47 protein-coding genes (2 of these 47 running past the window's edge) are annotated in these 57671 nt (G+C 65.8%); 33 read left to right on the top strand and 14 right to left on the bottom strand.

Annotated features, from left to right (window positions below; genetic code table 11):
• The 8 genes from GGR36_RS01280 to GGR36_RS01315 all read left to right on the top strand — a co-directional run.
• Positions 1–1894, top strand: the 3' portion of a protein-coding gene (locus GGR36_RS01280; RefSeq protein ID WP_183631045.1) for a S41 family peptidase. 1385 nt of this gene lie to the left of the window's left edge; the window shows 1894 of its 3279 coding nt (coding positions 1386–3279); the start codon falls outside the window, past its left edge; its stop codon occupies positions 1892–1894.
• 104 nt (positions 1895–1998) lie between these two features.
• On the top strand, positions 1999–3495 hold the full coding sequence (locus tag GGR36_RS01285) for a carboxypeptidase M32 (RefSeq protein ID WP_183631046.1): 1497 nt from the start codon (positions 1999–2001) through the stop codon (positions 3493–3495).
• Positions 3496–3618: 123 nt separating this feature from the next.
• Positions 3619–5349, top strand: coding sequence for an ABC transporter permease (locus GGR36_RS01290; RefSeq protein WP_183631048.1), 1731 nt, complete (start codon positions 3619–3621; stop codon positions 5347–5349).
• 9 nt (positions 5350–5358) lie between these two features.
• Positions 5359–6672, top strand: coding sequence for an ABC transporter ATP-binding protein (locus GGR36_RS01295; RefSeq protein ID WP_183631050.1), 1314 nt, complete (start codon positions 5359–5361; stop codon positions 6670–6672).
• Positions 6669–7508: a ferritin-like domain-containing protein gene (locus GGR36_RS01300; RefSeq protein ID WP_183631052.1), complete on the top strand. Its 840-nt coding sequence runs from the start codon at positions 6669–6671 to the stop codon at positions 7506–7508. Before GGR36_RS01295 ends, GGR36_RS01300 begins: the two co-directional genes overlap by 4 nt.
• Positions 7505–8218: an AzlC family ABC transporter permease gene (locus GGR36_RS01305; protein WP_183631054.1), complete on the top strand. Its 714-nt coding sequence runs from the start codon at positions 7505–7507 to the stop codon at positions 8216–8218. Before GGR36_RS01300 ends, GGR36_RS01305 begins: the two co-directional genes overlap by 4 nt.
• Positions 8211–8540, top strand: coding sequence for an AzlD domain-containing protein (locus tag GGR36_RS01310; protein ID WP_183631056.1), 330 nt, complete (start codon positions 8211–8213; stop codon positions 8538–8540). The genes GGR36_RS01305 and GGR36_RS01310 overlap by 8 nt, the downstream gene beginning before the upstream one ends.
• A gap of 136 nt (positions 8541–8676) precedes the next feature.
• Complete coding sequence (locus GGR36_RS01315) at positions 8677–9861, top strand: GGDEF domain-containing protein (RefSeq protein ID WP_183631058.1); 1185 nt, start codon at positions 8677–8679, stop codon at positions 9859–9861.
• A 145-nt stretch (positions 9862–10006) separates the two neighbouring features.
• On the opposite strand, the gene GGR36_RS01320 is transcribed toward GGR36_RS01315, so the two are convergent.
• Positions 10007–12754, bottom strand: coding sequence for a TonB-dependent receptor (locus GGR36_RS01320; protein WP_207064337.1), 2748 nt, complete (start codon positions 12752–12754; stop codon positions 10007–10009).
• Positions 12755–13069: 315 nt separating this feature from the next.
• On the opposite strand from GGR36_RS01320, the gene GGR36_RS01325 reads away from it, so the two are divergent.
• The 6 genes from GGR36_RS01325 to GGR36_RS01350 all read left to right on the top strand — a co-directional run bounded on the left by GGR36_RS01325 (position 13070) and on the right by GGR36_RS01350 (position 20127).
• Positions 13070–14329: a cyanophycinase gene (locus GGR36_RS01325; RefSeq protein WP_183631060.1), complete on the top strand. Its 1260-nt coding sequence runs from the start codon at positions 13070–13072 to the stop codon at positions 14327–14329.
• Between the two features lie 41 nt (positions 14330–14370).
• Complete coding sequence (locus GGR36_RS01330; RefSeq protein WP_183631062.1) at positions 14371–15489, top strand: succinylglutamate desuccinylase/aspartoacylase family protein; 1119 nt, start codon at positions 14371–14373, stop codon at positions 15487–15489.
• Between the two features lie 21 nt (positions 15490–15510).
• Positions 15511–16503, top strand: a complete 993-nt coding sequence (locus GGR36_RS01335) for a GlxA family transcriptional regulator (RefSeq protein WP_207064336.1) — start codon at positions 15511–15513, stop codon at positions 16501–16503.
• Positions 16504–16505: 2 nt separating this feature from the next.
• A complete protein-coding gene (locus tag GGR36_RS01340; RefSeq protein WP_183631064.1) occupies positions 16506–17567 on the top strand; it encodes an arginine N-succinyltransferase in 1062 nt (353 codons plus the stop codon).
• Positions 17564–18586: an arginine N-succinyltransferase gene (locus GGR36_RS01345; protein ID WP_183631066.1), complete on the top strand. Its 1023-nt coding sequence runs from the start codon at positions 17564–17566 to the stop codon at positions 18584–18586. The genes GGR36_RS01340 and GGR36_RS01345 overlap by 4 nt, the downstream gene beginning before the upstream one ends.
• A gap of 152 nt (positions 18587–18738) precedes the next feature.
• Positions 18739–20127 (top strand): YfcC family protein, encoded by a 1389-nt coding sequence (locus GGR36_RS01350; RefSeq protein ID WP_183631068.1) that lies wholly within the window; start codon positions 18739–18741, stop codon positions 20125–20127.
• A 43-nt stretch (positions 20128–20170) separates the two neighbouring features.
• On the opposite strand, the gene GGR36_RS01355 is transcribed toward GGR36_RS01350, so the two are convergent.
• The 3 genes from GGR36_RS01355 to GGR36_RS01365 all read right to left on the bottom strand — a co-directional run bounded on the left by GGR36_RS01355 (position 20171) and on the right by GGR36_RS01365 (position 22982).
• Entirely contained in the window at positions 20171–20740 is a 570-nt protein-coding gene (locus GGR36_RS01355) for a GNAT family N-acetyltransferase (RefSeq protein WP_183631070.1), read from the bottom strand.
• 49 nt (positions 20741–20789) lie between these two features.
• On the bottom strand, positions 20790–21938 hold the full coding sequence (locus tag GGR36_RS01360) for a tetratricopeptide repeat protein (protein ID WP_183631072.1): 1149 nt from the start codon (positions 21936–21938) through the stop codon (positions 20790–20792).
• 123 nt (positions 21939–22061) lie between these two features.
• Positions 22062–22982, bottom strand: coding sequence for a LysR substrate-binding domain-containing protein (locus GGR36_RS01365; RefSeq protein WP_183631074.1), 921 nt, complete (start codon positions 22980–22982; stop codon positions 22062–22064).
• A 111-nt stretch (positions 22983–23093) separates the two neighbouring features.
• Here GGR36_RS01365 and GGR36_RS01370 point away from each other — a divergent pair, with 111 nt between their 5' ends.
• The 4 genes from GGR36_RS01370 (at position 23094) to GGR36_RS01385 (ending at position 28699) form a co-directional block, all read left to right on the top strand.
• Positions 23094–24440: an NAD(P)/FAD-dependent oxidoreductase gene (locus GGR36_RS01370; protein WP_183631076.1), complete on the top strand. Its 1347-nt coding sequence runs from the start codon at positions 23094–23096 to the stop codon at positions 24438–24440.
• A gap of 17 nt (positions 24441–24457) precedes the next feature.
• On the top strand, positions 24458–25966 hold the full coding sequence (locus tag GGR36_RS01375) for an aldehyde dehydrogenase family protein (protein WP_207064334.1): 1509 nt from the start codon (positions 24458–24460) through the stop codon (positions 25964–25966).
• Positions 25967–26163: 197 nt separating this feature from the next.
• Positions 26164–27276 (top strand): polyamine ABC transporter substrate-binding protein, encoded by a 1113-nt coding sequence (locus GGR36_RS01380; protein WP_183631078.1) that lies wholly within the window; start codon positions 26164–26166, stop codon positions 27274–27276.
• 31 nt (positions 27277–27307) lie between these two features.
• Positions 27308–28699, top strand: a complete 1392-nt coding sequence (locus GGR36_RS01385; RefSeq protein WP_183631093.1) for a DUF3138 family protein — start codon at positions 27308–27310, stop codon at positions 28697–28699.
• 548 nt (positions 28700–29247) lie between these two features.
• On the opposite strand, the gene GGR36_RS01390 is transcribed toward GGR36_RS01385, so the two are convergent.
• A complete protein-coding gene (locus tag GGR36_RS01390) occupies positions 29248–30156 on the bottom strand; it encodes a LysR family transcriptional regulator (RefSeq protein WP_242533115.1) in 909 nt (302 codons plus the stop codon).
• Between the two features lie 133 nt (positions 30157–30289).
• Between GGR36_RS01390 and GGR36_RS01395 the strand changes: the two genes are divergently transcribed.
• The 10 genes from GGR36_RS01395 to GGR36_RS01440 all read left to right on the top strand — a co-directional run bounded on the left by GGR36_RS01395 (position 30290) and on the right by GGR36_RS01440 (position 40579).
• Complete coding sequence (locus tag GGR36_RS01395; RefSeq protein ID WP_183631097.1) at positions 30290–30709, top strand: DoxX family protein; 420 nt, start codon at positions 30290–30292, stop codon at positions 30707–30709.
• A gap of 66 nt (positions 30710–30775) precedes the next feature.
• Entirely contained in the window at positions 30776–31384 is a 609-nt protein-coding gene (gstA, locus tag GGR36_RS01400) for a glutathione transferase GstA (protein ID WP_183631099.1), read from the top strand.
• Between the two features lie 59 nt (positions 31385–31443).
• Positions 31444–32265, top strand: coding sequence for a DODA-type extradiol aromatic ring-opening family dioxygenase (locus tag GGR36_RS01405; RefSeq protein WP_183631101.1), 822 nt, complete (start codon positions 31444–31446; stop codon positions 32263–32265).
• A gap of 105 nt (positions 32266–32370) precedes the next feature.
• Positions 32371–32823 carry a type II RES/Xre toxin-antitoxin system antitoxin gene (parS, locus tag GGR36_RS01410; RefSeq protein WP_183631103.1) on the top strand — a complete coding sequence of 151 codons (453 nt, stop codon included), beginning with the start codon at positions 32371–32373 and terminating at the stop codon, positions 32821–32823.
• Between the two features lie 4 nt (positions 32824–32827).
• On the top strand, positions 32828–33319 hold the full coding sequence (locus GGR36_RS01415; RefSeq protein ID WP_183631105.1) for an RES family NAD+ phosphorylase: 492 nt from the start codon (positions 32828–32830) through the stop codon (positions 33317–33319).
• 72 nt (positions 33320–33391) lie between these two features.
• Positions 33392–34681: an HD domain-containing phosphohydrolase gene (locus GGR36_RS01420; RefSeq protein WP_183631107.1), complete on the top strand. Its 1290-nt coding sequence runs from the start codon at positions 33392–33394 to the stop codon at positions 34679–34681.
• Positions 34678–36162, top strand: a complete 1485-nt coding sequence (locus tag GGR36_RS01425; protein WP_183631109.1) for a PAS domain-containing sensor histidine kinase — start codon at positions 34678–34680, stop codon at positions 36160–36162. The genes GGR36_RS01420 and GGR36_RS01425 overlap by 4 nt, the downstream gene beginning before the upstream one ends.
• A gap of 80 nt (positions 36163–36242) precedes the next feature.
• The gene (locus tag GGR36_RS01430; protein ID WP_183631111.1) at positions 36243–37544 is read left to right on the top strand and encodes a hemolysin family protein; all 1302 of its coding nucleotides are present in this window, start codon (positions 36243–36245) and stop codon (positions 37542–37544) included.
• A 14-nt stretch (positions 37545–37558) separates the two neighbouring features.
• Positions 37559–38809: a TIGR03862 family flavoprotein gene (locus GGR36_RS01435; protein WP_183631113.1), complete on the top strand. Its 1251-nt coding sequence runs from the start codon at positions 37559–37561 to the stop codon at positions 38807–38809.
• Between the two features lie 99 nt (positions 38810–38908).
• Complete coding sequence (locus tag GGR36_RS01440; RefSeq protein ID WP_183631115.1) at positions 38909–40579, top strand: thiamine pyrophosphate-binding protein; 1671 nt, start codon at positions 38909–38911, stop codon at positions 40577–40579.
• Between the two features lie 63 nt (positions 40580–40642).
• Here the strand turns inward: GGR36_RS01440 and pstB are convergent, their stop codons facing one another.
• The 5 genes from pstB to GGR36_RS01465 all read right to left on the bottom strand — a co-directional run bounded on the left by pstB (position 40643) and on the right by GGR36_RS01465 (position 47335).
• Entirely contained in the window at positions 40643–41422 is a 780-nt protein-coding gene (gene pstB, locus GGR36_RS01445; RefSeq protein ID WP_221229472.1) for a phosphate ABC transporter ATP-binding protein PstB, read from the bottom strand.
• Between the two features lie 18 nt (positions 41423–41440).
• The gene (gene pstA / locus GGR36_RS01450) at positions 41441–42280 is read right to left on the bottom strand and encodes a phosphate ABC transporter permease PstA (RefSeq protein ID WP_183631119.1); all 840 of its coding nucleotides are present in this window, start codon (positions 42278–42280) and stop codon (positions 41441–41443) included.
• A 21-nt stretch (positions 42281–42301) separates the two neighbouring features.
• Positions 42302–43291, bottom strand: a complete 990-nt coding sequence (gene pstC / locus GGR36_RS01455) for a phosphate ABC transporter permease PstC (RefSeq protein ID WP_338086606.1) — start codon at positions 43289–43291, stop codon at positions 42302–42304.
• A gap of 83 nt (positions 43292–43374) precedes the next feature.
• Positions 43375–44409, bottom strand: a complete 1035-nt coding sequence (gene pstS / locus GGR36_RS01460) for a phosphate ABC transporter substrate-binding protein PstS (RefSeq protein ID WP_183631123.1) — start codon at positions 44407–44409, stop codon at positions 43375–43377.
• A gap of 430 nt (positions 44410–44839) precedes the next feature.
• Positions 44840–47335, bottom strand: a complete 2496-nt coding sequence (locus GGR36_RS01465; RefSeq protein ID WP_183631125.1) for an FAD-dependent oxidoreductase — start codon at positions 47333–47335, stop codon at positions 44840–44842.
• Between the two features lie 201 nt (positions 47336–47536).
• Between GGR36_RS01465 and ccoG the strand changes: the two genes are divergently transcribed.
• From ccoG to ppk2, 3 genes are all read left to right on the top strand, one after another.
• Positions 47537–48976, top strand: coding sequence for a cytochrome c oxidase accessory protein CcoG (ccoG, locus tag GGR36_RS01470; RefSeq protein WP_183631127.1), 1440 nt, complete (start codon positions 47537–47539; stop codon positions 48974–48976).
• Positions 48977–49004: 28 nt separating this feature from the next.
• Positions 49005–49148, top strand: a complete 144-nt coding sequence (locus tag GGR36_RS01475) for a DUF3149 domain-containing protein (protein WP_183631129.1) — start codon at positions 49005–49007, stop codon at positions 49146–49148.
• 131 nt (positions 49149–49279) lie between these two features.
• On the top strand, positions 49280–50203 hold the full coding sequence (gene ppk2 / locus GGR36_RS01480) for a polyphosphate kinase 2 (RefSeq protein ID WP_183631131.1): 924 nt from the start codon (positions 49280–49282) through the stop codon (positions 50201–50203).
• Positions 50204–50296: 93 nt separating this feature from the next.
• On the opposite strand, the gene GGR36_RS01485 is transcribed toward ppk2, so the two are convergent.
• A complete protein-coding gene (locus tag GGR36_RS01485; protein WP_183631133.1) occupies positions 50297–50617 on the bottom strand; it encodes a hypothetical protein in 321 nt (106 codons plus the stop codon).
• A gap of 29 nt (positions 50618–50646) precedes the next feature.
• Positions 50647–52326, bottom strand: coding sequence for a PKD domain-containing protein (locus tag GGR36_RS21580; protein ID WP_207064332.1), 1680 nt, complete (start codon positions 52324–52326; stop codon positions 50647–50649).
• A 129-nt stretch (positions 52327–52455) separates the two neighbouring features.
• Between GGR36_RS21580 and GGR36_RS01495 the strand changes: the two genes are divergently transcribed.
• The gene (locus GGR36_RS01495) at positions 52456–53142 is read left to right on the top strand and encodes a response regulator transcription factor (RefSeq protein WP_183631135.1); all 687 of its coding nucleotides are present in this window, start codon (positions 52456–52458) and stop codon (positions 53140–53142) included.
• Entirely contained in the window at positions 53139–54653 is a 1515-nt protein-coding gene (locus GGR36_RS22210) for an ATP-binding protein (protein ID WP_183631137.1), read from the top strand. Before GGR36_RS01495 ends, GGR36_RS22210 begins: the two co-directional genes overlap by 4 nt.
• Positions 54654–54689: 36 nt before the next feature.
• Here GGR36_RS22210 and GGR36_RS01505 read toward each other — a convergent pair whose 3' ends face one another.
• The gene (locus tag GGR36_RS01505) at positions 54690–56312 is read right to left on the bottom strand and encodes a peptide chain release factor 3 (RefSeq protein WP_183631139.1); all 1623 of its coding nucleotides are present in this window, start codon (positions 56310–56312) and stop codon (positions 54690–54692) included.
• Between the two features lie 108 nt (positions 56313–56420).
• Positions 56421–57671: the 3' portion of a sensor domain-containing protein gene (locus tag GGR36_RS01510; protein ID WP_183631141.1), read on the bottom strand. The gene runs 1224 nt beyond the window's last position; only the last 1251 of its 2475 coding nucleotides appear in the window; the start codon falls outside the window, past its right edge — the gene reads right to left on this strand; the stop codon is at positions 56421–56423.

The raw sequence follows: 57671 nt of genomic DNA on the forward strand, positions 1-57671 counted from the left end.
GCCCGCCTGGGACCCGTCCGGCAAGTACCTTTTCTTCCTCTCGACCCGCGCCTTCGAGCCGGTCTACGACGAGATCGTCTTTGACCTTTCCTTTCCGCGTGCGACACGCCCTTACCTGGTGGCCTTGCAGGCGGACGGCGTCGACCCCTTCGAACCCTTGCCGCGCGGGTTTGGCGACGATGACGACGAGGATGAGGACGACGACGATGAGGAAGAGGGCGACGAGGAGGGCGGCGCGGAAAGCGACACGAAGGCCGACGAATCCGCCGACAAGAAACGCCCGCCCAAGCCGGTCGTGGTGGAACTCGAAGGCCTTGCCGACCGGGTTCGCGCCTTTCCGGTCGGCGCTGGTCGCTACGGTCGCATCGACGCCGCGAAGGGCATCGTTTACTGGACGCTGCATCCGGTAACGACCGAGAGCGACGACGAGCATGATGTGGCCGACGCGCTGCTGCAGAGCTGGGACATGCGTGAGCAGAAGCTCGACACGGTGCTCCCCGATGTCGCTGGCTTCCTGCTCGCGCTGCCGGGCAAGGCGCTGATCGCCGACACCAGCGAGGGTATTCGTGCCTTCAAGATCGGCGAGAAACCGAAAGAGGAAACCGAGATCGGCGACTTCTCGCGCGAATCCGGCTGGGTCGATCTCGATCGCGTGCAGGTGGAGGTCGATCCGCGATCGGAATGGCGGCAGATGCTGCGCGAAGTCTGGCGCCTGCAACGCGACCAGTTCTGGACGGCCGACATGAGCGGCGTCGACTGGGGCCGTATCTGGGCGCGCTACGCGCCGCTGGTCGAACGCATTTCGACGCGCGAAGAACTCTCCGATCTGATCTGGGAAATGCAGGGCGAACTCGCGACTTCGCATTGCTACGAATCGGGTGGCGATCGCAAGCGCGTGGCCGCTTTGCCGCTCGGGCACCTGGGTGCCGAATTCTCGTGGGACGAAGCGAACGCCTGCTACCGCATCGAACGCCTGGTGCGCGGCGATGCCTGGCGCGAAGGTCATGATTCGCCGCTCGCCGCGGTGGGCGTCAAGGCCAAGCCGGGGGAGCGGCTGCTCGCAATCGACGGTCTGGCATGCGACCGCGAACATCCGCCGCAGGCGCGCCTTGTGGCGCGCGCGGGCCGCAAAGTCGAACTGCTGCTCGCCGACGCCGATGGCGGCAACCGTCGCCGCGCGGTGGTGCGCGCGCTGCCGGGTGAAGATGCGGCGCGTTACCGCGAATGGGTCGAGGCCAACCGCGCGAGGGTGCGCGAACTCTCTGGCGGTCGCTTGGGCTACCTGCACATCCCGGACATGGTCACTTGGGGCTTCTCGGAATTTCACCGTTACCTGCGCACCGAGAGCCTGCGCGAAGGGCTGATCGTTGACGCGCGCTTCAACCGCGGCGGCCATGTCTCGCAATTGCTGCTTGAAAAGCTCGCGCGCCGTGTGCTCGGTTACGACGTTTCGCGCTGGGGCGCGCCCGAGCCTTACCCCGCGTATGCGGTGGCGGGCCCGGTGGTGTGCGTGACCAACCAGCACGCGGGCTCGGATGGCGACATCTTTTCGCACTGCTTCAAGCTGATGGGCCTCGGCCCCTTGGTCGGCACGCGCACCTGGGGCGGTGTGATCGGTATCTGGCCGCGACATCGACTGGTCGACGGCACCATCACCACCCAGCCGGAATTCAGTTTCTGGTTCAAGGACGTGGGTTGGGGTGTGGAGAACTGGGGCACCGAGCCCGACATTCATGTCGACATCGCGCCGCAGGACTACGCCAACGATCGCGATCCGCAACTCGACAAATCAGTCGAGGTTGCGCTTGCCGCGCTCAGCAAACAGCCGCCTCGGGTGCCCGACTTCTCGCAACGCCCCAGGCTGGATCTGCCAAGCTGGCCGCCCAAGGGCTGATCTCCGGATGCGATGCGCGTGGCCGACCCCGTGCCACGCCAGCCTGCAACACCGATCGACGCGACTCACGAGGTCGCGTCTTGCTTAATCGAAGGACTAGCGACATGTCGAACACGCCCGCCTACGACGCGCTCATCGCGCGCAGCCGCTCGCAGTATCACCTGCACCATCTGGCGATGATCGCCGGCGTCGATCGAGAAACCTTGATGCCCCCGGGCGGGGCGGAGGCGCGGGCGCTGGCGCTGGCCGAGCTGCAACAGGTGATGCACGCGCGCAGCACCGATCCGGCCATCGCCGATCTGCTCAAAGCGGCCGCGCAGGAAGAACTCGACGATGAGGCCCGTGCCGACATGCGCGAGATGACACGTGGCTACACGTTGGCTACTGCACTGCCTGCCGAACTGGTCGAAGCGAAGGGACTCGCCGCGTCACGTTGCGAATACGAGTGGCGCGCGCAACGGCAGGCGAACGACTGGGCGGCCTATCTGCCCAACTTCCGCGAAGTGCTGCGCCTGAGCCGTGAAGAGGCTACGCGCTTGTCCGATGCGCTCGGCCTGTCGCCCTACGACGCGCTGCTTGAAACCTTCGAGCCCGGCATGCGCGGCGCCGAAGTTTCGCGCGTGTTCGGCGCGATGCGCGGCTGGTTGCCGGGCTTGATTGCACAGATTCGCGACAAGCAGGCCAAAGAAAGCGTGATCGAACCAGTCGGCCCGTTCGCGTTTGAAGCGCAGCGCGCGCTGGTGCGCGAGATGGCCGAAGCGCTGGGTTTTGACTTCACGCGCGGCCGGCTCGACGAGAGCACCCACCCCTTCAGCGGCGGCGTGCCGGAAGACGTGCGGATGACCACGCGTTTCCGCGAGGATGATTTCTCGGTCGCGCTGTTCTCCACGATCCACGAAACCGGCCATTCGCGCTACGAGCAGGGCAGCCCGCGTGGATGGCTGGGGCGGCCGATCGGCACGTGGCGATCGATGGGGATCCACGAAAGCCAGAGCCTCGCGTTCGAAATGCAGCTCGCACGCTCGCAAGGGTTTCTCGAGCGGCTCGCGCCGCGCCTTGTGCATCACTTCGGCGCGCAGCGCGCGTTCGAGCCGGAAAACTGGGTACGCGCGGCGACGCGTGTGGTGGCCGGCAAGATCCGTGTCGACGCCGACGAAGCGACCTACCCCTGCCATGTGATGCTGCGCTTTGATATCGAGCGCGCGCTGATCGCAGGCGAGATGCAGGCAGAGGATCTGCCCGCCGCGTGGGACGAAGGCATGCGCGATCTGCTGGGCATCGACACCCGCGGCGACTACCGCGACGGCTGCATGCAGGATCCGCACTGGGCCGGCGGCGCCTTCGGCTATTTCCCGTGCTACACGCTTGGCGCGCTGTATGCCGCGCAGTGGTTCGCCACCATCCGCCGTGCGACGCCGGACCTTGATGCACGTATCGCCGCGGGTGACTACGCGCCGGTGTTCGACTGGCTCGGCGCCAACATCTGGTCGCAGGCCAGTCGCTGGACGACGCCGGAGCTGGTGCAGCGCGCCAGCGGCGAGGCGCTCAATCCTGAGCATTTCCGCCGGCATCTGCAGGCGCGTTACCTCACGTCGAGCTGACGTTTCCCTTCGTCGTAGCAGGCGGGGGCGGGCTGTCACGACGGCGATGGGGGTGTGGTGTTATCTTCGGGGCCGCGACAATTGGCGCGTGCCCTGCGCGCGGGCTCTGGTGGGTGCTTCCTGATGATCAATCCGAAACAGTTCTTTCCTCGCCAGGTCGTCGAGTCCTCCGGCAATCGCTGGGACTGGTACCTGCTGCCGCTGTTCCTGTCGCTGCTGATCATGCTTTCGTTTGGCGCGTCGCAGATGGCGCGCCCGTACCAGATCGGCGAGCAGTTGCCGCTCTCGCTTGACCCCTGGTGGCTGCCGTATTACCTGATGCGCACCACGCTGCGCATGTTCTTCGCGCTGGCCGCGTCGCTCGTGTTCAGCTGCGTCTTCGCCGCACTGGCGGCCAAGGTTCGGGCAGCCGAGAAGGTGCTGATTCCGGCGCTCGACATCCTGCAGTCGATCCCGATTCTCGGCTTCCTGTCGATCACGGTGACCGGCTTCATCGCGCTCTTCCCCGGCAACCTGCTGGGCGTGGAGTGCGCGGCGATCTTTGCGATCTTTACCTCGCAGGCGTGGAACATGGCGTTCAGCCTGTACCAGTCGCTCAAGACCGTGCCCGGCGAGTTGCAGGAAGCCGCACGCATCTTCCAGCTTTCCGCATGGCAGCGTTTCTGGCGGCTGGAGCTGCCGTTCGCGATGCCGGGCCTGCTGTGGAACATGATGATGTCGATGTCCGGCGGCTGGTTCTTCGTCGTCGCGTCCGAAGCGATCTCGGTGTCGAACCAGAACATCAAGCTGCCGGGTATCGGGTCGTACATTGCGCGGGCGATCGAGGAACAGAACCTGGCCGCGATCGTGTGGGCGATCGGCGCGATGCTGATCGGTATCCTTGCGTATGACCAGTTGCTGTTCCGCCCGTTGCTCGCGTGGGCCGACAAGTTCCGCTTTGAGCAGTCGTCGAGCGAGACCGCGCAATCATCGTGGCTGCTGACCTGGCTGCGCCGTACCGACAAGCTGCAGGGGGTAGCTGTCGCGGGCACCAAGTTGCTCGAACGCTCCTTCACGATCTTCAAGCGCGACTACGATGGCACCTCGATCCGCGCCCGCCAGAACACCGTGCCCGGCAACTGGATGCGCGCCTGGGATGCGGTGGTCGCCGCGCTGGTGCTGTTCGCAGTCTGGCGCCTTGCCTTGTTCGTGCATGCCGAGGTGGGCTGGGGCGAGGTCGGGCATGTGTTCATGCTCGGCATCATCACGCTGACCCGTGTGATCGTGCTGATCGGCCTCGCCGCGCTGGTGTGGGTGCCGATCGGCATCTGGATCGGGCTGCATCCGCGCGCTGCAGACCGGCTGCAGGCCGTCGCCCAGTTCCTCGCGGCCTTCCCGGCCAACCTCATGTACCCGATCGCGGTGATGATCATCGTGCGCTGGCACCTGAATCCGGACATCTGGCTGTCGCCCCTGATGGTCTTCGGCACCCAGTGGTATCTGCTGTTCAACGTGATTGCAGGCGCCTCCAGCGTGCCGACCGAGCTGCGCTATGCGGCGAAGAATCTCGGCCTCAAGGGCTGGCTGAAGTGGAAGCGCTACCTGCTGCCGGCGGTGTTCCCGAGTTTCGTCACAGGTGCGATCACCGCCAGCGGTGGCTCGTGGAACGCGAGCATCGTGTCCGAATATGTGACCTGGGGCGACACCACGCTCGAAGCGCACGGGCTCGGCAGCTATATCGCACGCATGACGGCCACCGGTGACTTCCCGCGCATCGCGCTGGGCATTGGTGTGATGTGCGTGTTCGTGATGGGGTTCAATCATTTCGTCTGGCGCCGGCTCTACAGCATGGCCGAAGACCGGATGCACTTCTAGGAGCAGGCGATGAGTGCGCCAATCATTTCGCTGAAGGATGTCGGCAAGTCTTTCCGCAGCAGCGACGGAACGCCGCGTTCGGTGCTCGAAAACGTCGACTTCGAACTGCGCGAGGGAGAAATCGTTGCGCTGCTCGGCCAGTCCGGTTCGGGCAAGTCGACGCTGTTGCGCATCCTCGCCGGGCTCACGCCTGCCGATGCGGGCGACGTGCGTTATCGTGGCCAGCCGCTGTACGGCCCGGCGCGCGGCATCAGCATGGTGTTCCAGTCGTTCGCGCTTTTTCCCTGGCTGACGGTGCAACAGAACGTCGAACTTGGTCTGGAAGCGCGCGGGATTCCGCCGGCCGAGCGCGAGGCGAAAGCCGAGGCGGCGATCGACCTGATCGGGCTATCGGGCTTCGAGGGTGCGCTGCCGCGCGAGTTGTCCGGCGGCATGCGCCAACGCGTGGGCATCGCGCGTGCGCTGGTTACCGATCCGGAAGTGCTGCTGATGGACGAGGCATTTTCCGCGCTCGATGTGCTGACCGGCGAACGCCTGCGCGACGACATGCTCGAACTGTGGGACAGCGGCAAGATGCCGACCAAAGGCATGCTGATCGTGTCGCACAACATCGAAGAAGCGGTGATGATGGCCGACCGCGTGCTGGTGTTCGCGAACAACCCGGGGCGGGTGCGCGCGGAGCTCGCGATCGATCTGCGTCGGCCACGCGACGTCGATAGCACCGAAGTGCGCGCGCTGATCGACGAAGTCTATGCGCTGATGACCGCCAGCGCGGCGCGGCCGGGGCGGGCGCCGGAAGAGCCGGTGCGCATCCACCTTGGGGATCGTCTGCCGGAAGCCGATATCAGCCGCATGGAAGGCGTGCTCGAACTGCTGGTCGACGAACCCTTCAACGGCATCGCCGACCTTCCGCAGTTCGCCGAAGAATCGGAACTTACCGACGAGGAACTGCTGCCGCTCACCGAAGCGCTGCAATTGCTCGGCTTCGTGCACCTTGCGCGCGGCGACATTTCGATCACGCCGCTCGGCCGGCGTTACGTCGAAGGCGAGAACGTGCTGCGCCACGAGATCTTCGGCCAGCAATTGCTGCAGCATGTGCCGCTGGCGGCGCACATCCGCCACAGCCTCGAACAGGAAAACTCGGGCGAGCTTCCGGAAGAACCCTTCCTGCGTCTGCTCGCCGAGACCATGGATGCGGCCGAAGCCGAGCGCGTGCTGCGCATCGCGATCGAGTGGGGCCGCTATGGCGAGGTGTTCGAGTACGACTACCACACCGGCCTGATCCACCTGCCGGACGGCGACGAGGAAGAGTCCACCGCATGATGGGCGGATCCGGTGCCTCGGTCGAGGCGCGGGCGATGCAGGCGCTGATGATTGGCGAACCCGCCGAGAAGGGGCGCGCGGTGAATGCGCTGCGTGCTGCATGGAAGGCGGGCGCCTTGCCGCGTGCCGGGCAAGCGGTGCTGAGCGAGCCGGTATTCGAACCGGGGCGCCCGGCGCGACCCGCGCTGGTGCGGCCGGACGAAGTGCCGCGTCGTTCGCCCGGCAGTCGCGAAGGACATGCGGCGTTGTTGCACGCGGTGGCGCACATCGAATTCAATGCGATCAACCTTGCGCTCGATTGTGTCGCGCGCTTCCACGATCGCCCGGACGATTTCGTCGATGGCTGGATCGACGTGGCCGCCGAAGAGGCCTACCACTTCGGGCTGGTGTGCGGGCGGCTCGCTGCATTGGGGCACGCCTACGGCGATTTCCCGGCCCACAACGGTCTGTGGGAGATGTGCTGCGACACCGCTCAGGATTTCGTGGCCCGCATGGCGCTCGTCCCGCGTCTGCTCGAAGCGCGCGGGCTCGATGCCACGCCGCCGATCGTCGCCAAGCTGCAGAAGGCGGGTGACGCCGAAACGGTTGCGGTGCTCGACATCATCCTGCGCGACGAAATCGGCCATGTCGCCCTGGGCGATCGCTGGTTCCGCATCGGCTGCGCTGAGCGCGGCCTTGAGCCGGAATCCACCTATCGCGGGCTGATCGTGCATTTCGATGCACCCTGGCCCAAGCCGCCATTCAACCTGCCGGCACGGCTCAAGGCCGGATTCACGCAGGCCGAACTCGATACGCTCGCCGCCACGCCAGCGCCGCGGCGTCGCACGACGCAATGACAAGCGCTGCGGTTACTTGTCGGGCCGAGTTTCTCGCCGGCGTGCGCGCCGAGCTTCCGCTGCTGCTCGGTGTGGTGCCCTTTGGCCTGATCTTCGGCGTGCTGGGGCTGGCGGCGGGTCTGCCGGCCTGGGCGGTGATCGCGATGTCCTCAGTGGTGTTCGGCGGATCGTCGCAGGTGGTGTTCGCGCAGTTGTGGGGTGCGCAGGTGCCGCCGCCAGTGATTACCGCGACAGTCGGCGTGGTCAATCTTCGGCACGCGTTATACAGCGCCAGCGTGGCGCAATACCTGCGCGATCTGCCGATGCGCTGGCGCGTGTTGCTGGCGTATCTGCTGACTGACGAGGCCTACGCTGCGGCGATCGGGCGCTTTGTCGACGGGCCGGCGACGCCGCATCGGCATTGGTTTCTCTTTGGCACCGGGTTCACACTGTGGGCGTCGTGGCAGGTTTCGACGATCGCGGGCGTCTTGCTCGGCGCGGCGATTCCCGCGTCCTGGTCACTCGATTTTTCCATTGCGCTGACGTTTCTCGCGCTGTTGCTGCCGGCTATCCACCGGCGCAGCGAAGCGATGGCGGCGCTGGTGGCGGGCGGCGTGGCGCTGGCCGCGCAGGGCGTGCCGCACAAGTTGTGGATCATCGTTGCGGCGGTGGCCGGCATTGTCGCCGGCGTGCTGTCGCGCCGTTTTGACCGGAAGTCGGCCGATGTCTGATACCACCGTGCTGATCCTGACGCTGTGTGCCTGCGGGCTGGTCACCTTCCTGACGCGTTTTTCCTTCATCGCCGGTGGTCGGCGCCTCGCGCCGGGGCCGCGTTTGCAGGCCGGCCTGCGCTACGTGCCGCCGGCGGTGCTGGCGGCGCTGATTGCGCCCGAAGTGTTCGTGCAGGGCGGGGTGGTCGCGCTGTCGCCGAGCAGCCCGCGTCTCATTGCGGCCGTGCTGGCGTCGATCGTTGCGCTGCGCACGCGCAGTGTGTCGCTGACGATAGGGGTGGGCCTGATCGTGCTGTGGGCGGCGCAGCAGTTGTTGCATTGACGGCATAGGCAGAATGTTTGCCAGCGAGTGACGCTGGTCGCGGACGTACGGTGAATCCGCGCCGCATCGGATGCGGCGCTGCTACGATGCCGCTTTTCCTCCCGGCCACGGGGATCCCCCGCGTTTCCCGCCGTCCATGCGTCCAAGACTCTTCCTCGATACCCGCTCGCGCGTTCTGATGACGCTGATCTGCGTCATCACGCTGGCGTTGTGCGCGGCGGCGTTCTGGGCTGGTAGCGGCATGATCGAGATCCAGCGGGCCGGCGATCAGGATGAACACCTGCAGCATCGGCTCGAATCGTTGCGCTCGGCGATCCTCGCCGGGGCGTTGGCGGATGCCACCTTGCCCGCAACCGACGACAGCGTCTCGAAAATCCTGGCTGAATGCCTGCATTTGTCTGCGGACGACGCCGCACAGCAGCGCCGTCTGACCAAGCTGGGCACCTTGCTTGACCAGCAGCGCGAACCGCCTGCGCAGCCCATGCCTTCCGACGAAGCGGGGGTAGAGGAAGGCGTGGTGCCGCCGCCGGTCGATATCGGCAGATCCTATGTTTTGTTGGCGGCGCAGGCGTGGATCGATGCGATGCAGATCGAGCTTTCAGCGCGTGTCGACGCTTCCCGGGTGCGGCAGGACGAATTGCTGCGCTGGCTCATCTGGTCAGTTGCCGCGGCCGCGATTGCCGCGCTGTGTTTCGGCTTGGTGCTGATTCGCGTGATGCGGCGCCTGACCCAGCAGGGCCATGCCCGCATCTCGACGCTGGAAGCGCGGGCCAATCGCGATCCGCTGACCGGTCTGCCCAACCGCCGCCTGCTGCCGGACCGCCTTGAGCAGGCCCTGCTGCGCGCCGAGCGCCGTAACCGCCATGCCGCGGTCATCGTGATCGATCTTGATGGATTCAAGCCGGTGAATGACACCCATGGCCATGCGGTTGGCGACGTGGTACTGCGCCGTGTCAGCAAACGGATGAAGAGTGCGCTGCGCAGCGAGGACACGGTGTGCCGCATGGGCGGGGACGAATTCGTCGTGATCATCGGCGAAGTGGAAGATCCCGTGCTCGCCGTGCGGCGCGCGCGCGATCTGGTACTGCGCATTTCACGCCCGATCCTGCATGAAGAGAAGGTGCTGCGGGTCGGCGCCAGCGCCGGCCTGGCGCTGTTCCCGGACGACGCGGAAGACGGTACCGAACTGCTCGAACTCGCCGATCAGGCGCTCTACGCCGCCAAGCACGGGGGCAGGGGGCAGGTCGTGACCGCGCGGGAAATGCAGCAGGGCAACACGACCTTCCACCTCACGCCGGGCGATCAGCTCGAATCGGCCTGAACGCCGCCACCTCTGGGTGTTTGCGGAAAACGAGGTGACGCCTCGCGGATCCTCGTGATCGCTCATGCCGCCGGGTACGCCCCCATAAAAAAACCCCCGCGGGTCTCGCGGGGGCATGCCACAACAGACAGGCGACTTGCTCGTTTTACTTGAAGGAATAGCTCGCCGAGGCGTAGTAGGTGCGGCCACGCGGGTCGGTGTAGGTCGGGTCGTAGGTCGACAGGAAGTAGTACGACTGGTTCGAGAACGGCGGAGCGGTGTTGAACAGGTTGATGATGCCCGCGCGCAGCTTGAACGACTTGCTAGGAATCCAGGTGCCGACAAGGTCCCAGGTCGAGTATTCGGAGACGTCGCGCGGTGGCAGCAGAGCCCCATCGCCGCCGGCCGCATTCGGGTCAACCGCCTTGTTGTGGTCGGTGTAGCCGGACGAGTAGCTGTTGGCGAGCGTCAGCCCGAACTGCGCCAGCTCCCAGTCGAAGGAGAGGCGGTGGCGCCACTTCTGCACCACCTGATCGACCAGGAACTTGCCGACGTTATCGACGAACTCTTCCGAGCCGAACTGGCGCTTGTACTCCAGCACCCAGGTTCCGGAGAAGTTCATCCCGAAACGGCCGTAAGCCGTTGCGCTGCTGCGCCAGGAACCCTCGAAATCAAGGCCTGAGGTCCTCAATTCACCCTGATTCTGCTTTTGCAGAATCATGTTGGCGATGAAGCCGTCGCTGTCGCGAGTAACGTACTTGGCTTCGTACTTGTCGAGGTTCTCTAGGATGATCTCTTCGGCAAGGCCGCTGATGATGTCCTTCTTCTTGATGTTCCAGTAGTCGACGCTGACAGTGGCGTTGCGTGCGGGTTCGAACACGAAGCCGGCCGAGAACTGGCGCGATTTTTCGGGCTTCAGATCCGGGTTCGCACGGCGTTCGACCGGCACCTGATCGGTACAGTCGACCAGGACATTGCCCGCCGCCACGCAGCCCGGATCAGGCAGGATCGCCGAGCTGCTACCAAACGAGGTGGGGCGATACAGTTCGCTGAACGTGGGGGCACGGAAACCGGTGCCCGCCGAGCCGCGCACCAGCAGCGACTTGGAAGGCTGCCAGCGCAAGCCGAGCTTCGGGTTCACCGTACTGCCCACATCGCTGTAGTTGTCGTAGCGCAGGGCGAACTGTGCTTCCACCTGCTTGGTGAACGGTGCGCTCAACTCGGCGAACACGCTGCTGATGTTGCGGCTGTTGGAGGTGGCCTCCAGCGTCGCGCCGCTGCTGCTGCGGTCTCCGGCGATATTGTTCGAGTTGAGTAGAGCCGACGGGGTGAACTCCGCCTTTTCGCGCCGGAACTCGAAGCCCGCAGCGAGATTCAGGTCACCGCCTTCAAGCGCCATCAACGCGCCGCTGATCTTGCCGTCGATGCTGGTCGTTTCGCCTTTGGACTCGCGACTGACCTCATTGACCTTGAGCGAGTTGATCAGCGATTTGCCCGCCGCGGGTGAAGCGCCAAAGGGGTTGATCTGGCCCGCCTTGATGCCGGCGACAAACTCGTTGTACAGGAAGTAGCCGTCGACCATGCGGTCGCTGGTCTCGTTGCTGGCGTAGTTCAGCCCGACGTCATAGTCCCAGTTGCCAACGCCGCCGTTGATTGCAAAGACAATCCGCTGCGCATCGGATACCACTTCGTTGCTGCGGTTGCCGCCTTCGGTCACGCGCTGCCGTAGCTCCACGTTGCCGGTGGTCGGCAGTGCGCGGCTCCCCAGCCATCCATTCACCACCGATACCGGCACACCGGTCACGGCCAGCGGGTTCGGGCTTGCTACATAGGTGGTGGTGGTCTGGTTCTTCATCACCTCCAGCGAGATATCGGTCCGCTCGCCCATGCGATATACGCCGCGGCCAAGGAAGCCGAGCTTTTCAGACTCCGGGTAGATCTCGGTGTCCTGCATGTAGTCGTAGCTGCAACCCTGCGACACCTGATTGGCGGCATACACGGTGGCCGGCGGGTTGCACTTGGGCGAGAACGGGTTGATCGTGCGTTCGGTAATCGGCTCGCCACCGATCAGGTAACCCGCAGCCTGCAGGTCGGCGCGTTGCGCCTTCGATAGCCGGATGTTGGCCGGGTCGGTGCGGCTCGACATGTAGAAGGGCAGGTTGGTTGCCAGCGGCCGCTCTTTCAGGAACTCGCGCTGGGTCGAGCGCAGGCTGTCGAGCTTCTGTGCATCGAACACGCCAAAGACATTGAAGCGATCGGTGTTGAGGTTGCCGTATCCGCCACCGATCGATGCCGCCGTCTTGCCGGCGCCACCTTCTTCGGTTGCCGAGGCATACACGTTCACGTCCGCCCCGATGTAGTCCTTGCGGGTGATGAAGTTGATCACGCCGCCGATTGCATCAGTACCGTAGATGGCCGATGCGCCGTCCTTGAGGACGTCGACGCGCTCGATCGCGCCGGCCGGAATGTTGTTCAGGTCGACACCGGCGCTGTCACCGGGCGACGCGAAGTTCGCCATACGGCGACCATTGAGCAACACCAGCGTGCTCGATACACCGATGCCGCGCAGGTTTGCACCGTTGAAGCCGCGCTGGCCGCCGGTGTTGTCGGTAATGCTGGCGCCATCGGTGAGCGGGGCGTTGTTCGCGCTGATGATCTTCATCAGTTCGGCGGCGGTCGTGGCGCCGCTCTTGATGATGTCTTCCTTTTTGATCATCTGGACCGGCAGAGCCGTTTCGCCCTCGATGCGCTTGATGCTCGAGCCGGTGACCTGGATCTTGTCCACCTTGGCCACCTCTTCGGCGTGTGCGCTGACGGCGCCGAGGCTGACGGCCAGTGCCACCGCTTGGGCGCACGGGGTCAATCGGAACGGTGCTGCACGCCGCTTGGGCATGCGCTGCTGGGCTTGGGTCATGCTGGCTTACCTCTCTCAGATGTTTCGTGCTGTCGGGTCCGGGCATTTTTCTTCGCCCATTCAGCCCGTTTGAGCGGGCATGGCGTTGCAGTCTAGGGAGGCAGCCGGGCTTTGCGAACGGGGTGAAGTACCCGCCGTCGCAAGGTGGCAAGTTAGGGTCGCAATCCGTAAAACGCGAAAAAACCGGCTTGCCACAAAGCGACATCGACTTGCCAGCTTTCACAAACCGCGGGCACCGGCGTGGAAAACCGGGCGCGTTCGGTGCGACCATCGCTTCCCGATGCGGTCGTGGCAAGACCGCGCCTTTGAATGCTCATGATGATCCGAATCCAGACCCTGATGCGCTGTGCCCTGCCGTTGGCGATGCTGGCGAGCGGTGCTGCAAACGCTGCCGATGCGCTGCCGGCAACGGGCTATGCGGTGCCTATTGGTGGTGCGCTCAAGTTTGACAACGAGGCCGTGTGGGCACGCCTGGTCGAGTTGGCGGGCGGGCCGGGCGCGCGTTTCGTCGTGCTCGCGACAGCCGCCGGCAACCCGCAACGATCGGGCAAGCAGATTGCCGATGCGCTGACGCGCCGCGGTGCGCAGGTGGATGTGCTGCCCGTTGCGCCGCGGCTCGAAGGCTTCGATGCCGAACAGGCGGTGCGCGATCCGGCCTTGGTCGAGCGGGTGCGCGCCGCGCGCGGCGTGTTCTTTTCCGGCGGTGCGCAGGAACGCATTGTCGATACGCTGGCACCGGGCGGCCAGGAATCGCCGCTGCTCGCCGCGATCCGTGATCTGCACCGTCGTGGTGGCGTCGTCGCCGGCACCAGTGCTGGTGCAGCGATCATGAGCAGCGTGATGTTCCGCGACGCGCAAGATGTGATGGGCATCCTGAAAGGGCGCCTTCGCGAGGGACAGGAAATCGATCGCGGGCTGGGCTTCGTTGGCCCGTCCCTGTTCGTCGACCAGCACTTCCTCAAGCGCGGGCGTGTCGGTCGCATGCTGCCCTTGATGCTTGCCAGGGGATACAAGCTCGGTATCGGCGTCGAAGAAAACTCCGCGGCCGTCGTTCACGGCGACCAGATCGAAGTTCTGGGCGGCAAGGGCGCGCTGCTGGTCGACCTGCACGATGCGACCCAGGATGCCTCGCAAGGCGTCTTCAACCTGCGTGGCGCGCGGATCAGCTATCTCGATCGGGGCGATCGCTACGACATGGCGACCCGCACCGTGCTGCCGTCGCAGGCGAAGCTGTCCGACCACAAGGTGGATCCGAATGCCGCCGACTTCAAGCCGTTCTTCGCCAATGATCCGTTCTACCTCGACATCCTTGGCGACAGCGCGATCGTCAACGCGATGGGGAATCTGATCGATAACGCGGGTCGCGAGGTGTTCGGCCTGGCCTATGACATGCGGCCAAAAGCGGATGACCCGCGTCCGGAGCTCGGCTTCGAGTTTCGGCTTTACAAGAAGGCTGACAGTGTGGGCTGGTTCACCGGCAGTTTCGGTGGCGAGGACTACACCGTTGCCAACCTCTACCTCGACGTGACGCCGGTGCGCGTGAAGCAACCGCTCTACACGCCGTGGCACAAGTGAATTGCAAGCTCCGCACAACCCCCGCCGGGAACGATTGATCCATGCAGATACGTAAGCACCCCCTGACCGCCGCAACCCCGGGAGTCGTGAGCGAGTTGCCGAGCTTGCATTTCGGTGCGCCGGGCAGCGGGCAGAAGGTCTATATCCAGGCGTCGCTGCACGCCGACGAAATCCCGGCCATGCTGGTTGCGCATCACCTGCGTCAGCGCTTCGAGACGCTGGAGCGCGATGGCAGGATCAAGGGCGAGATCGTGCTGGTGCCGATGGCGAACCCGCTCGGTCTGTCGCAAACCCTGCTGCATGTACCGCAGGGGCGTTTCGATTTTTCAACCGGTGAGAACTTCAACCGATACTACCCCGACTTCGCGCAGCAGGTGGGCGATGCGGTCGAGGCATCGCTGGGTTCCGATCCGGCGACCAACGTCCTGCGGGTGCGCGAGGCGTTGCGCGCTGCGGTGGCGACGATGCCGGTCGACACCAATCTAGCCAGCCTGCGGCGAACACTGTACGGCCTGGCCTGCGATGCCGATGTCGTGCTGGACCTGCATTGCGATACCGAAGCGGTGCTGCACATGTATACCGGCACGCCGCTGTGGTCGCAAGCCGAAGCGCTGGCACGCCATCTCGGTGCCGAGCTCACGCTGCTGGCCACCGAGTCGGGCGATGCGCCGTTCGATGAAGCCTGCTCGCAACTGTGGTGGTTGCTCGCCGAGCGGTGGAAAGGGCGTTTCCCGATCCCGCTGGCCTGTCTGTCAGTCACCGTAGAACTGCGGGGCTTCGCCGATGTCCGCCATGAGGCGGCGATTGCCGACGCCGAGGCCATCATCCGCTTCCTGGCAACGCGCGGCATCGTCGATCTGGAGGTGGCGAGCGTGCCACCCCTCCTGCGCGAACCCATGCCGCTGGCCGGATCAATGCCGGTTCACGCGACCCATGGCGGCGTGCTGGTGTTCCTGCGTGAATGCGGTGCCGAAGTATTGCGTGGCGAGGTCATTGCCGAAGTCATCGACCCCCTTTCGGCACAGGTCACGCCGCTGTGCGCGCCGGTCGACGGCCTGCTGTATGCGCGCGACAACCGCCGCTTCGCGACGGCCGGCATGCGCATCGCCAAAGTGGCGGGTCGCGAGGCCCTGCGCAGTGGCAAACTGCTGAGCGCTTGAGCAGACGCGAGCCAGACTACCTTGACCACACCCCAGCGCTACGGCTTCCTGCTGCTGCCCGGATTCCCGATGTTCGCCCTCGCGGGCGCGCTCGAGGTGCTGGGTGCCGCGAATGGCCTGCTGGGCGAGCAGGGCTACGCGCCGTATCTGCTGTCGCTCGACGGTGCGTCGGTTGCCGCTGGCGGTGGCGCGCGGGTCGAGGTAAACGCAGGCTTTGCCGAAGCGACCGAGCTGCATGCGGTGTTCGTGGTGTCGGACCACAGTCTTGGCGCACTTGATCTGGGCGCCTGCTGCCAATGGCTTGCAGCGCGCGGCGATGCCGGTTGCCTGATCGGGGGTATCGGCACCGGCGCTGCAGTCCTCGCCGACGCTGGCCTGCTGCGCGGGCATCGCGCCACGGTGCACTGGCCGCACGTTGCGGAAGTCGCCGAGCGGCACGCCGAGACGGTCGTCTCCTCGAACCTGTACGAAATCGACCGTGGGCGCCTGACGTGCGCCGGCGGCACCGCCAGCGTCGACATGCTGCTGGCGTGGATGGGGGTGCGGCACGGCGAGCGGGTGGCGCAGGAAATCGCCGCGCAACTCGGGCTCGAGCGCATTCGCGCACGCGACGAACGCCAGCTGGTGCCCAGCGCTGCGCGAATCGGCGGTGGCTCGGCCAAGCTCGCCGAAGCACTTGCGCTGATGGAAGCGAACCTGAGCGAACCCTTGCCGACCGAAGACATCGCGCGGCTGGTCGGCGTGTCGCGCCGTCAGCTCGAACGTCTCTTCAAGCAGCACCTCGATGCGTTGCCCTCACGGTATTACCTCGATCTGCGCCTGACTCGCGCGCGTCGCCTGCTGCAACAGAGCAGCCAGTCGATCCTGCAGATCGGGCTGGCCTGCGGCTTCGCTTCGGGCCCGCACTTTTCCAACGCGTACCGCAGTCACTTCGGCCGCACCCCGCGCGAGGAACGCAGCCAGCGCGCTGCCGCGTGGCGTGACGTAGCCCCGGTACGAGAGGAGTCCCCATGACGATGAGTTTTTCTCCCGGGCAGTTCGTGCTGCGCCCCTCGACGCCGGAAGACCTGCCGGCGATCGAGCGCATCGCAGCCGCCAGCACATTCGGCATCAATTCGCTGCCGCCTGATCGCGACTTCCTGCTCGCGCGCATCGAACGCTCGCAGCATGCCTTCCAGACGCTCGACGACGCGAGCGGCGAAGAGCGCTACCTGTTCGTGCTCGAAGATCTGGCCGCCGGCCGTGTGATCGGCACCAGCGGCATCGCGGCGAGCGCCGGCTTCCATGATCGCTTCTACAGCTATCGCAACGAGTTCGCGGTGCACGCCAGCGAGGCCCTCGGCGAGAGCAACCGCATCCACACATTGCACCTTTGCCACGATCTCACCGGCTATACCCTGCTGACCTCGTTCTACATCGAGCCGGAGTACGCCGACACGGTCGCGCCGCAGTTGCTGTCGCGGGCTCGCCTGCTCTTCATTGCCGAGTTTGCCGAGCGCTTCGCCGACCGCATCGCGGCCGAGACACCGGGGCTGTGTGATGCGGGCGGCAATTCCCCGTTCTGGGACGAAGTCGGGCGCCGCTTCTTCAACATGGACTACCCGCAGGCCGAGCGTCTTGCCGGCGGCCGCAGCAAGAGCTTCATTGCCGAGCTGATGCCGCACTCGCCGATCTATGTACCGCTGTTGCCCGAGACTGCGCAGTGGGCGATCGGCCAGTTGCACCCCGATGGCGAACTGCCTTTCTCGATCCTGCTTGACGAAGGCTTCGAGGCCGATACCTATGTCGATGTGTTCGACGCAGGCCCCACGGTCGAGGCGCGTCTGGCGATGCTGCGCACCGTGCGGCACGCACGCCGCGCGACGGTGGTCGATGCGGCGGTCGCGCGCGGTCCATGGCAACTCGTGACGCGCACCGTGCGCGAAGGCTTCCGCGCCACGCTGGCGCCGGTCGATGCGCACGGCCCGGCGGGGCTGGATGCCGCGACGCGCGCGCGTCTGGGTGTGTCAATCGGCGATGCGGTGCGTGTGTCACCCCTGGTGGTGGATGAAGCGTGCGGCGAGGAGGGTGAGGCGTGACGCTGCTGAGAATCCGGTGCGCCCGCGCCGATGATTTGCCGGCCATCGCCGGACTGATGGCCGACTGCGGCCGACCGCAGGTGAGGCCTCAGTTGCCGACCTTGCCCGGCGAACATGCATTGGTCGTGGAGGCGGGTGAGGGGGGCGCTGTGCTCGGCTGCCTGCGCTTGCGGGCCGCCATCGGGCTCCAGCAGCCGCGTTACTGGTACCACGTTGGCTGCGTCGTGCATGCGGCGCGCGAGCTGCAGCTCTTCCAGCGCCAGCGCACGCTGCTGCTCGGCAACAACCATACCGGTGCGAGCGAACTGGCGGACATCGCCTGGGCGCGCAGCGGCGTGCCGCTGGCCGAACAGGGGCTGATCCTCAAGCTGCTGGTGCAGGCGACGCTGCTGCTGATGGCGCGCCGGCGCGAGGCCTTTGCCAGCCACCTGGTGGTGGAACTGCCAGGGCTGCGTGATGCCGCCGGGCAAGCGCCCTTCTGGCTGGGGCTGGGTCGGCAGTTCTGCCGGCGCGATCCCTTGCTGGCGCGCGAGCAGTTCGGCGACGAATGGCGCGCGCATGCGGCCGCGCTCTTGCCGCGCCAGACCATCTACGCATCGTTCCTGCCGCCCGGTGCGCAAGAAGCGATTGCGCAGGCTGCACCCAGCGCACGGGTGCTGCAGGACGTGCTCGAGGCCGCCGGCATGCGCTACAGCCACCACATCAGCATCGACGATGGCGGGCCGGTGCTAGAGGCGGATGTCGATACGCTCGGCACCGTGACCGCGGGCCGCCTCTGGTCGCTTGTCCAGCGCGATGCGGCGGGGCCGGGCGTGCCGATGTTGGTGGCGCATGGCGATGCAGGCAACTGGCATGCGGTCATGGCGCAGGCCACCCTGCATGGCGGGCGCCTGGCGCTGCTGCCGGACGACCTCGCTCGACTGGGCGCCCACTCCGGCGAGCAGGTGTGGGCCGCACCCTTGCGCAGCGAATTCGACGCAATGCCCGCCGTCGGCGGCCACTCGGCGCCCGACGCCTGAGCTGCCTGCGTGCATAAGAAACGTGGCGTGGTGTCGGGCGCTCGGAAGATCGACATGATCAGCCTGGCGCGCGCGACGCTATCGACCGCTGTTCCATCCTGTCATCAGCCCGCGCAGCAGCGGGCGATGGCGAACTCATTGAGGAATCCGGCATGAAGTTGCGCCTGCCCAACACCTATGTGCTACTGCTTTCGCTGCTGGCGCTGATCGCGCTGTCGACCTGGATCGTGCCTGGGGGCAAGTTCGAGACCACCGTCGTCGCCGGCAAGACCCTGGTCGTGCCCGGCAGCTACCATCTGGTCGAAGCGCGGCCGCAGGGCCTCGCCGCACTGCTGACCGCGCCGATCAAGGGTTTCGTCGAGGCCGCACTGATCATCGGCTTCGTGCTGATCGTCGGCGGCGCCTTCTCGGTGCTGCAGAAGACCGAGGCCATCGACGCCATGATCAAGTCCGTCGCCCGCGCCCACAGCCGCTCGGCCTGGGTGCGCGCCGCGGTGATCCCGGTCTTCGTCGGTCTATTCGCGCTGGGGGGCGCCACCTTCGGCATGGCGGAAGAGGCGATCCCCTTCGTGATGATCTTCATCCCGCTGGCGCTGGCGCTGCGGCTCGATACGCTGACCGGCATGACGATTCCCTTCGTCGGCTCGCAGATCGGCTTCGCCACCGCCTTCCTAAACCCCTTCAACGTCGGCGTCGCGCAGGGCATCGCAGGCGTGCCGATGTTCTCCGGCATTGGTTACCGGGCGATCTGCTGGGCGGTCGCGACCGCCATCACCATCGGTTTCCTGCAGTGGTGGGCGGCGCGCATCCGCCGCACGCCGGAGCTGAGCCCGACCTTCGCACTGGATCAGGAGCGCCGCAAGACGCTCGACCTCGCCAGCTTCGAGCAGTTCGCTGGCATGACCGGCCGGCACAAGCTGGTGCTGTGGCTGTTCGCCGCCACGCTGCTCGGCATGATCTTCGGCGTGGTGCGTTTCGGCTGGTACATCGAGGAGATCGCTGCGCTGTTCCTGGTGATGGCGCTGGCGGTCGGCCTCGTTGCGCGGCTGTCGGCCGACGAGCTGACCGGCGCCTTTCTCCACGGCGCCAAGGACCTTGTCGGCACCGCGCTGGTGATCGCGCTGGCCAAGGGCACGGTGATCCTGATGCGCGACGGGCAGGTCATCGACACGCTGCTCAACGCGCTGGCACCGCTGGTCGCTTCCGACAGCCCGGTGTTCGCGGCGCAGAAGATGTTCGTGATCCAGTCGGTGATCAACTTCTTCATCCACTCCGGCACCGGGCAAGCCGCGCTGACCATGCCGATCATGGCGCCGCTGGCCGATCTGGTCGGCATCACGCGCCAGACCGCGATCCTCGCCTTCCAGTTCGGCGAACTGGCCACCGCGATCATCCCGACCTCAGGCATCACGGTCGGTGTGTTGGCGCTCTCTGGCGTGCCCTACACCACCTGGGTGCGCTGGATGCTGCCGCTGCAGGGCCTGTACCTGATCATGGCCCTGGTCCTGCTGGCGCCGCCGGCCTTGCTCGGCTGGCAGTGATCGCGGCGGGTTGCAGGGCTGCGCGAGCTGCCTTGCCAGCTTGCTAAGCGGTTCGCCCGAGGCGGTAGACGAGTTCGACGCATGGCTCGCCGCGAAACGTCGTTTCGCAGCGCGCCTGCAATGTGAAGCCGAGTCGCTGCAGCAGGCCAACCGATGCGAGATTGCGGGCATCGGTGATCGCCCGCACCTCCGTCACCGCGGTGCGCGCAAACACCATGTCGATGGCTTCGCGTACCGCCTCGCGCGCGATGCCCTGACCCTGGGCGGCGCGCGCCAGCGTGAATCCGATTTCGGCATGGGCGCCGTCCGGCGACAGGAAGAGGCCGATGTCGCCCAGCAGTACATCGGTCTCCAATGCGGCGATTCCGAGTTGCACCCATTCCCCCTGTCGGAGCAGCGGCGCGGCGCTCATCTCGGCGAGGAATGACGCGGCGTTCGCATCCGGCATGGGCGACCAGCCCTGATAGCGCCCGACTTCGGGGTCGCCGCGATAGGCCTGGAAGGCGTGCAGATCCGAACCGCGCAGGCGTCGCAGCACAACGCGAGCCGCCACGCGCGGCAGGGTGTCGGTGGGCGCTGGGGCGTCCGGCGCCGGATTCGAGCGTGATGTCATCGTCCGCATTACACCGCATTGCGGCCGCGAGCGGCTTGTCTGAGTTCGCTCAGCGCGACTGCAGGCTGCGCAGATGCGCCAGCTTGGCCGCGTAGCGTGTGCGGTCGTTGCCGGTGGTGCTGTTTTCTTCGGCGAGCGTGATCTGCTGCTGGGCCATCGGCAGGTCGCCGAGGTGGTAGAGCGCGAGGCCCAGCCAGAAGTGAAACTCGTGGTAGTCGGGGGCACGTTTGACTTCATGGGCGAACAGGTCGCGCGCGCCGGCGTAGTCCCCCGCCTGCATCGCGGCCATGCCGCGGTCGAAATAGTGGAAGGGCGGTTCCGGGTCGATGCTCGCGAGGCGTTGCAATAGCGCTTGGGATTCCTCTTTGCGCCCGAGCGCGGCGAGCGCGTCGGCCAGGTTCGACATCGCCAGCGTGTTGCCCGGCTCGCGCTGCAGCGTGGCGTTGAAGGCGAGTTCGGCGGCATCGGGATTGCCGTGACGTCGGTAGACGACGCCCAGCGTGTTGTAGGCGCTGGCGAAGTCGGGGTCGGTCTGGATCGCGGCGCGCGCCCACCAGTAGGCGTTGTCGACCTGCCCCTCGGCGAGCGTCTCGGCCGCGCGGTTGTTCATGAACATCGCCATCACCGTGCGTTCGCTGATCGGCTGCATGCGCAGGCCCCGCAGATCCTCCGGCGGCAGGAAGTCGATCGTCATCGGATCGACCGGCCGGTTCTGCAGCGTAGGGTCGGGGTGATGGGTGTCGAGCGTGAGGTTCACGTGATCGATCGACAACTGCAGGCTGCCGCTGCGGCCCAGCGCGGGGTCGGCGGTGTAGCGCTGGTAGCGCACGGCCAAGCCGACCTCGCGCGCGAAGGCGCCGGTCATGATCACCAGTGACAGGCAGTTGCCGGATCGCGAGGCGAAGGCTTCGGCGGCGGTGCGGGTGAGGCTGCTGTCGTAGCGCAGCTTGAGTTGATCCTGGTGGTACAAGGCTTCGACGAGCCCTGCGCGCGGGCCCTTGCCGGCGAGAATCGGCGCCGCGGGGCCGGCCAGGTAGCTGCGCATGTCGCTGCTGAGTGCGAATACCGCGTCGCTATCGACGCGTGTGGTGGGTGGCGCGAACAGCGCGTCGCGCAGGATGGGCGTCTCCTGCACCACCGGTTTCGACGCGCAGGCCGAGAGCAGGGCAGCGAACAGCAGCGCAAGGATTGCCTTCATGTGCGACCTCCACAGAAATGCCAGACCGCGATCCCGCCGGATTGACGATTCGGACGATCCATCTTCCATCCTAGCTCCGGCCGGGGGTGAGCGCGCGGGTACGATGCGCTCGCGGGGCGTCGCTCAATCGGACGGGGCGTCTTGCGGAATGACGGCCGCGGCGTCACTCGCCTGGCACTCGGCCCGCAGCCAGTCGGCAAAGGCACGCGCTTCACGTGAGGCCCGCCCGGGAGGCCACACCAGCAGATATCCCTCCAGCCGCGCTTCATGCGGAATCGGCCGGACCAGTTCGCCGCGGGCGAGTTCGTCGGCGACCAGCAGCGGATTGGTCAGCGCCACACCGGCACCGGACTTCGCCAGATCGAGCACCTGCTCGGCGCTGACATAGGACATGTCGCTGCTCGGCCGCGCGCGCACCCCCTGACTGTGGAACCAGTCGCCCCACCAGGTGCCGTCGTCTTCATGCAGCAGGGTCAGCCTGAGCAGGTCGGCAGGGTGACGCGGCACCTCGTGGTGCTGCAGATAGCCGGGCGAGCAGACGGGGAAGATCGCGGGCTGCATCAGCAGCTCGGTACGGCCGCGGAAGTGCATGGGCAAGCCGAAGCCGATGCCCAGATCGGCCTGGCCGGCGCGTACCTCCTCGAAGGATGCGTTCGGCTCGAGCGCGATGCGCAGGTCCGGGTGGGCGGCGCGAAAGGCCGGCAGGCGCTCGCGCAGCCAGCGTGACGCAAAACCCGGCACCGCGATCAGGCGCAGCCAACGTGCCTTGGCGCGTTGTGACAGGTCGTGGGACGCATCCGCGATGACTTCGAGCGCCTTGCCGACCTGTTCGTAGTAGATCCGCCCGGATTCGGTCAGCAGCACGCCGCGCGGCGTACGCTCGAACAGGCGGCTTCCCAGCCAGTCCTCAAGGCTTTTCACATGTCGGCCGATCGCCGGCTGGGTGACATGCAGTTCTTCGCCAGCGGCGACGAAGCTGCCCAGGCGCGCGGCGCTCTCGAAAGCACGCACGGCGTTCAGCGGTGGCAGGCGATGGCGTTTCATGCGGCCCTAGGTATTAGTTTTTTTACTACCGTAGCACACAAATCGCATGTTGAGCCGCAGTGCCGCGCTGCCTACGCTGGCGCCCATCGAACTGTCCGCAGGTGTCCCGCGATGCAGCGCCCCGTGTTTCATGCCAGCCTCTACGACCGCGAAAGCCCGCCCGCCAGCTACTGGGCTGCGGTGACGCCAGCGCCGGTTTTCGATCCGCTCCCCGGCGACTGCGAGACCGAAGTGGCGGTGATCGGCGGCGGCTTCACCGGACTCTCGGCGGCCTTGCACCTTGCACGCGACCACGGCATCCATGCGGTGGTGCTGGAGGCCGGCGCCATCGGCTGGGGCGCCAGCGGCCGCAATGCCGGCTTCAACACCTTGCCAGCGACCAAGCACGCCACCCGCACCTTGTTCGCCCACTGGTGCGAGGACGACGTACGCGCCTTCTTCGAGGCCCAGCAACAAGGGCAGGCGCTGGTGCAGGACCTCGCCATGAGCGAGGGCTTCGACCTGCAATCGACTGGCTCGGGCGTGTTCTGGGTGGCGCACACGGTGCGTGCGGTGCAGGCGCTCGCCGAAGAGGGGCAGTGGCTGGCCCGCGCCGGGGTGACGGCCCGCCTCCTCGACGCCGAGGAATTCCGGCGCTGCGGGCACGGCGGGCGCGAGGCCTTCGGTGCCCTGCATCTGCTGGCGGGCGGCGGCATCAACCCGCTGGCGCTGACCTACGGGCTCGCGCTCGCCGCCCGGCGGCACGGCGCGACGGTGTGCGCCCATTCACCGGTCCGCATCTGGCGCGCGGCAGACGGGCGTCATGTCCTCGAGACCCCGCAGGGCAGGGTGCGCGCCCGCAAGGTGGTGCTCGCGACCAACGCCTACCGCGACGGCGTCGACCCGGCCGCCCTGCAGCGCCGAGTCCTGCCCGCCATCTCCAACATCGTCGTGACCGAGCCGCTTTCGGCCGCAAAGTGGGACGCGTTGGGCCTCGTCACGGAAGCGCCGATGTCGGATTCACGCCACCTCGTCAGCTACTACCGGCGCCTGCCGGACGGCCGCCTGCTGTTCGGCGCACGCGGCGACACGCTCGGCGATCCGGGCCAGCAGGCCCGGATGCAGGCCCGGCTGATGGCGCTGATCGCCCGCAAGTTTCCCGATGCAGGGCCGCTCGCGCCGGCCTGGTTCTGGCAGGGGCTGGTGGCCCTGACGCGGCGCTTCCTGCCCTCGCTCGGCACCGTGCCCGGCGACGACTCGGTGCACTACGCCTTCGGCTGTTTCGGCTCGGGCGTGAACACCATGCCCTGGATGGGCCGCACGATCGCGCGCCGCATCGCCGGGCGCCGCCCCACCGCCGCCGAGTCCTGCGAACTCTTCCGCGACCTGCCCGCGCCGCTTCCGCGCAGCCCCTGGCTGCAACGCAAGGGGCTGCAGCTCGCCTATGCCCACTACGCCCTGCTGGATGCACTGCCTTGATCAGGAGAGATGCCGCGATGACCATGACACCCACCCAGATCCAGATGTCCGAACGCTCGGGCCATCACTTCGTCTCGGGCCAGTACCGCCCCGGCGCCGGGCCGCGGCGTGCGGTCATCGATCCGGCCAGCGAGGCCGTGGTCGCGCACTACGCCGAGGCCAACGCGGAAGAAGTGGCGATAGCCGTCGAGTCTGCGGCGCAGGCGCAGCGCCAATGGTGGGCGCTCAGCGCGCTGGACCGCGCCAACCTGCTGCATGAGGTCGCCGCCCGGCTCGAAACGCTCGCCGCCACGGTGGGCGAATGCCTGACGCGCGAGATGGGCAAGCCCTACCGCGAATCACACTGGGAGGTGGGCGCCTCGGCAAGCGCCTTCCGCCACTACGCAGAACTGGCCCGCCACGAGAACGGCCGCGTCGCCGGCCCCGCCATCGCCGGGCAACTGCATATGACGCTGAAGGAGCCGCTCGGCACCGTGGTGTCCATCGTCCCCTTCAACTACCCGGTGCTGCTGTTCGGCTGGCAGGCCGCTGCAGCGCTCGCCGCCGGCAACGCGATCATCGGCAAGCCGTCGGAACTCACCCCGCTGACGCTGCTGCTGCTGATGCCCGCCTTCGAGGGGCTGCCGGCAGGCCTCGTCCAGGTACTGACCGGCGGGGCCGAGACCGGGCGCCTGTTGATCGAGGACGAACACACCCATGCCGTGGCCTTCACCGGCAGCGTTGCGGCCGGGCAGGCGGTAGCCCAGGCCGCCGGCAAGCGCTTCAAGCCGGTACTGGTCGAAGCCTCGGGCAACGACCCGTTCATCGTGATGCCCTCAGCGCCGGTGGAGATTGCCGCCCGCGCAGCCGCCTACGCGGCCTTCCTCAACTGTGGGCAGGTGTGCACCTCGGCCGAACGGATCTATGTGCATGAGGCGATCTACGACGACTTCGTCGCCGCGCTGACCCGCGAGGCGCAGGCGCTGCGCGTCGGCAGCGGGCTGGGCCGGGTCGATGTCGGCCCGCTCGCTTCGGCGCGGGAACGCGACCGCGTGGAGCACATCGTCGCCCGCGCGGTGGCGCAAGGGGCTCGCCTGCGCTGCGGCGGCCGGCGCCCCCCGGGCCTGGCGGCAGGCTGGTTCTACCAGCCCACCGTGCTCGAAGTCCGGCATGAGATGGACATCATGCACGGCGAGTGCTTCGGGCCGCTGGCGCCGGTCTGCATGGTCACCAACCTCGACGAAGCGATCGCGCTGGCCAACGACTCCGAATACGGCCTCGGGGCCAACATCTTCACGCGCGATCTGGCCGAGTCGATGCGGGCGGTGCGCGAGATCGAGTCCGGCATCGTGTGGGTGAACACCCCGCTCAACGACAACGACTGCGTGCCCTTCGGCGGCCGCAAGCTCACCGGCATGGGGCGCGAACTGGGCATCGAGGGGCTCGAACAGTTCCGCCGCTCGAAGATGGTGATGATCGCGCCGGAGGCCGAGGCAGACCCCGAATGGTTCCCGTACCCCGACCAGGACGCCTTCGCTCAGGCCTGAACATGCAAGCGCCTGCCTCCGGCCCGCCCCCGCCAGCCTCAGGGCGACCGCCCTGAGTGCGCGGCGCCGCACTGCGCCGCCCGACCCGTTCCGCGAAGCCGCTGCCTATCGCCCGATCACGAGGCGAGGGCCGTGCTCCGCCCTGTGCATGCCTGTTCCACCCCTGACACCCGACTGTCACCCACGGAGAACCAATCATGAAACGCATCACTGCCCGCCTGCTCGGCGTCGTCGGCCTCGCCTGCCTGACGCTTTGCAGCGCCGCCCGCGCGGAAGACGAGGAGAAGATCCTCAACATCTACAACTGGTCCGAGTACATCGCCGACGACACGATCCAGAACTTCGAGAAGGAAACGGGTATCAAGGTCCGCTACGACACCTTCGACAGCAACGAGATCGTTCACGCCAAGCTGGTCGCCGGTAAGACTGGCTACGACATCGTGGTGCCCTCGTCGACCTGGGCCAAGTTGCAGATCGACGGCGGTCTGTTGCGCACGCTGGACAAATCCCAGATCCCGAACCTGAAGAACCTCGACCCGGCGCTGCTCGCCCAGCTGGCAAAGATGGACCCCGGCAACGCGCACATGGTCAACTGGCTGTGGGGCTACACCACGGTCGGCATCAACACCGACAAGGTCAAGGCCGCGCTGGGCGACCTGCCGATGCCCGACAACGCGTGGGACCTCGTCTTCAAGCCGGAGTACATCAGCCGGCTCAAGCGCTGCGGCGTGTCCTTCCTCGACTCGGCCTCCGAGATCGTGCCGGTGGCGCTGTTCTATCTGGGCAAGGCGCCCGACAGCAAGAACCCGTCCGACTACACGGCGGCCGGCAACCTGCTCAAGACCGTGCGGCCGTATGTCACCCTTTTCAGCTCGTCGGGCTACATCAACGACCTCTCGTCCGGCTCGCTGTGCGTCGCGATCGGCTGGTCGGGCGATATCGGCGTCGCGCGACAACGTGCCATCGCCACGAAGACCGGGCAGAACATCCAGACCCTGGTGCCCAGGACCGGCAGCCTGCTGTTCTTTGACGGCATGGTGATCCCGGCCGACGCGCCGCACCCGGGCAACGCGCACAAGTTCATCAATTACATCCTGCGGCCCGAGGTGCACGCCTCGCTGACCAACAAGCTGTATTACGCCAACCCGAATGCCGAGGCGCGGCGCTTCGTCAAACCCGAGGTCGCCAACGACCCCACCGTCTTCCTGCCCGCTGCTGCGCTGGCGACGATGAGCTCGCCGGCAGCGCTGAACAACGACCTGCGCCGCCTGATGAACCGCACCTACACCACCTTCAAGACCGGGCTCTGAGCACGCCCGCCCCACGACGAGGATTCTTCCGATGAGCACGTTTCGTCACACCGCACTCGCGCTGGCGCTGGGCTGCGCCTTGCCGGGTCATGCAGCCGCCGCAGCCGACCTGCAGACCGAAGTGGCGGCCCTGAAAGCCCGCCTGGCCGAGCTGGAGGCGCGCCTCGCAGCGCAACCCGCAAGCCCGGCGCCCGCAGCGGCCGGCATGACCGCCGAGCAGCAGCAGGAATTCAACCGCGTCGCGATCAAGGCCGAGGCGCTGGAAGACGCGCGCGATGCCGCCGGATTGCGGCAACTCAAGATCAGCGGCTATGCGGACCCGGCCTGGGTCTACAACCAGCGGCAGGATCGCGCCGGCTTCCAGTTCCTCAACAGCGTTGCCGACGGCGGCTACAGCTACGACAACTCCTACTTCGGCAGCGTGATGCTCGACTTGCTCAAGGAGACCGAGAGCGGCACCCGCTGGCATCTGGCGCTGGCCCCCAACCGCGGCGTCGGGGCGGTGGTGGATGGCAAGTCCATCGTCAACGAGGCCTCGGTCTCGATCCCGCTCACCGACCTGCAGACCCGCCTGATCGCCGGCCAGATTCCGGACTGGAGCGGCTACGAGTACCAGGCCGCGACCTTGAACAAGCTCGTCACCCACAACCTGCTGTTCGACTTCACCGTGCCCACCGCCTACACCGGTGCCGGGCTCGAAATCACGTCCGGCAAGTGGATCAGCAAGGCCTTGCTCGCCAACGTGAATGCAACGATCCGCAAATCCGGCGAGAAGCGTCCGGTGCTGGCTTACCGGGTGGACTACGCGAAAGGGGAGTTCAACGGCTTCGGCTTTGCGGGCCAGCATGGCCAGCAGACCAACCTCGCGGACCCGGCGCTCAAAGCCTCGCGCTTCGATCTCGTTGAGCTGGACGGCTATTTCATCCGCGGCGACTGGACACTGCAGGGACAACTCGCAGTGGGCCGCCACAAGGGGGCAGCCATCGCGCCGGATCCGCTCAGCGGCGCACTGCGCGACGCCCAGTGGGCGGGCGTGTCCGGGCTCGCCGGCTACAAGTTCAGCTCGCGGCTGGAAGGCGTCCTGCGGGCCGACTACCTCTACAACCGCAAGAACGGTGGCGGTCTGTTCGGCTACACCGGGTACTGGAACCCGGCGCAGGGCATCCACGGCGACTATCGCAACGGCATCGGCGTGGCGGGCAACGCCGACTGCCTGGCCGACCCGGCCAGCGGCGCCTGCAACCGCGGCGCCAACCGCAGCGCGCTGAGCCTCGGCCTGCTCTACCTGTTCGACCTGAACACCCAGTTCAGGCTCGAATACCGGCAAGACCTCGCCGACACCGCAGTGCTGGTGGACGTCCGCGACGGCAGCTACCACCGCGACAACTCGGTCCTCGCCGCCTCGGCGCTGGTGTCATTCTGAACGCATCGGATCACAGTGAAATGCGGGGCGCCAGAGCGAGGAATGATCCCCGCGCAGGCGCCTTCCGCTTCGAGGCGAAGTAAGTCAGCACTTCGGCTATCGACCAGCAATCGGTTAGCGGCGCAACCCGTCTCGACACGGCTGTGGCTGAAGACATATGGATATTTTTCTGTGGGCAGGGGGCAGGTCATCGCCGGACTCATGCATCGCAGCGCTGGTCGAATGCTGTAAATGCGAGAGCGAGATTGTTGTTCGGGTTCACAAAATTCATCCACAAGGACGGTGGAGATCCCTGTGGGAAAGCTGTGGATATCGATGCGGCGGCATTGCCCCTCTGCAGCCTGCTTTCGCTGCCTCATTTTTGAGCAGGCGTGCCTTGTCGCGGTGCGCTCTTGCAGGCATGCATGCCCGGAAACGCTTGCGGCACCTGCCTTCGGCGTCGATGCACCTGCAATGGCCTTGCCGTCGCGACGGCGCGCCTCGGGGATGCTTCGCTGGTGTGGTGATCGCGAGCAAACGCAAAATCTGGTTCCCCGGCGCGCAAGGCGCTATTGCGGCGTGGCGCCCGCGCGGCTGCGCGTCGGGCAAGAGGCGACGAGCCATTCCGTCAAGTGGCTGACAAAGCTGCGCACGGCTGCCGACAGATGCCGTCGCGTGGGATAGACGGCGTAGATCGTCAACGGTTTGGGGCGCCAGTCGGTCAGGACTTCGACCAGGCGGCCGCTGTCGAGCAGCGGTTGCAGGATGAAGTCGGGCGCTCCCGTCAGCCCCAGGCCCTGCGCGGCGAGTTCGGCGAGCATGGGGCCATTGTTGGCGTGAGCCGGGCCGCGCACCGGCACCTTGATGCGCTCGCCGTCGGCGCCCAGGAATACCCAGTTCAGACCCTCCGATGAATAGGCGTAGGTCAGGCAGGCGTGCTGCGCGAGGTCGGCGGGTGTGTGCGGAATTCCGTGCGCGGCGAGGTAGGCCGGGGCGGCGGCGATCATCAGCCGCGCCTCGCCGATCGGCCGCGCGACGAGGGTCTGGCTGCCCACTTCGCCGACCCGGATCGCCAGATCCAGCCCTTCCTCGACCAGGTCGACCTGCCGGTCAGATAGCGACACGTCGACCCGCACACCGGGGTGGTTCGCAAGGTAGGCCGCGATTGCCGGCGCGAGGTGGCTGATGCCGAAGCTGATCGGCGCGGTCAGCCGCAACGTGCCGCGCGGGGTCGGGTCGCGTGAACCGGCGAGTTCCTCCGCTTCGGCGATGTCGGCGAGCAGTTGCACGCAGCGCTCGTAGTAGGCGCGACCGTTGTCGGTCAGCGACAGGCGGCGCGTGGTCCGGTGCAGCAGGCGCGCGTCGAGCAGGGCTTCGAGCTGGGCGACCAGTCGCGAGACGGCTGAGGTAGAGAGTTTCAGATGCTCGGCGGCGGCGGCGAAGCTGCCCAGTTCGACCACCTTGGTGAAAACAGACATGGCCTCAACGCGATCCATAGAACTGTCCCGAAAATTGCAATAAAGAATTGCTCGTCTGCCAGTTTATCCCATGTTTGTTGATCGTCAGACTTCGCTCCATCGCATCACGCGAAACCCGAACAGGAGAGACGACATGGAAAACACGCAAGCCACCCGCATCGGCGCCTTCATTCTTCGCATCAGCCTCGGCCTGATGTTCATCGCCCACGCGGGTTTGAAATTCTTCGTATTCACATTGCCCGGCACCGCTGCGTTCTTCGCGTCGATCGGACTGCCCGGTGTGCTGGCCTATCCGGTCTTCGCCGCGGAACTGCTGGGCGGTATCGCGCTGCTGCTCGGCTGGCAGACGCGCTGGGTCGCGGCGGTGCTGATTCCGGTGCTGCTGGGCGCCAGCTGGGCGCACGCCGGGAACGGCTGGCTGTTTACCGCGCCTAACGGTGGCTGGGAGTACCCGGTGTTCCTGACAGTGGCGACGGCAGTGCAGGCCCTGCTGGGCGCCGGAGCCTTCTCGATCGGTTCGCGCAAGCCGGATGTTGCCCCGGCTTATGCTTGATACCCCGAACCGGGTGACGCATCGTCGCCCGGCATTTGCTGACCCTGCTTCAACGGAGATACCACAATGAAACTGTACTTCTCGCCCGGCGCCTGCTCGCTCTCGCCGCACATCGTCCTGCGTGAGGCCGGCCTGCCGGTAGAACTGGTCAAGGTTGACCTCAAGGCCAAGAAGCTCGCGGACGGTTCCGACTTCCTCGCAATCAACCCGAAAGGCTATGTGCCGACGGTGGAAATCGAAGGCGGCGAGATCCTCACCGAAGGCCCGGCCATCGTTCAGTACATCGCCGACCAGAAGCCGGAAAGCGGGCTGGCGCCGGCCAACGGCACCCTGGCGCGATACCGCCTGCAGGAATGGCTCACCTTCATCAACTCCGAGTTGCACAAGAGTTATGGCGCCTTGTTCAATCCGGCCTTCCCCGATGCGGCCAAAGCGGTGGCGAAGGAACTGCTGGCGAAGCGTTTCGACTATCTCTCGACGCGCCTCGCTGCGCAGGACTACCTGATGGGCAACCAGTTCTCGGTGGCCGACGCCTACCTATTCACCGTCATCAACTGGAGCCAGTGGGTCGGCATCGATCTCGCCCAGTGGCCGGTGCTGGCGGCCTTCCATGCGCGCGTGGCCGCCCGCCCGGCCGTGCAGGAAGCGCTGCGCGCCGAAGGCTTGCTGAAGTAATCGCGTTTCAACCGCCGCGCAGGTCGTGATGGCCTGTGCGGCTTTTTCAGGTATCGATCATGAACGTTCCGAACGTGCAACCCGTCCTCTTCCTCTCGCACGGCTCGCCGCTGCATGCAGTGCTCGACAGCGAGCCGGCGCGAGCATGGGCCGCGCTCGGGGCGCAGTTGCCGACACCGCGCGCGATCATCGCGGTATCGGCGCACTGGAATACCGGCATTCCGATGCTGACCGGTGCCGCGTCGCCCCCGACGATCCACGATTTCGGCGGCTTCCCCGATGTCTTGTACCGCCTGCGCTACCCGGCTTCCGGGGCACCGGAACTGGCCGAACAGGCGCGGGGATTGTTGCGTGACGCCGGACTGCCCGTCGGTATCGATGGCAGTCGCGGTCTCGACCACGGCGCCTGGGTGCCGCTGATGCACATGTTCCCGCAGGCCAACGTGCCGGTGATCCAGCTCTCGGTGCAGCCGGAACTGTGTGCGCGCCACCACTTCGCGGTCGGCCGCGCCCTCGCGCCGCTGGCCGCGGACAACGTACTGATCGTCGCGTCCGGGCACACCACCCACAACTTGCGCGACGCGTTCCGCAGGCCGGATCTGCTCGGGCAGTCCGCCGAACCGATGCCCTATGTAAAAGCCTTTGCGGATTGGGTGGCGGACGCGATTGCTGCGCAGCGCATCGACGAATTGCTCGACTGGACCGAGCGGGCGCCGGAGCCGCTGCGCGCGCACCCCAGCCCCGAGCACTTCCTGCCCCTGTTCGTCGCGCTTGGCGCGGCGGGTGACGCAGCCAGTGCGACGCGCTTCCTCGATGTCTTCGACGGCCCCGCGCTGGCGATGGACAGCTGGCGCTGGGATCGGCTCGCCGCGGCGGCGTGAGCCGAGATTGCCGATCGGGCCACCGTGGCAGGCCAAGCTGCTGCTTGAGGGGGGTGCCAAAATTGACTAAGATGGATGCCATATGGCATTGATCGAGGTGGCGACATGAGCACAGCGGCATTGCGACACGAGGATCACTCGGTCGAGGATCTGCTTGGCGGGCTGGGCGTGCTGCAAAGCGCACCGCGCACGCCGCTCGAATGGGTGTCGCTGATTCGTAGCGGGATTCCGTCGCAGTCGGTGGACGCGCTCGCCCGCACCGTGCAGATGTCGCAAGCCGAGCTTGCGGCGGCGCTGGGCATCCCGGAGCGCACGCTGGCGCGGCGCAAGCGCGAAGGCACGCTCAACAGCGAGGAATCGGCCAAGGTGCTGCGCATGGCGCGTGTCGTCGAACGCGCCGAGGCGGTCTTCGAAGATCTTGAAGTCGCGCTCGATTGGCTCAAGTCACCCAACGCCGCGCTCTGTGCGGTGACGCCGATGTCGCTGCTGGATACCGACATCGGCGCCGAGAGCGTGCTCGATACGCTGGGCCGGATCGAGCACGGCGTATTCGCCTGATGCGATGACGCTGACGGTCTGGCGGCTGGTGACCGCGCGCTTCGCCGACAGCGCCTTCAGCGGCGAGGGCGCGCGCCTCTATGGCGGCCGCTGGAATCGCAAGCATGTGCCGATGGTCTACACCGCCGCGACGCAATCACTGGCGATGCTCGAACTGCTGGTGCAGGACGACCCGCTGCGTGCGCGCTACGTGATGATCCCGGCCTTCTTTCCCGCCGATCTGCCGATCGAGCAGATCACATCGGCGAGCCTGCCGGACGGCTGGCGCGAGCTGGCGGCGCGGGAACACCTGCAGCAGATCGGGTCGGACTGGGTGCAATCCGGGCGCAGCGCGGTGCTCGCGGTGCCGAGCGCGGTGATTCCGTCCGAGACCAACTACCTGCTCAATCCGCGTCATGCGGACTTTTCGCGTATCCAGATCGGCTCGCCGCTGGAATTCATCACCGATCTGCGGCTGATCCGGCGCATGCAGCCGGGCGTCCACAAGGCGCCCTGAGAGGCATTCAGTTTTTCGCGCACGGTGCCGCTAATACGGGTGATGCCGTGAATACCAAGCGATGGAGGTTGGGTGTTGGAGCGCGAGGACCATTCGAACGACCACTACATCACGCCGCAGCAGTTGTGCATCGGGCTGCACATCCATCTCGACCTGTCGTGGATGGATCACCCCTTCACGTTCTCGAGTTTCAAGATCAAGAGCCTCGACCAGATCGCCACGATCCAGTCGCTCGGCCTGGAACGCATCCGCTACTCGCCCTCGAAGAGCGAAGCCGACCCGCTTGCGGTGCCGACCGGGGAGATCTCGCAACCGCCGCCGCCTGCGTTGTCAAAGGAAGACGACCCGGCCTACCAGGTCAAGCGCGAGCGCATCCAGCGCCTGGCCGCGCAGCGCGCCAAGGTGAATGCCTGCGAACGCGAGTTCCAGTCCGCCACCAAGGCGATCAAGACGATCACGCAGAACCTGTTCGCGCGCCCGAAGGAATCGTACGAGGCGGCGAGGGGCCTTGCCGAGACGATGGTGGCTTCGATGCTTACCGATGCCGACGTCGCGATCACGCTGATGAGCGACAAGGCCGGCAACGAGGACGTCTACTACCACTCGCTCAACGTCACCGTGCTGGCCATGATGCTGGCCAAGGAGCTCAAGGCGCCGGCCGAGGCGATCAAATCCCTCGGGGTCGGGGCGCTGTTCCACGACATCGGCAAGGTCGAGATTCCGGACAAGGTGCTGCGCAAGATCGATCCGCTGAGCCACGCCGAGCAACAGTTGATGCAGCAGCATGTGGTGTACGGGCTGGAAATCGGCAAGAAGCTCGAACTCACCGGCGAAGTGATGGCCATCGTCGCGCAGCATCACGAGCACGCCGATGGCAGCGGCTACCCGCGTGGCCTGCAGGGCAACCAGATTTCGTTGCTGGCGCGCATCGTCACCATCGTCAACGCCTACGACAACCTGTGCAATCCGCCAAACCCCGCGAAGGCGATGACGCCCCACGAGGCGCTGTCGGTGATGTACGCGCAGCAGCGCGCCCACTTCGATGCCAACGCGCTGTCGGTATTCATACGCTGCATGGGTGTGTATCCGCCGGGCTCGATCGTGGTGCTGTCGAACGAGACGATCGGCATGGTGGTGTCGGTGAACAGCACGCGCCCGCTCAAGCCGACGGTGCTGGTTTACGACCCCGCGGTGCCGAAGGAAGAGGCGATCCTGGTCGACCTGGAACAGGAGCAGGAAGTCGCTATCGCCCGCACGCTCAAACCCCAGCAACTGCCACGCCCCATCTTCGAATATCTTTCGCCTCGTCGCCGGGTGACGTATTACTTTGACGCTGAATCGGGCGGCGGAGTAGGCGGATGAGCGACATGAATCCGGCGCTTCCGGCCGATGTTTTCGCGCAGTTGCTGAGCGGCAGCACCACCCCGGTGCTGCTGGTCGATGCGGCAGACCGGCGCATCGTGTTCGCCAATGCCGCCGCCGCGCGCTTGCTGGGCTACGCGCAGGAGCCGCTCGCCGGACGTTCTATCAGCGATTTCGAAGCAGGCCTGGAAGACATGTTCTTCTGGGAAGAAGTGGCGGCCGGCCAGGTGCATGACATCGACCGCGTGCCCGGCAGTTACCTGCATGCCAACGGCGCGATGGTGCATGTCGAAAAGCAGGTGCGTGTGCTGGCTCATGGCGGACACACCTGGATTGCGCTGACGCTGACCGACGTGTCGGCCGAGCTCGCGCGTTCCGATGAAACCGCCGAGATCGCCTCCTTGCTGGCGGCAACGCTCGAGTCGATCGCCGACGGCGTGCTGGTGACGGACCTCTCGGGCGGCTTGCGCAACTTCAATCGCCGCTTTGCCCGCATGTTCGGTGTTGCCGACGTGGATGTCGACGGTGACGCGGTGATGTCGGCGGTGAGCGGGCTGCTGATCGATCCGGGACCCTGGCAGGCGTTGCTGGCCTTGGTGGCGAGCGATCCGCAGACCGATCAGCTGATCACGCTCGCCTTGCGGGACGCGCGTTTCATCGAGTGCTCCGCGCGTCCGCAGACCTTGCGCAAGCGTCCCGTCGGGCGGCTCTACACCTTTTCTGACGTGACCGACAGCAAACGCTACGAGGCGGCGCTGGTGGCGGCGCGCGAGGCGGCGGATCGTGCGAATCAGGCCAAATCGGCGTTCATCGCCTCGATGAACCACGAGCTGAAAACACCGCTCAACGCGATCCTCGGTTTTGCCGACTTGTTGCGCGAGGACCTGCCCCCGGCCGAGGCCGACTTTGCCGAGCACATCTATGTCGCGGGTCAGCATCTGCTGGCGTTGATCGGCGATGTGCTCGATCTCGCGCAGGTCGAAGCCGGGCGCGTCGATCTGCACGCCGAACTGATTCCGCTCGCGACCCTGATCCAGGAATGCTGTGCAATGACCGCCCCGGTGGCCGCGCGCTACGGCGTGCAGGTGATCAGCGAGGTCCCCTCCGATGTCACGATATGTGCCGACCGGCGACGTGCGCGCCAGATCGTGCTCAACCTGATTTCGAACGGCTGCAAGTACAACCGCAGTGACGGCACGCTGACGATTTCCGCGGCCCCGGGTGGAGATGGCCACACGGTGGCCCGCTTTACCGACACCGGAATCGGCATCGACGCCGGTGATCTGGCCCGCATCTTCGAGCCGTTCACCCGGGTGGGTTCGCGGCGCGGTGAAGTCGAGGGCACCGGTCTGGGCCTCGCGCATTCGCGCAAGCTTGCGAACCTGATGGGCGGTGACATCACCGTGTCCAGCGTGCCGGGCGAGGGCAGCACCTTTTCGCTGACGCTTCCGGCCGTAGCGCCCGCGGAAGTGCTGCCATGAAGGGGGCGCAGCGGGGCTGCAACGGCTAAAATGAAGGCTTCGCGGCGCATCTCTGGCCGCAACGGAGCAACACAGACCTGATGGAATTCTTCCTGCTGATTGGCCTGATCATCATCAACGGCCTCTTTGCGATGTCCGAAATCGCCCTCGTGACGGCCCGGCGGGCGCGGCTCGCGAAGCTGGCAGCGGATGGCGATGCGAGTGCCGCGGTAGCGGTGAAACTCGGTGAAGAGCCGACTCGCTTCCTTTCGACGATCCAGATCGGCATCACCTCGATCGGCATCCTCAACGGTATTGTCGGCGAGGCCGTGTTTGCGGCACCGCTCGCCAAGTGGCTCGAGACCTTCGGGCTCGCTGACCGCATCGCCGAAATCGGCTCGACCGTGCTGGTCGTGCTGGTGGTGACCTACATCTCGATCGTGGTCGGCGAACTGGTGCCCAAACGTATCGGGCAAAACAGCCCCGAGCTGATCGCGCGCATCGTCGCGCGCCCGATGGAAGGCCTGTCGCTGCTCACCCGGCCCTTCGTGCGCTTGCTGACCTTTTCCACCGACACCTTGCTGCGGCTGTTCGGCATCGATCGCAACGGCGGCCCGGTACTGACCGAGGAAGAAATCCACGCGATGCTGGAGGAGGGCAGCGAGAGCGGCCTGATCGAGTCGCGCGAACACGAAATGGTGCGCAACGTGTTCCGGCTCGATGAGCGCGAGATCGGTTCGCTGATGGTGCCGCGCGCCGACATCGTGTACATCGATATCGACGCGCCGATGGAGTCAAACCTGCAACACGTGGCCGGATCGGAGTACACCCGCTTCCCGGTGTGCCGTGGCGGGCTCGATCACCTGCTGGGCGTGGTGCATGCCAAGCAGATCCTTGGCCAGACCTTGCGCGGCGAGAAGCCCGATTTCGAGAAGCACCTGCACCCCTGCGTCTTCGTGCCGGAAACGCTGACCGGCATGGAGTTGATGGAGCACTTCAAGGCTTCTGCAACGCAGATGGTCTTCGTCATCGACGAGTACGGCGAAGTGCAGGGGATCGTGACTTTGCAGGATCTGCTGGAAGCGGTCACCGGCGAATTCAAGCCGCGCGATGTCGACGACGCGTGGGCGGTGCAGCGCGACGATGGCAGCTGGCTGCTGGATGGCCTGATCCCGGTGCCGGAACTCAAGGATCGCCTCGAGCTCAAGGATGTGCCGGAAGAAGACAAGGGCCGCTACCACACCCTTGCCGGCATGGTGATGCTGCTGCTTGGCCGGCTGCCGCGCACGGCCGACGCGATCGAGTGGTCGGGCTGGCGTTTTGAAGTGGTCGACATGGACGGCAAGCGGATCGACAAGGTGCTCGCGTCGCGCCTGGGCGTCGGCGAAGAAGCCGACGGCTGAGCGCGGATCAACGGATGTCGTTTCGAACGGGTTCCGCCCCGAGGGTCGCTGTCATCGGTGGCGGACCGTCCGGCTTGATGGCGGCCGAGGTGCTGGCGCAGGCTGGCGTTGGGGTCGACCTCTACGACGCCATGCCCTCGGTGGGCCGCAAGTTCCTGATGGCGGGCAAGGGGGGCATGAACATCACCCATTCCGAGCCGCGCGAACCTTTCCTGGGCCGTTACGGCGTAAGACAAGCGGTGATATCGCCGATCATCGACGCCTTCTCGCCAGACGCATTGCGTGCGTGGATTCACCAGCTTGGCGTCGAGACTTTCGTGGGCAGTTCCGGCCGGGTCTTCCCGACCGACATGAAGGCGGCGCCCCTGCTGCGTGCGTGGCTGCATCGACTGCGCGAGGCGGGTGTCGCATTCCATGTGCGGCATCGCTGGGTCGGCTGGAGCGCCGACGGTGACGCCGTATTCGTGACGCCGGAGGGCGAACGCCGGGTGCATGCCGATGCACTTGTGCTGGCGCTGGGCGGCGGTAGCTGGGCGCGGCTTGGGTCGGATGGCGCCTGGGTGCCGTGGCTGCGAGCACGCGGCGTCGACGTTGCGCCGCTGGTGCCCAGCAACTGTGGGTTCGACGTCGACTGGAGCGCGCATTTCCGCGATCGTTTCGCGGGCGAGCCGGTCAAGGCGGTGGTCGCGAGTTGTACTGATGCAGGCGGGAATGCTTGGCAGCGGCAGGGTGAATTCGTCGTCAGCGCCACCGGTGTCGAGGGCAGTCTGATCTATGCGCTGTCGGCACCACTGCGCGACATGATCGCCGTGCAGGGCGGTGCGACGCTATACCTCGATCTGGCGCCGGGGAAAACGCTCGATCGCGTTCGCGCCGAAGTCGCGCACCCGCGCGGATCGCGCTCGATGGCGAGTCACCTGCAAAGCCGCGTCGGCATCGCTGGCGTGAAGGCTGGCCTGCTGCGCGAATGCACGTCGCGTGAAACCTATGACGACGCCGATGCACTGGCCGCTGCGATCAAGGCGTTGCCGCTGCGGCTGCGCGCCCCCCGGCCGATCGACGAGGCGATCAGCAGCGCGGGTGGCGTGCGCTTCGAAGCGCTCGACGCGCGTCTGATGCTCAAAGCGCTGCCGGGCGTGTTCTGCGCCGGCGAAATGCTCGACTGGGAAGCCCCCACCGGCGGCTACTTGCTGACCGGCTGCTTTGCGAGCGGGCGTGCCGCGGCGCACGGCGTGCTCGACTGGCTCGCCCACGACGACGCCTGAACGCAATCTCTCGTCGGTTCCCGGACTGTCATTGCGCGCCGTCGCGTACAGACTCGCCTTCCATCACGGTGGCGCCCTTTGGCGCATGACGGAGGATGCATGACGACCCATCCACCCAGCGGCGCACAAGCGCTGGTCGAGGCCTTGCTGACCCACGACGCTGATACCGCTTTCTGCGTACCCGGCGAGAGTTACCTTGCGGTGCTCGATGCGCTTTACGACGTGCGCGACCGCTTCAAGCTGGTTGTGTGCCGGCAGGAAGGCGGCGCAGCTTACATGGCGGATGCCTACGGCAAGCTCACCGGCAAGCCCGGCATCTGTTTCGTCACCCGTGGACCCGGCGCGACCAACGCGGCGGTGGGCGTGCATACCGCCTTCCAGGATTCGTCGCCGATGATTCTCTTCATCGGGCAGGTCGGGCGCGGCATGCTTGAACGCGAAGCCTTTCAGGAGATCGACTACCGCCGCATGTACGGCCAGATGGCCAAGTGGGTGGCGCAGATCGACGATGCGTCGCGCATTCCCGAGTTCATTTCGCGCGCCTTCCACATTGCGACGTCAGGGCGCCCGGGGCCGGTCGTGCTCGCGCTGCCGGAAGACATGCAGCACGACGCGTGTACGGTTCCGCAGCCGCAGCACTACCGCAGGGTGATGCCGGCGCCCGCGCCCAGTGACATGGGGGAACTGCGTGCACGCCTGTCGGCGGCGCAACGCCCGCTGATGATTCTCGGCGGACGCGGCTGGAGTGAGGCGGCCTGCAGCGACATCAGGCGTTTTGCCGAGGCCTGGAAACTGCCGGTGGCCTGCGCCTTCCGTTATCAGGATCTATTCGACAACCTGCATCCGCAATACGTCGGCGATGTCGGGCTCGGCATCAACCCGAAGCTGGCAGCCCGGGTGCGCGAGGCGGATCTGGTGCTCGCCGTGGGGCCGCGTCTCGGTGAATCGACGACGAGCGGCTATGCGCTTTTCGATATCCCGCGCCCGCGCCAGACCCTGGTGCATGTGCATGCCGGCATCGACGAACTGGGTCGCGTGTATGCGGCTGATCTGCCGATCAATACCGGCTACGCGGAATTCGCCGCCGCCGCGTGCGAACTGGCGCCGCCCCCGGCATTGCCGTGGCAAGACGGTGTTGCCACGGCACGTGACGAATACCTTGCGTGGAGCGAGCCGCCCGCTACGCCTGGCGATGTCCAGATGGGCGAGGTGATGCGCTGGCTGCGAGCGCGCCTGCCGGAAGACGCGATTGTCTGCAACGGCGCCGGCAACTACGCGATCTGGCTGCATCGCTTTTACCGTTACCGGCGCTTTGCAACCCAGCTCGCACCGACCAACGGTTCGATGGGTTATGGCGTGCCGTCAGCGGTGGCCGCGAAGATTACGCATCCGCAGCGCATGGTCGTGTCGTTTTCGGGCGACGGCTGCTTCATGATGAACGGGCAGGAATTCGCGACCGCGGTGAAGTACAACGCGGCCGTGGTGTTCGTGGTGGTCAACAACGGCATGTACGGCACGATCCGGATGCACCAGGAGCGCGAGTTTCCGGAACGTGTATCGGGAACGGAGCTGGCCAACCCGGACTTCGCCGCGCTGGCACATGCCTACGGCGCGTTCGGTGAAGTCGTGCGTTCCACCGCGGAATTTGCCCCGGCTTTCGAGCGGGCGCTTGCGGCAAACGGCCCGGCCTTGATCGAGGTGAGGACCAACCCGGAAGTGCTAACCCCGGCGGCGACGATCGCGCAGATCCGGGGGCAGGGCAGGCGGTAGTGCGGGTCGCCCACGAATCCGTGCCGGTCGTTGCGCCGGCCGGGTTCGCGAGAGCGGGACCGATCAGCCGAAGCGGCCGGTGATGTAGTCCTCGGTTTCCTTCTTGGTCGGGCTGAGGAAGATCGATTCGGTGACACCGAATTCGACCAGATCGCCCAGGTACATGTAGGCGGTGAAGTCGGACACGCGCGCCGCCTGCTGCATGTTGTGGGTGACGATGGCGATCGTGAAGTCTTCGCGCAACTCCTGGATCAGCTCTTCGATGCGCGCCGTCGAGATCGGATCGAGCGCGGAGGTTGGCTCGTCGAGCAGCAGCACTTCCGGCTTCACCGCGATGCCGCGCGCGATGCACAGACGCTGTTGTTGGCCACCGGAAAGGCCCTGGCCGCTCTGGTTGAGCTTGTCCTTGACCTCGTCCCACAGCGCGGCGCGGGTCAGCGCCCACTGCACGCGCTCATCCATTTCAGAGCGCGAGAGCCGCTCGTGCAGGCGCACGCCGAAGGCGATGTTCTCGTAAATCGTCATCGGGAAGGGCGTGGGCTTCTGGAAAACCATGCCGACCTTGGCGCGCAGCTGGTTCAGATCGGCGTCCTTGTCGAGGACGTTGACGCCGTCGAGCAGGATTTCGCCTTCCGCGCGTTGCCCCGGATACAACTCGTACATCCGGTTCAGGGCACGCAGCAGCGTGGATTTCCCGCAACCGGAAGGGCCGATGAACGCGGTGACACGCCGGTTGAAGATGTCGAGATTGACATTCTTGATGGCGTGGAACTTCCCGTAATAGAAGTTGAAGTTCTTGACCTGGATCTGTGCCTTCAGGTTCACGGCTTGTTCGCTCTTCATGGGAACGCTCATCTCTTGTTAATTGGTCGGCCGCTTGGGCAGCAGCACGCGGGCGAGGATATTGACGGTCAGCACGCCGATGGTGATCAGGAAGACCGCGGCCCAGGCGAGCTTTTGCCAGCTCGGGAACGGACTCATCGCGAATTTCGCGATGGTGACCGGAAGGTTGGCCATCGGCTTGTTCAGATCGAGGCTCCAGAACTGGTTCGACGTGGCGGTGAACAGCAGCGGGGCGGTTTCGCCCGCGATGCGCGCCACCGCGAGCAGCACACCGGTGATGATGCCGGCCTGGGCCGAGCGGACCGTGACCATCATGATCACTTTCCAGCGCGGGGCGCCCAGCGCGAAGGCCGCTTCACGCAGCGTGTTCGGAATCAGCAGCAGCATGTTCTCGGTTGTCCGGACGACCACCGGGATCACGATCAAGGCCAGCGCCAGAACGCCCGCCCAGCCCGAAAACGTGCCCATGTGCGCGACGTACACTTCATACATGAACAGGCCGACCACGATCGACGGCGCCGACAGCAGCAGATCGTTGATGAAGCGGGCGACCTCGGCGATCTTGCTGCGCTGCCCGTATTCGCCGAGGAAGACGCCGGTCAGGATGCCGATGGGCGTGCCGATGAGCGTCGCCAGCGTGACAAGGATCAGGCTGCCGACGATCGCATTGGCAAGACCGCCTTCAGTGCCCGGCGGCGGGGTCATTTCGGTGAACAGCGTCAGTGACAGAGCGCTGCCACCGATGGTCAGCACGGTGAAAAGTATCCAGATCAGCCATACCAGTCCAAACGCCATCGCCGCCATCGACAGGCCGAGCGCGAACCAGTTGACCAGCTTTCTCTGAGTCCGAAGATCCATGATCGTTTGCCTCTTGCTGGCTTAGTGACCGCTATGCAGCTTCTGCATGCGGATCAGCATGAATTTGGAAAGTGTCAGCACGGCGAGGGTGATGCCGAAGAGGACAAGGCTCAGGTACATCAGCGAAGCGGAATGCAGCCCGGCCTCGGCTTCGGCGAATTCATTCGCGAGCGCTGAAGTGATGCTGTTGCCGGGGTAGAACAGCGAGATGCCCTGGAAGCTGTTGGTGTTACCGATCACGAAGGTGACGGCCATGGTCTCGCCCAGTGCGCGACCCAGACCGAGCATGATGCCGCCCACCACGCCGACTCGGGTGTAGGGCAGAACCACCTTCGAGACGACTTCCCATGTGGTCGCGCCGAGGCCGTAGGCCGATTCCTTGAGCATCGGCGGCGTGACTTCAAAAACGTCGCGCATCACCGAGGCGATGAAGGGGATGATCATGATCGCGAGGATGATGCCGGCGGTCAGCATGCCGATACCGATCTGCGGGCCATCGAAGAGCGCACCGATCAGCGGGATATGTCCAAAGGTATTGGCCAGGAAAGGCTGTCCGTACTTGGCAAACAGCGGCGCGAAGAACAACAGGCCCCACATGCCGTAGACGATGCTGGGGATCGCGGCCAGCAGTTCGATTGCGGTGCCCAGCGGGCGGCGCAGCCAGCGCGGCGAGAGCTCGGTCAGGAACAGCGCAATACCGAAGCTGACCGGTACCGCGATGACCAGCGCGATGACTGAACTGAGCACAGTGCCGTACATCGGAATCACGGCCCCGAACTTCTCCATCGGGGGGTTCCAGTCCGTCGTCACGAAGAACTTCAGTCCGAACGCCTTGATCGACGGCCAGGCGCCAATCGTCAGCGACACGATGATGCCGCACAGCACGATCAACGCGAGCACCGCAAACGAGCGGGTCAGATTGAAGAAGATCATGTCGCCAAATTGGCCGGAAGCGGCTTGCTTCGCGGGTTTGGCGCCTTGGGCCGCTTCAACGCTTGACGATGTCTGCACGGTAAGGTGTCTCCAAAAGAAAAGCGACGCGACGGAGTGGTCCGCCGCGTCGCGATATTACGTCAGCACGCGGTTAGGCGTGATTACTTGACCTGAAAGACCGGCTTGCCAGACGCATCCTTGATGTTGTTCCAGGATGCGTGGATCAGCTTGATCAGGCCGTCGGGCAGCGGGACGTAGTCGAGATCGCTCGCCATCGCGGAACCGTTCTTGTACGCCCACTCAAAGAACTTCAGCGCTTCGGCCGATTGCGCCGGCTTGTCGGCGGTCGCCTGCATCACGATGAAGGTGGCGCCGGTGATCGGCCACGACTCCTTGCCCGGCTGGTTGGTCAGGATCTGGTAGAAGGCCGACTTCGACCAGTCTGCGCCAGCGGCCGCTGCCTTGAAGGTCAGATCGTCCGGCTGCACGAATGCGCCGTCAGCGTTCTGCATCGACAGGTGGGTGAGCTTGTTCTGCTTGGCGTAGGCAAATTCCACATAGCCGATGGAGCCCGGGAGCTGCTGCACGAAGGCCGACACGCCCTCGTTGCCCTTGCCGCCGGTACCGGTCGGCCACTGCACAGCGGTGCCTTCACCGACCTTGTCCTTCCATTCCTGGCTGACCTTGGCGAGGTAGTTGGTGAAGATGAACGAGGTGCCGGAACCATCGGCGCGGCGCACCACGGCCACGGCCTGATCCGGCAGCGCGGCGCCCGGGTTGAGCTTGGCGATGGCCGGGTCGTTCCACTTCTTGATCTTGCCCAGGTAGATGTCAGCCAGCACCGGGCCGGTCATCTTCAGCTGGCCCGGCTTGAAACCGGGAATGTTCACCACCGGCACCACGCCACCGATGACGGTCGGGAACTGCACAAGACCTTCCTTCTGCAGCTCTTCCGGCTTGACCGGGGCGTCCGAAGCACCGAAATCGACGGTTTTGGCCTTGATCTGCTTGAGGCCACCCGACGAACCGATCGACTGATAGTTGACCTTGTTGCCGGTTGCTTTCTGGTAGGCGTCGGCCCACTTGGAATAGACGGGGGCCGGGAACGACGCACCGGCGCCGGTCACTTCAGCGGCGGAAGCGGCGCCGACGGACAGGAGGGAGACAGAAACTGCGATAGCGATGCGCTTGAACATTTTGACCTCGCGATGACACGGACTTCGTACACTAAGGAGTGCGCATTACGGAAATGTTACATGTAGCCATTTCGTAACCAAATCTGCTTGCTAGCGTTGGTTTTTGCGAAATTCACAAGAAAACGATAAGGCCGAGGGCCGTACTTCAACATAGGCGTGTTACATCACTGCGACGCAAGGGCGCGCAAGCCGATGTTGAAATCCCGAAGGACATGAGTTCTGCGGCTCACGATGAAATTTGGTGGCGTGGACCGTTTTGGTTGCTGACGGCTGCCTTCGGAGTTGGAGGCGCCGTGTTGCGCGAAACGGTGCGGAGTGACGGTATTGCGATGGCCGCGTCGCTTCCCGCGACAGGGCGGATGGATCGAGGATTGGGCTGCCGCCTTGTTGCAAGAAGCCGAGGCGGCGGCCCAATCGGGTGCGGTCCAGGTCAGATGAACAGCGTCGTGCCCGACTCCGCGGCCTCGCCGAGAAATGCTGCGACGCCGCCAAGCTCGACGCCGTCGACCAGCTCTGCCTGGCGGATGCCCATCACGTCCATCGACATGTTGCAGGCGATCAGCTGGGCGCCGCCGTCGACCAGGCTCTTGAGCAGCGCGGTCGGGGTTTCGACGCCCTTCTGGCGCATCACGGTGCGGATCAGCCTGGCGCCCATGCCGGCAAAGTTCATCTTCGAGATCGAGTTCAGGCGGTCGGTGCCGGCCGGCATCATCGCGCCGAACATCTTGTCCATGAAACCCTTGGGTACCGCTGGCGCATCGGGGCGGCGCAGCACGTTGAGCCCCCAGAAGGTGAAGAACACCGAGACCGGCTTGCCCATCGCCAGTGCGCCGTTGGCGATGATAAGGCTAGCCATGACCTTGTCGAGATCGCCGCTGAACACGACCAGCGTGGTCTTGTCGCGTGCCGGTAGGAGTTGGGCGGCGCTGGCGGCGGGCAGGGCGGGGGCGGACTTGCCTTTGCGGATCAGCACCGTCACGAGGCCCTTCTCGGTCTCGACCGATAGCACATCGTTGCCGGTCTTCTTCGCCCAGGCGCGGATGTCGCGGCCGAAGGCGGGGTCGGAGGCCGTGACCTCGAGCAGCTCGCCCTCGTTCATCGCGTCGACCGCGCGGTAGGTCTTCATGATCGGGCCGGGGCACTGCAGGCCGATCGCGTTGAGCGTGTGGCGGTTGCCGGCGTTCGCGACGATCGCGCAGCGGCCACCGCGCTCGGCTTCGATCTCGTCCGGGTCGCGGCGCTTGATGTCTTCGTAGTCGAAGATGTCGGGGTTCGATTGTTTGTCGATCGCCCAGGCGTAGGTCTTGTAGCCGCCGGAAAGGTTGCGCACGTCGGCAAAGCCCGCCTGCTTGAGGATGCGGTAGGCGAGGTAGCCGCGCAGGCCGATCTGGCAGAACACGATGGTCGGTTTGGCTGGATCGAGATCCGCCAGATGTTCGCGCAGGGTGTTCACGTCGATGTGGCGCGCGCCACGGATCGTGCCGAGCTCGAACTCCTCGGCGGTGCGAACGTCGATCAGCTGCATGGTGGTGGTGTCGAGCGCCTGCAGCGCGCGCCAGTCGAGCAGCTCGTGCGAGCCGTTGAGTACATTGGCGGCGACGTAGCCGGCGATGTTCACCGGATCCTTGGCGGAGCCGAAGGGCGGCGCGTAGGCGAGTTCCAGCTCGGTGAGGTCTTCCACCGTCATGCCGGCATGGATGGCGGTCGCGATCACGTCGATGCGCTTGTCGGCACCGTCCGCGCCTACCGCCTGCGCGCCGAGGATCTTCCCGTCCGGTGCGTAGAGCAACTTCAGGCTGATCTGCTTGGCGCCGGGGTAGTAGCTGGCGTGCGAGCCGCCGTGGGTGATGCTGGTGCGGTAGTCGGCGCCGGCGGCGATCAGCTGCTTCTCGTTGAGGCCGGTGGAGGCGGCGGCGAGGTCGAACGCCTTGAGGATCGCCGTGCCCAGCGTGCCGCGGTAGGCGCGCTGGTTGCCATGCACCATGTTGTCCGCCGCCATGCGGCCCTGGCGGTTGGCCGGGCCGGCGAGCGGGATCAGCGCTACACGCCCGTTGAGCGTCTGCGTCACTTCGATCGCATCGCCCACGGCGTAGATCGCGTCGTCGGAGGTCTGCAGGTATTCGTTGACCTTGATGCCGCCGGTGGCGCCGATCGCGAGCCCCGCTGCACGTGCCAGCGTGGTTTCCGGCCGCACGCCGATCGCCAGCACCACCACATCGGCCTGCAGGCGCTTGCCGCTTTGCAGGTAGACGACGGTGTGGTCCGCCTTGTCCTCGAAGCGTTCGATCTTGTCGGCGAGGTAGAGCTCGACGTTCTTGTCGCGCATGTGGGCATGCACGATCGCAGCCATCTCGTAGTCGAGCGGCGCGAGGATCTGGTCCGCGCCCTCGACGAGCGTGGTGAAGAGTCCGCGTTCATGGAAGTTCTCCGCGACCTCGATGCCGATGAAGCCGCCGCCGATCACTACCGCGCGGCGCGGCTGCTCGGTCTTGAGGTGTTCCATGATGCGGTCGAGATCCGGGATGTTGCGCAGGCCGAACACCCGCTTCGATTCGATGCCCGGCAACTTCGGCCGTACCGGCTCGGCGCCGGGGGAGAGCAACAGGCGGTCGTAGGCTTCGTCGTATTCGTCGCCGGTGGCGAGATTGCGCAGGCGCACGGTTTTCGCCGCCCGATCGATCGCGATGGCCTCGGTGCGACTGCGCACGTCGACGCGGTAGCGCGCCTCGAAGGCGCCTTCGCTGGTCACCAGTAGCTGCTCGCGCTCGGCGATTGCGCCGGAAAGGTGATACGGCAGGCCACAGTTGGCGAAGCTGATGTAGGGGCCGCGCTCAACCATCACGATCCGGGCGGACTCATCGTTGCGGCGGATACGGGCAGCGGCGGTGGCGCCACCGGCGACGCCTCCGATGATGACGAATTTCATGTGGGGGATTCCTGTGCAATCGGGTGAGTGCACAATATCGCTATATAGCGATCAAAGGATTGATATGCATCAGCCTTGGCAGTCAGTTCGACTACATACAGTTATGTAGCAATCTAGAAAACTTTATAGCTATTGGGCTATGTCAACATTGCGCCGGACCGATGCTCCAACAATCGTGCTGTTGAAGCATCAGGTACCGCTATGCCCGAAACCACGCGCGAAAACACGGCACCCGCACAGAAGGTCCGTTTCGCTAATCCCCGCATTGCTGCGGCTGACGAACAGTCGCTTTATGAAGTGCGTCGCAAGGTCTATCCCCGCGCGGTTTCTGGCGTGTTTGCGCGTTGGCGCTGGGCTTTGGTGATTCTTACCCAGGTGCTGTTCTACGGCCTGGCGTGGGTGCAGTGGAACGGCCGTCAGGCCTTCCTGCTGCATCTTTCGGAGCGCAAGTTCTACATCTTTGGTTGGGTGTTCTGGCCACAGGACGTGGTGTACCTGACCGTGTTGCTGATCATCTGTGCGTACTCGCTGTTCCTGTTCACGGCGGTGGCAGGGCGCTTGTGGTGCGGTTACGCTTGTCCGCAAACGGTCTACACCGAGCTGTTCCTGTGGATCGAGCGCAGGATCGAAGGGGATCGCGCCAAGCGGATGAAGCTCGACAACGCGCCGCCATCGTTCGTGAAGTTCGCCACCAAGGCGGCCAAATTCGGCGCCTGGGGTGCGGTGGCGCTATGGACCGGCATCACCTTCGTCGGCTATTTCTCGCCGATCCGCGAACTGTTGCCGAACATCGCGCGCTTCGATCTGGGTGGCTGGGAGCTCTTCTGGATCTGTTTCTACGGCGGCTTCACCTACCTGATGGCCGGCGTGATGCGCGAGCAGGTGTGCAAGTACATGTGCCCCTACGCGCGCTTCCAGGGTGTGATGTTCGACCCGGACACGCTGGTCATCACCTACGACCCGGAGCGTGGCGAACCTCGGGGCGCCAAGCGCAAGCAAGCCGAGCAGAAGCTCGGTGACTGCGTTGATTGCGGCATCTGCGTGCAGGTCTGCCCGACCGGTATCGATATCCGCGACGGCCTGCAGTACGAGTGCATCGGCTGCGCCGCCTGCATCGACGCCTGCGACCAGGTCATGGACAAGGTTGGCTCGCCGCGCGGGCTGATCCGCTACACCACCGAAAACGCGATGAAGCAGCACTGGGGCATGCGCGACGTGCTGCGCCATGTGATCCGGCCGCGCGTGCTGGTCTACCTCTCGGTGCTGCTGGCGATCATCGCTGCCGGCGGCTGGTCGCTCGCCCATCGGCACACGCTGCGGGTCGACGTGATTCGCGATCGCACCACGCTTTCACGTGAAGTGGAAGGTGGCCTGATCGAGAACATCTACACCCTGCAGATGATGAACATGGCCGAGACCGCACGGCGCATCCAGGTCAGCGTGTCCGGGCTGGATGGCGTGTCGCTGGTGGAAGCGCCGCGTTTCGAACTGCCGGCGGCTGGCAACAAGTCCTACACGATCCACGTCCGGGTGCCGGTCGATTCGGCGCCCAAGGGCTCGCACAAGATCGTCTTTGACATCCGCAGCGAAGAGGGCGACGGCGTAAAGCTGGCCGAAAAGGCCAGCTTCATGATGCCCTGAGCTGCTTCAACTGGAGGGGGGAGTCACCATGGCACTCGAGATCCTGTTCGGAACCGACATCGGCTTGCTGAGCCTGTTCACCATCGTGTTCGTGCTGGGCATGGGCGGCTATCTCTGGCATTTCGCCCGCAAGCACATGCAGGACGAGGAAGAGCATCTCCATCCGCACTGATGGGGTCGATCTCTTCCGCGTCGTGCCAAGGCCCGTGCGCTTGCCTGCACGGGCGGGCTGCGTTATCAATCCCGACCTGATCGTCACGCGGCCAAGCTCGGTTGCGTGATGAGGTTTCAGGAGCGCGACTGATGGACCCTCTGCATCCGGAATCATTGCGCCGTCGCATCGAGGAGGAGTTGCTCGATGGCTACGACGAAGAACTCGAAATGGAGATCGAGGATCGCCATTACGAGGAGGTGCTCGCCGACCCGTTGGCGCCGGCTGACCCTGTTCAGCGGGAGAGGCGACGTAACTACTTCCGCGAACTGTTCCGCCTGCAGGGCGAGCTGGTGAAGTTGCAGGACTGGGTGGCCGTGAATCGCCGCAAGATCGTCATCCTGTTCGAGGGGCGCGACGCTGCGGGCAAGGGCGGCGTGATCAAGCGCATCACCCAGCGCCTCAACCCGCGTGTCTGTCGCGTGGTGGCGTTGCCGGCGCCCAACGATCGCGAAAAGACCCAGTGGTACTTCCAGCGCTATGTGCCCCATTTGCCGGCGGCTGGTGAAATGGTGCTGTTCGATCGCAGCTGGTACAACCGCGCCGGTGTTGAGCGGGTGATGGGCTTCTGCTCCGATGAGGAGTACGAAGAGTTCTTCCGCTCGGTGCCGGAGTTCGAGCGCATGCTGGTGCGATCCGGCATCCAGGTGATCAAGTACTGGTTCTCAATCTCGGACGAAGAACAGCACCTGCGCTTCCTGAGCCGCATTCACGATCCGCTCAAGCAGTGGAAGCTCAGCCCGATGGACCTCGAATCCCGCCGTCGCTGGGAGGACTACACCGAGGCCAAGGAAGTGATGCTGGAGCGCACTCACATCGAAGAGGCGCCGTGGTGGATCGTGCAGGCGGTCGACAAGAAGGCGGCGCGGCTCAATTGCATCCACCACTTGCTGGGGCTGATCCCCTATCAGGAAGTCCACCGTGATCCGGTGGTACTGCCGGAACGGGTGCGCCATGAAGACTACCGTCGTCGCCAGGTGCCGCCCGAAATGATCGTGCCGGACGTTTTCGGCTAGGCGGCGATTCGATCCGGCACCAGGGGCAACGTGGCCGGCGCGGCCCGTGGCCAAGGCCCCGGGGTGCCGGCGCACTTTGATTGCGCACCGAGGCTAGCGGCGAGGTTTGTCGGTGGCGTTCGCGGGTGCCGACGGCGGCGCCGATGCGGGGCTCGCGCCGTCCTGGGGGCGCGGGCGGCTCGGGCGCGCCACCAGACCTTTGGGGGAGTTCACGCACACCGCAGGTACCACGCCTTCCGGTGTGGTGTGCTGCACGGTGGCACCTTCCTTCTTCCCCTGGCAGTCGGTATAGGCCTGGGGTGGCGGGTCGTGCCGCGGGCCTTCACCGGCCGGCGGTGTGGGGGTGGATTGCGCGAACGCTGTTGTCGTTACCAGCGCTGTGGCGATGGTCAGGAACGGGTATTCAAGTCTCATGACAGGTCTCCGGATGTGCGTCGCACGCATCAAGGTGCCGAGAACAGCGCGTCGGATGCGGCAAGGTAGCTGCTGATTGCGTTGGCATCCGTGATAGGCGCTGCGTACAGGTAGGGCGTGGTCGCCGTGGTGTAGTCGAAGGGCGTGCCGTTGGCGTAGCTCCCGGACAGGATCGAGTGCCGCAGCGCAGCCAGCTGGGTTTTCTGCGCGGCAGAGAGACTCGCGTAGACCTGTGTGAAGACCGTCGCGTAGCGGTAGTTGTTCTCGCCGTCCAGGTCACCGTAGGTGGCGGAGAGCGCGAGCACCTTTGCCTTCACTGCGTCCGCGTTTGCCGCCGAGACACGCAGGCTGCGCAGCAGCAGGGCGATGTCGGTCCGCAACTGCACGATATTGGTCGGGCCGGCGTAGAGGTTGGCGCGCTGCGTGTCCACCAGGCTGGACATGGTGGCCGCTTGCGCAGTGGTGACGTAACCCTTGCCGGCGTCGCTGAGCGCTGCCCCGGCGGTTGCTGTGAGCTGCTCGCTGATGCTGTAGCCCTCATGGCCGACGGCAGGCGCATCCTTGATGTAGAAGCCGCCGTAGTAGGTGCCATGACGTTCGGGGCAGAAGTACACATCGGCGTCGACGCTGCCGGCATACCAGCTGAACAGGTCACTGGCGTAGGTCATCACCGCCACCGCAGTGCCTTGCGGCAGACCGGCCATCTTCGCCTTGATCTGCGCGTCGGCGATGTCGGGCCACGAAGCCCAGCCCTTGCCCTTCATCGCGTCGAGGTAGGCCTTCTGGCTGGCATCCAGCGAGCGGTAGAGGTTCGCGTAAAGCAGGGCGCGGTCGAAGCTGATCTGGCCGTCGATCAGGTACAGCGCCCGCGAGGCCGCCTTCACCGCATCAAGGTTCAGGGCGGTGCCGCTGGGCATGTTGCCATCCATCTGGCGGCGGAAGGCCTGCATCAGCGTGAAACGCTGGTAACCGTACTGGTTGATCTGGTCGAGCTGGCTGGTTGCCAGCGCCTTGAGCTGCGCGAACTGCGCATCGTTGAGGATGTAGAGCACGTTGTTGGCCACCCGCGTCAGGAAGCTGGTGTTGTGCCCCATGTTGTCCGGGTCGTTGTCGCGCAGGTACTGGAAGCCCGTGTAGTCCGCCACCTTTCCGGGCGGGAAGAAGGACTGCGCCGCCAGGTTGCCCGTCATCAGCGCCAGACCGTCGAAGGCGAGCGTGGTGCGCTGCGCTTCATCCGACAGCGTTTGCGCCATGTTGAATGCGGGCGATCCGGCGGGCGTCTGCCCCACCGTGATGCGCTGGCTGCTGCTCAGCTTGCCCGCGGCGGTCGTGGCGGTCAGCGTCACCGTGTAGGTGCCGGGCGCTGCATAGGCGTGCCCGGTGTTTTGCTGCGTGCTGGTGCTGCCATCGCCGAAGTCCCAGGCCCAGGCGCTCGGGCTGCCGCTGCTTGCATCGCTGAACTGCACGATCTGCCCGGCGACCGCCGCAGCGGTGGAGGGCGTGAAGGCGGCGCCGCCGGTGGTTCCGGTGGTGCCCGTACTGCCTGTGCCGCCAGTGGTTCCGGTCGTGCCGGTCGTCCCGTTTGTGCCGGTGCTTCCCGTGGTGTTCGTGTCAGAGCTGGATCCCCCTCCGCCGCAACCGGCGAGTACGAGGGCAATCAGCAGGATCGCCCGGCGCAGCGGCTGGGCTGAAGGCTTGGGTCGCTTCATGATGGGTCTCCCCGCTTGGATGACGCTTCCATCGTGGCTCTGCCGGATGGCGGCTGACCCCGCCGCTCGATGACAGATCTGTAATGGATTCGCGCGCCGATCGGGCTAAGCTGCGCGCAGGAGGAGTGCATGAAAGTCCTGCTGATCGAGGATGAACGCAAGATCGCCGATTTCGTCACTGCCGGCTTTCGGGAGCAGGGTTTCGTGGTCGAGCACTGCGCCGACGGCAACCTCGGCTACGAAGTCGCCCGGCGCGGCGGGCATGACGTGATCCTGCTCGACATCATGTTGCCGGGGCGCGACGGCCTCTCGATCCTCAAGGCGTTGCGGCGTGCCGGCGATGCGACCCCGGTCCTCCTGCTGACTGCGCGCAACGAACTGGACGACCGGGTCGAAGGGCTCAACCTCGGCGCCGACGACTACCTCGCCAAACCCTTTTTCTTCGAAGAGTTGCTGGCACGGGTGCAGGCGCTGCTGCGCCGGGTTTCCGGCGAGCGTCAGAACTTCCTGATCGTGGGGGATCTCCGGCTCGACCGCATCGCCCGCGAAGTCACGTGGTGTGGCAAGGCGGTGGATCTCACCAGCCGCGAGTTCAACCTGATCGAGTATCTGATGCGCGCCCCCGGCCGCGTGCTGACCCGCACCCAGATCCTTGAACACGTCTGGGGCTACGACTTCGACCCGAGCACCAATGTGGTCGACGTCTGCATCCAGCGCATCCGCAAGAAGCTCGCGTCGCTGGAGGGTGACACCGCGGGCGACTCGCCGATCGAGAGCGTGCGCGGCGTCGGCTACCGCTTCCGGAAGCCGGCGTGATCCGCAGCTTCCGTTTCCGCCTCGCACTGCTGGCCAGCCTGCTCACCGGGGCGGCGCTGCTGGCCTTTGGCGGCGGCGCATGGGCCTTGCTGAGGGTGCAGCGGCTGGATCGGCTCGATGCCGACCTGCGCGCCCACGCCGAGCGCGAGACTGGCCGGCGGCGCGATGTGGACGACTGGCGCCGAATCGAGTCGAGGCTTGCGGCAGACCTGGGTTTCGACGATGCGCGCGCGCTGGCCCTGGCGGTGAGCGACGGACAGGGCAGCGACTACCGCTCGCCGCATTGGCCCGCCGGACTCGCGATGGCGGCGCTGCCCTGGCCGGCTGCCGCCGAGGGGCACGTGGGAGAAGCACCGCCGCGCCGGCCGCCACGGGAGGCACCCTCTGCGCCGCCAACACCTCGGCAGGACGAGGCGGGGGGCGATCGGCCGCTGCCGCGAGATCGTCCGCCGCGTGACCGAGGGGGCGAGGATGGTTCGCCCGCCGAACGGCCCCATGTTGTGTCGCTTACCCGTCGCGCAGGCGAGCAGACCTGGCATGTCGCACTGGCGGTCGCAGGCGGCAATCGTGTCGCTGTCGCTGCCGACGAGCAGGTGGTCGCCGCCGAGATGGCGGAAGTGCGACGCGCCTTCGTCTGGGCGTTGCCGCCGGTGCTGCTGCTGGTCGGCTTCGGCGCCTGGCTGTTCTCGGCGCGGGCCTTGCGGCCGCTGAAGACTCTGACCGCGGTCAGCCGCGAGCTCAGTGTGGCGGCGCTGGACCGGCGCATTCCTGCGGCGGGCGAAGACGCCGAATTCGTCGAACTGATCGAAGTCTTCAATCACATGCTCGCGCGGCTCGAACGCAGCTTCGAGCAGGCGCAGCGCTTCTCGGCCGATGCGGCCCACGAGCTGAAGACCCCGCTCGCGATCCTGCAGGGCCAGCTGGAGCGCGCGATCCAGGCGGCCGAGGCGGGCTCGGCGCTGCAGGCGCAACTCGCGGACATCCTTGACGAAGTCCGTCGCCTCTCCAGCATCTCCGGCAAGTTGTTGCTGCTGTCGCAGGCCGATGCCGGGCGACTGCGCCTGCATCGCGAAGCGGTGGACCTGAGCGCGGCGCTGGCCGAACTGATCGAGGACGCGCGGCTGCTTGCGCCGCACCTTCAAATCAATGCGAAGGTGCCTCCCGGCCTGGTCGTGCAGGCCGACGGCGCGCTGCTGCAACAGGTCCTGCATAACCTGCTCAGTAACGCGATGAAGTACAACACCGAGCATGGCTGGATCCGGTGCGAGGCATCGGCGGGCGCGCAGGGCGTGACGCTACGCATCGCGAACGCCAGTCATCAACCGGCACCTTCAGACCCCGAGCAATGGTTCGCGCGTTTCGTGCGTGGCGATGTGGCGCGCACCCGTGCGGTGGATGGCGTCGGGCTGGGGCTTAGCGTCGCACGCGAGATCGCGCGCGCCCATGGCGGGGACTTGCGCTGGGTGCCCGGCCCCGTCGGGGAGGTGTGCTTCGAACTGCAGTTGCGCTGACGGGCGGGCGCCCCGGCTGAAACGCCCGCCGTCGGGTCAGCCGCCCATGCGCGACTGGAAGACCAGCCCCGCGTGCTCGCGCAGCGCGTGGAACTTGACCTCCGGGTAGCGTTCGCCGGCTACCTGCAACTCGGCGCTGTGGCTGGCGAGGAAGGTCGGCGCATCGACCACGTCGTAGGCAATGCGGTGCGCGTTGGCGTCGATGAAGCGCTTGAGGATGTTCGGGTCTTCGCAGGTGACCCAGCGCGCGAGGCGGTAGTTGGTGCTGCCCAGCCGCGCCTCGACACCGTACTCGGTCTTCAGGCGGTGCTGCACCACTTCGAACTGCAGCGTGCCGACCGCGCCGAGCAGGATCATCGTGCCGGCGTGCGGGCGGAAGACCTGGATCGCGCCTTCTTCGCCCAACTGCCCGAGGCCGGTGCGCAGCTGCTTGGTGCGCAGCGGGTCTTTCACTTCGACGGTCTGGAACAGCTCCGGCGCAAAGAAGGGCAGGCCGGTGAATTGCAGCACTTCCCCTTCGGTCAGCGTGTCGCCCAGTTGCAGCAGGCCGTGGTTCGGGATGCCGATGATGTCGCCGGGGAAGGCCTCGTCCACGATCTCGCGGCTTTGCGACAGGAAGCTCACCACGTTGTTGGTGCGCAGTTCCTTGCCGTTGCGCGAGATCTTGAGCTTCATGCCGCGGTCGAAACGGCCGGAGCAGATACGCACGAAAGCGACGCGGTCGCGGTGCGCCGGGTCCATGTTGGCTTGGATCTTGAACACCACGCCGGAGAATTTCGGCTCGTCGACATGCACATAGCGCTGGATCGCCGTACGGTCGCCCGGGGGCGGTGCCATGTCGACCAGCGCGTCGAGCACTTCCTGCACGCCGAAGTTGTTGATCGCCGAGCCGAAGAACACCGGTGTCTGCTTGCCGGCGAGGAAGGCTTCGCGGTCGAAGGCGGGCGCGGCCATTTCGACCAGTTCGATGTCGTGCTGGGCATGCTCCCAGCGGGTGTCGAAGCGCGCTGCGATTTCCGGGTTGTCGCGGCCGTCGATGGATTCTTCCTCGCCCGACACACGCTCTTCGCCAGCGCGGAACACCCGCATGCGGTTCTTCGGCATATCGAACACGCCACCAAAACCCTTGCCCATGCCCACCGGCCAGGTGAAGGGCACCGCGGGCATGCCCAGCGTGCGCTCGATCTCGTCGATCAGCGACAGCGGTTCCTGCACTTCGCGGTCGAACTTGTTGATGAAGGTGATGATCGGCGTGTTGCGCGCGCGGCAGACTTCGAGCAGGCGCAGCGTTTGCGACTCCACGCCGTTGGCGCCGTCGATCACCATCAGCGCCGCATCCACGGCGGTCAGCACGCGGTAGGTGTCTTCCGAGAAGTCCTGGTGGCCCGGGGTGTCGAGCAGGTTGATGACGCAGTCGCGGTACTCCATCTGCATCACCGACGAGGCGACCGAGATGCCGCGCTGCTTTTCGATCTCCATCCAGTCCGAGGTCGCGTGGCGGCTGGCTTTGCGCGCCTTCACGCTGCCGGCGATGTGGATCGCGCCTGCGAACAGCAGCAGCTTTTCCGTCAGCGTGGTCTTACCCGCGTCAGGGTGCGAGATGATGGCAAAGGTGCGACGTCGGGCGACTTCGCGCTCGATCGGGGAAGCTTCGGACATGTTGGGACCCGGCAGCAGGCGGCGAGCGCCCGCGTGAAGACGTAAAGCCTTGAATTATCGCACGTTCGTGCCGGCAAGGAACGACCTTGGCGCGCGTGCAGCGAGTACCTACGCTGCGTTGGCGACGCCCGCGCCGTTGCCGCCGGGATCGCGCTTCCCGTAGAGCAGCGGCGTCACCTGATCGGCCGGCATCGGCTTGGCGAACAGGTAGCCCTGCGCGGAATGACAGCCTTCCATCGTCAGGAAATCCAGCTGCGCAGGGTGTTCGACCCCTTCGGCGATGACGTCGAGCTTCATGCTGCGGCCCAGTTGCACGATGGTCCTGACGATGGCCGCGTCGTCCGGGTCGTTCGCCACATCGTTGACGAAGCTGCGATCGATCTTCAGCCGGTCTACCGGGTAGCGTTTGAGGTAGGCAAGGCTGGAGTATCCGGTACCGAAGTCGTCGATCGACAGCTTTACGCCGATCGCCTTGAGCTCGTGCATGGTCCGCATCACATCGTCGGCGTTATGCATCAGCAGCGATTCCGTCAGTTCCAGTTCGATCATGCCGGCCGGCAGCGCGCAGCGGTCCAGTGCGCTGCGCACCTTGGCGACGATGTCGCTGCGGCGGAACTGCAGTGCCGACAGGTTCACCGCGACGGTGATGCCGCTGATGCCCTCGTCACGCCAGCGCCGGGCCTGCGCGCAGGCCTCGTTCAGCACCCATTCGCCGATCGAGACGATGAGGCCGCTTTCCTCGGCAACCGGGATGAAGCGCGATGGCGGCACGCTGCCAAGCGTCGGGTGGGTCCAGCGCAGCAGGGCTTCGACGCCGAGCACTTTCGCGGTGGTGAGTTCGACTTGCGGCTGGTAATGCAGGCTCAGTTCGTTGTTGGCGATCGCCTGCCGCAGGGCGTTTTCCAGGCGCAGGCGCTCGATGGTCGAGAGGTTCATCGCCTCGGTGAAGAAGCGGAAGGTGTTGCCGCCAGCGTACTTGGCGTTGTACATGGCGGCGTCGGCGTTCTTGGATAGCGAATCGACGTCGATGCCGTCTTCCGGATACAGCGCGATGCCGATGCTGGCGCCGGTCGAGAGCGTCTGGGACTGCACGTCGAGCGGCACCGAGAGGCGATCGATGATCTTGCGCGCAATGTTTGCAACGTCCTGATCCTCGACGCATTCGAGCACGATGATGAACTCGTCGCCGCCCTGGCGCGCGATCGTGTCGGTGTCGCGTACGCAAGTGCGCAAACGCGCGGCCACCGCTCGCAGCACGTTGTCGCCGAAGTCATGGCCGAGCGAATCGTTGATGTTCTTGAAGCGGTCAAGATCGATGCAGAGCAGGGCGGCGCGCTTGTTGGCCCGCAGTGCCCGCGC

The sequence above is a fragment of the Niveibacterium umoris genome (assembly GCF_014197015.1).
Taxonomy (GTDB): Bacteria; Pseudomonadota; Gammaproteobacteria; order Burkholderiales; family Rhodocyclaceae; genus Niveibacterium; species Niveibacterium umoris.

Bases quoted from the DNA above. Each gene is read 5' to 3' on its own strand.
- GGR36_RS01395 (WP_183631097.1), top strand. From the start codon at position 30,290: ATGGAAAACACGCAAGCCACCCGCATCGGCGCCTTCATTCTTCGCATC.
- pstA (WP_183631119.1), bottom strand. From the start codon at position 42,280: ATGGATCTTCGGACTCAGAGAAAGCTGGTCAACTGGTTCGCGCTCGGC.
- GGR36_RS01325 (WP_183631060.1), top strand. From the start codon at position 13,070: ATGATGATCCGAATCCAGACCCTGATGCGCTGTGCCCTGCCGTTGGCG.
- GGR36_RS01425 (WP_183631109.1), top strand. From the start codon at position 34,678: ATGAGCGACATGAATCCGGCGCTTCCGGCCGATGTTTTCGCGCAGTTG.
- GGR36_RS01415 (WP_183631105.1), top strand. From the start codon at position 32,828: ATGACGCTGACGGTCTGGCGGCTGGTGACCGCGCGCTTCGCCGACAGC.
- GGR36_RS01465 (WP_183631125.1), bottom strand. From the start codon at position 47,335: ATGAAATTCGTCATCATCGGAGGCGTCGCCGGTGGCGCCACCGCCGCT.
- parS (WP_183631103.1), top strand. From the start codon at position 32,371: ATGAGCACAGCGGCATTGCGACACGAGGATCACTCGGTCGAGGATCTG.
- GGR36_RS01365 (WP_183631074.1), bottom strand. From the start codon at position 22,982: ATGAAACGCCATCGCCTGCCACCGCTGAACGCCGTGCGTGCTTTCGAG.
- GGR36_RS01320 (WP_207064337.1), bottom strand. From the start codon at position 12,754: ATGACCCAAGCCCAGCAGCGCATGCCCAAGCGGCGTGCAGCACCGTTC.
- GGR36_RS01340 (WP_183631064.1), top strand. From the start codon at position 16,506: ATGAGTTTTTCTCCCGGGCAGTTCGTGCTGCGCCCCTCGACGCCGGAA.
- gstA (WP_183631099.1), top strand. From the start codon at position 30,776: ATGAAACTGTACTTCTCGCCCGGCGCCTGCTCGCTCTCGCCGCACATC.
- GGR36_RS01430 (WP_183631111.1), top strand. From the start codon at position 36,243: ATGGAATTCTTCCTGCTGATTGGCCTGATCATCATCAACGGCCTCTTT.
- GGR36_RS01440 (WP_183631115.1), top strand. From the start codon at position 38,909: ATGACGACCCATCCACCCAGCGGCGCACAAGCGCTGGTCGAGGCCTTG.
- ccoG (WP_183631127.1), top strand. From the start codon at position 47,537: ATGCCCGAAACCACGCGCGAAAACACGGCACCCGCACAGAAGGTCCGT.
- GGR36_RS01360 (WP_183631072.1), bottom strand. From the start codon at position 21,938: ATGAAGGCAATCCTTGCGCTGCTGTTCGCTGCCCTGCTCTCGGCCTGC.
- GGR36_RS01390 (WP_242533115.1), bottom strand. From the start codon at position 30,156: ATGTCTGTTTTCACCAAGGTGGTCGAACTGGGCAGCTTCGCCGCCGCC.
- GGR36_RS01370 (WP_183631076.1), top strand. From the start codon at position 23,094: ATGCAGCGCCCCGTGTTTCATGCCAGCCTCTACGACCGCGAAAGCCCG.
- GGR36_RS01505 (WP_183631139.1), bottom strand. From the start codon at position 56,312: ATGTCCGAAGCTTCCCCGATCGAGCGCGAAGTCGCCCGACGTCGCACC.
- GGR36_RS01485 (WP_183631133.1), bottom strand. From the start codon at position 50,617: ATGAGACTTGAATACCCGTTCCTGACCATCGCCACAGCGCTGGTAACG.
- GGR36_RS01375 (WP_207064334.1), top strand. From the start codon at position 24,458: ATGACCATGACACCCACCCAGATCCAGATGTCCGAACGCTCGGGCCAT.
- GGR36_RS01435 (WP_183631113.1), top strand. From the start codon at position 37,559: ATGTCGTTTCGAACGGGTTCCGCCCCGAGGGTCGCTGTCATCGGTGGC.
- GGR36_RS01305 (WP_183631054.1), top strand. From the start codon at position 7,505: ATGACAAGCGCTGCGGTTACTTGTCGGGCCGAGTTTCTCGCCGGCGTG.
- GGR36_RS01330 (WP_183631062.1), top strand. From the start codon at position 14,371: ATGCAGATACGTAAGCACCCCCTGACCGCCGCAACCCCGGGAGTCGTG.
- GGR36_RS01300 (WP_183631052.1), top strand. From the start codon at position 6,669: ATGATGGGCGGATCCGGTGCCTCGGTCGAGGCGCGGGCGATGCAGGCG.
- GGR36_RS01405 (WP_183631101.1), top strand. From the start codon at position 31,444: ATGAACGTTCCGAACGTGCAACCCGTCCTCTTCCTCTCGCACGGCTCG.
- GGR36_RS21580 (WP_207064332.1), bottom strand. From the start codon at position 52,326: ATGAAGCGACCCAAGCCTTCAGCCCAGCCGCTGCGCCGGGCGATCCTG.
- pstS (WP_183631123.1), bottom strand. From the start codon at position 44,409: ATGTTCAAGCGCATCGCTATCGCAGTTTCTGTCTCCCTCCTGTCCGTC.
- GGR36_RS01380 (WP_183631078.1), top strand. From the start codon at position 26,164: ATGAAACGCATCACTGCCCGCCTGCTCGGCGTCGTCGGCCTCGCCTGC.
- GGR36_RS01285 (WP_183631046.1), top strand. From the start codon at position 1,999: ATGTCGAACACGCCCGCCTACGACGCGCTCATCGCGCGCAGCCGCTCG.
- GGR36_RS01495 (WP_183631135.1), top strand. From the start codon at position 52,456: ATGAAAGTCCTGCTGATCGAGGATGAACGCAAGATCGCCGATTTCGTC.
- GGR36_RS01295 (WP_183631050.1), top strand. From the start codon at position 5,359: ATGAGTGCGCCAATCATTTCGCTGAAGGATGTCGGCAAGTCTTTCCGC.
- GGR36_RS01350 (WP_183631068.1), top strand. From the start codon at position 18,739: ATGAAGTTGCGCCTGCCCAACACCTATGTGCTACTGCTTTCGCTGCTG.
- GGR36_RS01290 (WP_183631048.1), top strand. From the start codon at position 3,619: ATGATCAATCCGAAACAGTTCTTTCCTCGCCAGGTCGTCGAGTCCTCC.
- GGR36_RS01475 (WP_183631129.1), top strand. From the start codon at position 49,005: ATGGCACTCGAGATCCTGTTCGGAACCGACATCGGCTTGCTGAGCCTG.
- ppk2 (WP_183631131.1), top strand. From the start codon at position 49,280: ATGGACCCTCTGCATCCGGAATCATTGCGCCGTCGCATCGAGGAGGAG.
- GGR36_RS01310 (WP_183631056.1), top strand. From the start codon at position 8,211: ATGTCTGATACCACCGTGCTGATCCTGACGCTGTGTGCCTGCGGGCTG.
- pstB (WP_221229472.1), bottom strand. From the start codon at position 41,422: ATGAAGAGCGAACAAGCCGTGAACCTGAAGGCACAGATCCAGGTCAAG.
- GGR36_RS01355 (WP_183631070.1), bottom strand. From the start codon at position 20,740: ATGACATCACGCTCGAATCCGGCGCCGGACGCCCCAGCGCCCACCGAC.
- GGR36_RS01385 (WP_183631093.1), top strand. From the start codon at position 27,308: ATGAGCACGTTTCGTCACACCGCACTCGCGCTGGCGCTGGGCTGCGCC.
- GGR36_RS01315 (WP_183631058.1), top strand. From the start codon at position 8,677: ATGCGTCCAAGACTCTTCCTCGATACCCGCTCGCGCGTTCTGATGACG.